This is a genomic window from Streptomyces sp. NPDC107550, assembly GCF_055639095.1.
In genome coordinates, this window is sequence record NZ_JBVKBC010000039.1 from 1 (window position 1) to 57671 (window position 57671).

The following is a 57671-nucleotide window of genomic DNA, read 5'->3' on the forward strand; positions in this document are numbered from 1 at the left end:
TGTACTCACCCTCTCGGGCTTTCCTCCGGGCGCTTCCCTTCGGTCTTGCGTTTCCAACCTTACCAGATCCGTTTTCCGTTCCGTTTCCGGTTCGGATTTCATTTCCGGTGGCCGTTGGAGGGCCTTTGCCTTTCGGCTGGACCGACTTTATCAGAGATTCTGAGTCGGAATTTCCGCCCCGTCAGGAGCGAGGTTCGAGCGCGTGAGCGCTGCGGTTGCCCCCTTGAGCGGAGCCGTAAACGTACTGGAGCGGGGCGCCCCGATGCAAATCGAGGTGCCCCGCTCCAGGAGCGCTGCCGGACGGAGGGTCAGACCTCGACCACGACGGGCAGGATCATCGGCCGGCGGCGGTAGGTGTCGGAGACCCACTTGCCCAGCGTGCGGCGGATGAGCTGCTGCATCTGGTGGGGTTCGACGACGCCGTCCTGGGCCGAGCGCTCCAGGACCTCGACGACCTTCGGGAGCACCGCGTTGAACGCGGAGTCCTCGATGCCGGAGCCGCGCGCCTGCACGTGCGGGCCGCCGGTGATCTTGCCGGTGCTGGAGTCCATGACCACGAAGACCGAGATGATGCCCTCGTCACCGAGGATCTTGCGGTCCTTCAGGGCCGGCTCGCCCACGTCACCGACGGAGAGGCCGTCCACGTAGACATAGCCCGCCTGGACCTTGCCGACGATTCTGGCCTTGCCGCCGACGAGGTCGACGACGACGCCGTCCTCCGCGATGACGATGCGGTCGTGCGGGACGCCGGTCAGGGCGCCCAGCTCGGCGTTGGCGCGCAGGTGGCGCCACTCGCCGTGCACCGGCATCAGGTTCTTGGGCTTGCAGATGTTGTAGAAGTACAGCAGCTCGCCCGCGGACGCGTGGCCCGAGACATGGACCTTGGCGTTGCCCTTGTGGACGACGTGGGCGCCCCAGCGGGTCAGGCCGTTGATCACGCGGTAGACCGCGTTCTCGTTGCCCGGGATGAGCGAGGACGCGAGGATCACCGTGTCGCCGGAGACGATCCGGATCTGGTGGTCGCGGTTGGCCATCCGGGACAGGGCCGCCATCGGCTCGCCCTGCGAACCCGTGCAGACGAGGACGACCTCGTCGTCCGGCAGGTCGTCGAGCGCCTTGACGTCGACGACGAGTCCGGCCGGCACCTTCAGATAGCCGAGGTCACGGGCGATGCCCATGTTGCGGACCATCGAACGGCCGACGAACGCGACCCGGCGGCCGTACTCGTGCGCGGCGTCCAGGATCTGCTGGATGCGGTGCACATGGCTGGCGAACGAGGCGACGATGATGCGCTTGCGGGCGCTCGCGAAGACGCCGCGGATCACGTTCGAGATGTCACGCTCGGGCGGGACGAAGCCCGGGACCTCGGCGTTCGTCGAGTCGCTCAGCAGGAGGTCGATGCCCTCCTCGCCGAGCCGCGCGAACGTCGGCAGGTCGGTCAGGCGGCGGTCCAGCGGGAGCTGGTCCATCTTGAAGTCGCCGGTGTGGACGACCATGCCGGCCGGGGTGCGGATGGCGACGGCCAGCGCGTCCGGGATCGAGTGGTTGACCGCGACGAACTCGCAGTCGAACGGGCCGAGCCGCTCGCGCTCGCCCTCGGAGACCTCCAGCGTGTACGGCCGGATGCGGTGCTCCTGGAGCTTCGCCTCGATCAGCGCGAGGGTCAGCTTCGAGCCGATGAGCGGGATGTCCGGCTTCTCGCGCAGCAGGTAGGGGACGCCACCGATGTGGTCCTCGTGCCCGTGCGTCAGGACGATGCCCTCGATGTCGTCGAGGCGGTCCCTGATGGACGAGAAGTCCGGCAGGATCAGGTCGATTCCGGGCTGCTCCTCCTCGGGGAAAAGCACTCCGCAGTCGACGATCAGCAGGCGGCCGTCGTACTCGAAGACGGTCATGTTGCGCCCGATCTCACCGAGGCCGCCGAGCGGGGTGACGCGCAGGCCGCCCTTCGGAAGCTTCGGCGGGGCGCCCAGTTCAGGATGCGGATGACTCAAAAGACTCTCCTCACCACGCACGCCACGTACCTGTCGGCACGTGGCGCGCATGACGTTCGTGCAGTAGCAGTTGTCTGGGTGTTTCGGATCGTGCTGTTCAGTTGTGGAGCTGTTCAGTTGTGGAGCTTTGCCAAGTCTGTTGTCAGAGCTGTACCCCGCCGGCGGCAAGATCGATCTTGAGCTGGGCCGTCTCGTCGGCGGTCAGGTCGACGAGGGGCAGCCGCAGCGGACCGGCCGGGAGACCCTGGAGCCCGAGGGCGGCCTTCGTCGTGATGACGCCCTGGGTGCGGAACATGCCGGTGAACACCGGAAGCAGCTTCTGGTGGATCTCTGTCGCCTTGTGTACGTCACCGGACGCGTACGCGTCGAGCATGGCGCGCAGTTCCGGGGCGACGACATGGCCGACGACCGACACGAAGCCGCACGCGCCGACCGACAGCAGCGGCAGGTTCAGCATGTCGTCGCCGGAGTACCAGGCCAGACCCGAACGGGCGATGGCCCAGGAGGCGCGGCCGAGATCACCCTTGGCGTCCTTGTTGGCGACGATGCGGGGGTGCTCGGCGAGCCGGACGATCGTGTCCGTGTTGATCGGTACGCCGCTGCGGCCCGGGATGTCGTAGAGCATCACCGGCAGGTCCGTCGCGTCGGCGATCGCGGTGAAGTGCCGCAGCAGACCCTCCTGCGGCGGCTTGTTGTAGTACGGGGTCACCGTGAGCAGGCCGTGGGCGCCGGCCTGCTGGGCCTCACGCGCCAGCTCGATGCTGTGGCGGGTGTCGTTGGTGCCGACGCCGGCGACGACATGGGCGCGGTCGCCGACCGCCTCCACGACCGCTCGTACGAGATCCGCTTTCTCCGCGTCGCTGGTGGTCGGGGACTCGCCCGTGGTGCCGTTGACGACCAGGCCGTCGTTGCCTGCGTCCACCAGATGGGCGGCGAGCCGCTGCGCGCCGTCGAGGTCGAGTGCGCCGTCCGCCGAGAAGGGCGTGACCATGGCGGTGAGGACCCTCCCGAAGGGGGTCTGCGGAGTCGAGGTCGGAGCCATGGGTAACACGCTACTCGCTGCTCAGTACCGGGTCCCCCCTCGGGGGACGCGACAAGTCACAACAAAGGTGGAGCCCGGCACTGCCTGCTCGGGGGTTCAAGCAGTGCCGGGTCCGTTTGATCAGGCTAGATGAACTTTACGAAATGCCGCAATACGGACACTTCGGACGGTTGATCCGCACATCTGTGCCCTTGCCCAGCCACCGAGGCCCCGGTTCGGGCCCCGCACACCGCTCCCCCGGGCACGTCGGTACTACGGCGCCACGCGTCCGTTCGCGTTGAACGCCTCGTAGGTCAGCGGCATCAGCTCGGCCCAGCGGGCCTCCATCCGCTCGCCGACCATCTCGATCTCGCGCTGCGGGAAGGACGGCACCTTGGCCAGCTCGTGCTGGGTGCGCAGGCCGAGGAAGTGCATCAGCGAGCGCGCGTTGCACGTGGCGTACATCGAGGAGAAGAGGCCGACCGGGAGGACCGCGCGGGCCACCTCGCGCGCGACGCCCGCCGCCAGCATCTCCTGGTACGACTCGTACGCCTGGCGGTAGGAGTCCTCCATGACCCGGGCCGTCAGCTCCTGCTGCGCCTGGGTGCCCTCGACGAACTCGTACTTGCCCGGGCGGCCCTGCTGGACCAGCTTGCGGTCGGCGTCAGGCACGTAGAAGACCGGCTGGAGCTCCCGGTAGCGGCCCGATTCCTCGTTGTACGACCAGCCCACGCGGTGGCGCATGAACTCACGGAAGACGAAGATGGGCGCGCTGATGAGGAACGTCATCGAGTTGTGCTCGAAGGGGCTGCCGTGCCGGTCGCGCATCAGGTAGTTGATCAGCCCCTTGGAGCGCGCGGGGTCCTTCGACAGCTCGTCGATGGACTGCTCGCCCGCGGTCGACACACGAGCCGCGAACAGCACGTCCGCGTCGCTCGCGGTGTGCTTGACCAGCTCTACGGTGACATCACCGCGGAAGGTCGGCTTGAGGTCTTCGACAGGGGTATCGGTCACGGCTAGAGGGTCCTTCCCATCACTTCGCTCGGGCGGCGCCCACTCTACGGGCCACCACTGACAACAGGGCATTCGCTCGCTTGTCACGACGATCCGCGCCGATCCCCTGCGATCCGCCCGGATCCACAGCTATCCGCGCCGATCCGCAGCGAACTTCATTGAATTTGGCGAAAGTGGGCACCTTTCAGGGTGATCGAGCGTCTGTGTAGATGAACACACTTCCTTCGAACCTCTTGAGGAGAAGCACCGCCCATGTTTCGTCGGCGCGAGCCCGTACCGTTCGCCTTCATCGCCGAAGCCGACAAGTTCCGCAGTAACGTCACACCGCCCGCGCGCGAGCGTCCCTCCGCGGGCCAGATCCTCAACCGCGCCCTCGTCGGCCTGACCGTCGTCGGCGGCCTCGTGGGGTCCCTGCTGCTGGGCGTCCCGGCACTGTCGCCGGACCAGTCGACGCACCACGTGCAGCAGTCCGAAGCCTCCGACGGCCGCTGACCTGGCCCCGTACGGACCCCTGGAGTGGAAGGGCGCTCCGGGCGTGGGTAGCCTCACCGGGCACCACCCCCATCCCGCATGGACCGAGTGAGGACCACGTGCCCCTGCCCTTCCTGACGGCCGACCGGGCTTTCGACGAGGCCGCGGACACCCCGCTGCCCTTCGACGACCGTGACCAGTGGCGGCGGCCCTACCGCCCCGGCCCCTACCGGGTGGGGGCGGCGGCACTGCTGCTGCTCCTCGCGTCGTACGTGCTGTTCGCCTCCGTGATCATCGCAGTGGCCGGCGATCCGTCCGCCGCGAGCCTGTGCGGCGCGCTCGCCGTGCTGATCATCGCGGCGGCGCTGCGCGTCCTGCGGATGGGCGTCTGGGTGAGCGCCCGCGGCCTGCGTCACGTCGGGTTCCTGCGGACGCGGACCGTGCCGTGGGCCCAGGTCGTCTCGGCGCGCACCGTGCAGCAGCCCGTGCGCTGGCTGGGGCTGCCCCGCACCGTGCAGGGGCAGGCTCTCGTCCTCGTACGGCGGGACCGTGCTGGTGAGCAGACGGCGTTGCTGACCAGCCACAACAGTGACTTCCTCGGCCGGGGCGCGGCGTTCGACCGCGCTGCCGACAGTGTCGAGGTGTGGTCCGAGGAGTACCGCGCGCGGTCGTGAGCGCGCGCGACGACGGCATACGAGAGGGGCCGCGTTCACCCGATGGGTGACGCGGCCCCTCTCGTATGCCGTCTGCCGTCACAGGCCCGCCGAGCGGCCCTCCTGGAGGGCGATGGCGCGCTGCATCGCCTTACGCGCGCGTGGTGTGTCGCGGGCGTCCCGGTAGGCGACCGCGAGCCGGAACCAGCAGCGCCAGTCGCCCGGCGCGTCCTCCGTCTCGGCCTTGCGGCGGGCGAAGACCTCGTCGGCGGAGTCCCGGTCGATACGGCCGTAGGTGTCGCGCCGCAGTTCGTCGACGGGCAGGCCGCCCTCGGCCTCCAGCAGTTCGGCCAGCCGGTTGGCCTTGCGGACGAACTGGGTGTTCGCCCACAGGAACCACACGCCGATCAGCGGCATCACCAGGACCGCGATGCCGAAGGTGATGGTGAGCGCCGTGCCCTGCTGGAGCAGCATGACGCCCCGGTCGCCGGCCAGGACGAAGTAGACGACCAGGACGGCGGCCGTGACCGCGTACGTGATTTTCGCGCGCATCGCCGCTGTTCAGCCGTTCAGGTCGAGGAAGTGTTCCAGGCCGAAGGTCAGGCCAGGGGTGGTGACGACCTTGCGGGCGCCGAGCAGGATGCCCGGCATGAAGCTGCTGTGGTGCAGCGAGTCGTGGCGCAGCGTCAGCGTCTCGCCCTCGCCGCCCAGCAGCACCTCCTGGTGCGCCAGGAGGCCGCGCAGCCGCACGGAGTGGACCGGGACGCCGTCCACGGCGGCGCCGCGCGCCCCGTCGAGGGCCGTGGCGGTCGCGTCGGGCATGGCGGGGCTGCCGGCCTTGGCGCGGGCCGCGGCGATCAACTGGGCGGTGCGGGCGGCCGTGCCCGAGGGGGCGTCGACCTTCTTCGGGTGGTGCAGCTCGATGACCTCGACGGATTCGAAGTACGGGGCGGCCACCTCGGCGAACTTCATGGTGAGCACCGCGCCGATGGAGAAGTTCGGCGCGATGAGCACTCCGGTGGACGGGGAGGCGTCGAGCCAGGTGTGCAGCCGCGCGAGGCGCTCGTCGGTCCAGCCGGTCGTGCCGACGACGGCGTGGATGCCGTGGCCGGTGCAGAACTCCAGGTTCTCCATCACCGAGTCGGGCGTGGTCAGTTCGACCGCGACCTGGGCGCCGCTGGAGACGAGGGTCTCCAGGTCGTCGCCCCGGCCGAGGGCCGCGACCAGTTCCATGTCCTCGGCGGCCTCGACGGCCCGTACGGCCTCGGAGCCGATGCGGCCCTTGGCTCCGAGGACCGCCACGCGCAGCTTGCTCATGTTCTCCCAGTTCCTTCCAGGCGGACGGTCAGGCGACCGCTTCGTGCAGGCGGGCGGCCTGCTTGTCCTTCAGCGGGCCGATGACCGAAAGCGACGGACGCTGCCCCAGGATGTCGCGTGCCACCGCGCGCACCTCGTCCGGGGTCACTTCGCCGATCCGCTCCAGCATGTCGTCGACGGACATCTGCTCGCCCCAGCACAGCTCGCTCTTGCCGATACGGTTCATCAGCGCGCCGGTGTCCTCCAGGCCGAGGACCGTGGAGCCCTTGAGCTGGCCGACCGCGCGGCTGATCTCGTCGTCGGTGAGCCCGTGCTCGGCGACCTGCTCCAGCTCGTCGCGGCAGATCTTCAGGACGTCCCGCACCTGGTTCGGGCGGCAGCCCGCGTAGACGCCGAACAGGCCGCAGTCGGCGAAGGCCGAGGTGTACGAGTACACGCTGTAGGCCAGTCCGCGCTTCTCGCGCACCTCCTGGAACAGGCGCGAGGACATGCCGCCGCCGAGCGCCGTGTTGAGCACGCCCATGGCCCAGCGGCGGTCGTCGGTGCGGGCCAGGCCCGGCATGCCGAGGATGACGTGGGCCTGCTCGGTCTTGCGCCCGACGACCTCCATGCGGCCGGCGGCGCGCAGCGTCTTGCTGCCCTGGCGCGGGCCGATGGGCTCGGCCGGGGCGACGGCGAGCGCGCCCGCCTTGTCGAACGCGGCGCGGACCTGGCGTACGACCTTGTTGTGGTCGATGTTGCCCGCGGCGGCGACGACGAGGTGGCGGGGGTCGTAGTGCCGCTTGTAGAAGCGGGCGATCTGGTCGCGGGTGAGCGCGTTGATCGTGTCGACCGTGCCGAGGACCGGGCGGCCCAGCGGGGTGTCGCCGAGCATGGTGTGCGCGAACAGGTCGTGCACGCAGTCGCCCGGGTCGTCCTCGGTCATCGCGATCTCTTCGAGGATGACGCCGCGCTCCGCGTCGACGTCGGCGGCCTCGATGAGGGAGCCGGTCAGCATGTCGCAGACGACGTCTATGGCGAGCGGCAGATCGGTGTCGAGCACGCGCGCGTAGTAGCACGTGTACTCCTTCGCCGTGAACGCGTTCATCTCGCCGCCCACCGCGTCGACGGCGGCGGAGATGTCGAGGGCGCTGCGCTTGGCGGTGCCCTTGAAGAGGAGGTGTTCGAGGTAGTGGGTGGCGCCGTTCAGCGTAAGCGTCTCGTCGCGCGAGCCGACGTGGGCCCAGATGCCGAAGGTCGCCGAGCGGACGGAGGGCAGGGTCTCGGTGACGATGCGCAGGCCGCTGGGGAGCGTGGTCCTGCGGACGGTTCCGATGCCGTTCATGCCCGTGATCAGGGTTTGGGTACGGGCGACGGCCCGCCCCTCCGAAGAGGTGCGGGCCGTCGCCTTGGTGCTACGGGACGTCACTTGTCGGCGTCGTCCTTCTGGTCCTCGTCGCCGTCCTCGCCCTCGACCACGGGGATCAGGGAGAGCTTGCCGCGGGAGTCGATCTCGGCGATCTCGACCTGGACCTTCTGGCCCACACCGAGGACGTCCTCGACGTTCTCCACGCGCTTGCCGCCGGCGAGCTTGCGGATCTGCGAGATGTGCAGCAGACCGTCCTTGCCCGGGAGCAGCGAGACGAACGCGCCGAACGTCGTCGTCTTCACGACGGTGCCCAGGTAGCGCTCGCCGACCTCCGGCATGGTCGGGTTGGCGATGCCGTTGATCGTGGCGCGGGCGGCCTCGGCGGCCGGGCCGTCGGCGGCACCGATGTAGATGGTGCCGTCGTCCTCGATCGTGATGTCGGCGCCGGTGTCCTCCTGGATCTGGTTGATCATCTTGCCCTTGGGGCCGATGACCTCACCGATCTTGTCGACCGGGATCTTGACCGTGATGATCCGCGGCGCGTTCGGGGACATCTCGTCCGGGACGTCGATCGCTTCCATCATCACGTCGAGGATGTGGAGGCGGGCGTCGCGGGCCTGCTTGAGGGCGGCGGCCAGGACGGAGGCCGGGATGCCGTCCAGCTTCGTGTCGAGCTGGAGGGCCGTCACGAAGTCCTTGGTGCCGGCGACCTTGAAGTCCATGTCGCCGAAGGCGTCCTCGGCACCGAGGATGTCGGTGAGGGCGACGTAGTGCGTCTCCCCGTTGATCTCCTGGGAGATCAGGCCCATGGCGATGCCGGCGACGGGGGCCTTGAGCGGCACACCGGCGTTCAGCAGGGACATGGTGGAGGCGCAGACCGAGCCCATGGACGTCGAGCCGTTGGAGCCCAGCGCCTCGGAGACCTGGCGGATCGCGTACGGGAACTCCTCGCGCGTCGGCAGGACCGGCACGATCGCGCGCTCGGCGAGCGCGCCGTGGCCGATCTCGCGGCGCTTGGGGGAGCCCACGCGGCCCGTCTCACCGACGGAGTACGGCGGGAAGTTGTAGTTGTGCATGTAGCGCTTGCGCGTCACCGGGGAGAGGGTGTCGAGCTGCTGCTCCATGCGGAGCATGTTCAGCGTGGTGACGCCCAGGATCTGGGTCTCGCCGCGCTCGAACAGGGCGGAGCCGTGCACGCGCGGGATGGCCTCGACCTCGGCGGCCAGCGTGCGGATGTCGGTGACACCGCGGCCGTCGATGCGCTTCCTCTCCTTGATGACGCGCTCGCGCACCAGGGACTTGGTCAGCGCGCGGTACGCGGCGGAGATCTCCTTCTCGCGGCCCTCGAACTCCGGCAGGAGCTTCTCGGCGGCGAGACCCTTGACGCGGTCCAGCTCGGCCTCGCGCTCCTGCTTGCCCGCGATGGTGAGGGCGGCGGCGAGCTCGGGCTTGACGGCGGCCGTCAGGGCCTCCAGGACGTCGTCCTGGAAGTCGAGGAAGATCGGGAACTCACCGGTCGGCTTCGCGGCCTTGGCGGCGAGGTCGGCCTGGGCCTTGCACAGCACCTTGATGAAGGGCTTGGCGGCCTCGAGACCGGCGGCGACGACCTCCTCGGTCGGCGCCTCGGCGCCGCCCTTGACGAGCTGGATGGTCTTCTCGGTGGCCTCGGCCTCGACCATCATGATCGCCACGTCGCCGTCCTCGAGGACGCGACCGGCGACGACCATGTCGAAGACGGCGTCCTCGAGCTCGGTGTGCGTCGGGAAGGCGACCCACTGGCCGTTGATCAGAGCGACGCGGACGCCGCCGATCGGGCCGGAGAAGGGCAGGCCGGCGAGCTGCGTCGACGCGGACGCGGCGTTGATCGCCACGACGTCGTACAGGTGGTCGGGGTTGAGCGCCATGACCGTGGCGACGACCTGGATCTCGTTGCGCAGGCCCTTCTTGAAGGACGGGCGCAGCGGGCGGTCGATGAGGCGGCAGGTGAGGACGGCGTCCTCGGAGGGCCGGCCCTCACGGCGGAAGAAGCTGCCGGGGATCTTGCCGGCGGCGTACATCCGCTCCTCGACGTCCACCGTGAGGGGGAAGAAGTCGAGCTGGTCCTTGGGGGTCTTCGAGGCCGAGGTGGCCGAGAGCACCATGGTGTCGTCGTCGAGGTAGGCGACGGCGGAGCCGGCGGCCTGACGGGCCAGGCGGCCCGTCTCGAAGCGGATGGTGCGGGTGCCGAAGGAGCCGTTGTCGATGACGGCCTCGGCGTAGTGGGTCTCGTTCTCCACTAGTGTTTTCTCCGTTGCTTTCGTCTGTATTCGTCTTTTGTCCCGCTCTGCCCGTGTGGCAGGGGGACGGTGGAGAAGCGCGCCGTGTTGCGGGCCGGTCTTCGATCGAAGCACCCGGGGATCCGTTGACGTCTCCGGGGGCCACTACCGAGGACCGGCGGCGGCGCTGGTGCGCTCCTCGTCTCTGTCGTACATCACCAGACTACAAAGCGTCTGTGACAATGCGCACCGTACGGCGGCTGAACGCACGTACGGCAAAGGGAGCGGCCCCCTGGCGGGAACCGCTCCCTTCATGGCGTCTTAGCGGGCGCCGGCCGCACCGCGGCGGATGCCGAGGCGCTCGACCAGGACGCGGAAGCGCGCGATGTCCTTCTTGGCCAGGTACTGCAGAAGGCGGCGACGCTGGCCGACCAGGATGAGCAGACCACGACGCGAGTGGTGGTCGTGCTTGTGCGTCTTGAGGTGCTCGGTCAGGTCCGAGATGCGGCGCGAGAGCAGCGCGACCTGGACCTCGGGGGAACCGGTGTCGCCCTCCTTGGTCGCAAACTCCGACATGATCTGCTTCTTCGTAGCGGCGTCGAGAGACACGCGGTACTCCTCTTGAGGTTCCTCATGGCCGCCGAGTGCCCCTGGTCTACATCTCAGGAGAGCTTCCGAAACTCGGGAGGCCGGGCTCGCTGGGCGCCGTCCCCAGGAGCTTTCGGCATGCCGGGGGCGCGTACACAAACGGCCGTCACCCAGCGTACCAGCCGCCGGGTGCGCCCCCGACCGGGCTCCCGGGGCCCGTGGCCGGCCGCGCGGACGGGGCCGGAGGGGAGGCTCCGCCTAGCTTGTCATGGCCCGCGCCGACGCGTACACGTCGAACACCGCGAGGGCCAGCGGGATCAGGGTGAGCAGGACGAACGTCTCGGCGATCTCCAGGAAGCGGCCCCAGAAGGGCGTGACGCCGCGGCGCGGGGTGATCAGGCCGATCGCGGTGACGAGGGCGGCGGCGGCGCCGATCGCCGCGATGATCCACACGCTGCGGATGTCGAGCGCGGCGGTGTCCTGGCGCATCGCGTCCTTGACGTAGTCCACCGGCGGGTGCAGGGCGAGCCCGAGGCAGAGGAAGACGAGCGCGGCGAGGCCGGCCGCGAGGGTGGCGCCGACCTGCGCGGTGTAGCGGAACAGATGGGCGCGCATCAGCAGGGCGACGCCGGTGGCGAGCGCGAGGAGCTGCGCCCATACGTTGCTGGAGAAGCCGAGGACGATGGAGGCGCCGACGGAGAGCAGCGCGCAGCCGCCGACGAGCCCGACGAGCAGTTCGTGGCCGCGGCGGGCCTGGGCGGCGATGCGCTCGGCGTCGACGGCCTCGTGCGGGTCGGCGGGCTCGGACGTGGTGTCGTACCCCGCGCGCGCGGGGTTGGGCGGTTCGAAGCCGATGGGAAGACGGGCGAAGCGCATCGACAGGCCGGGCAGGAACGCGAGCGCGCACACCGCGAGCGGGGCGCACACGGCGGCCGTCTCGATGGGCGCGAGGTCCGTGAGGGTGGCGACGAACGTGGTGAGCAGCCCGATGAGCGAGGCGAAGACGAACGCCACGAAGGGCCCGTCGCCGCCCGGTGAGACGAGCGTCAGCACCACGGAGGCGACCAGGACGGCCGCGCAGGCGAGCAGGAACTGGAGCCGCCCGATGCCCTGCCCCTCGGACAGCGGCAGCAGCCCGGAGCCGGCCACCGCGACGTTCGGCAGGGCGCCGAGGCCGAGGGCGACGGCGGAGCCTCGGTCGTCGTACACGCGGGCGCGCACGCACGCGAGGGTGACGAGGAGGACGCCCGCGACGGCGGCGAGGACGCCCTGGAGGCTGTGCATGTCGTGGCGGATCGTCGGGGTGGTGACCTGCGAGTTCCACGCGACGAAGGCGATGAGCGCGGGCAGGATGCCGCCCGCGACCAGGCCGGCCGCGCGCGTGAGGTCGCCGCTCCACAGGGTGCGGTCCTTGGTGACGGCGGAGGCGACCGCCTCGGAGACGTCGTCGAAGACGGCCGGCGGCAGCGACTCGGCGAAGGGGCGCAGCGTGAGCAGTTCGCCGTCGAGGATGCGCTGCGCGGTGAACGAGCGGGCGCTGTCGAGGACCGTGCCGTCGCGGCGTACGAGGTGGTAGCCGACGGGGGCGCCCTCGCCCGGGCTCTGCTGGGAGAGCCGCAGGATCTCCGGGTAGAGGTCGGCGACGGGTACGTCGTCGGGCAGGGCCACGTCGATGCGGCTGTCGGGCGCGACGATGGTGACCCGGCAGAAGCCGAGTCCCGAGCCCGCTCCGGCGGGGGCCTGGGTGCCCGATCCGCCGGCCCGGCCGGCCGGCGCGGAAGCCGTCATGCTCACCTGCTGTTCCCCCTTGTTGTCGGTGAAGATCCTGTGCACGTTGCGCCGCGCGTCCCGCCGGGTCCGTCACCTGCGCCGCCCGACCCCGCGTCCCGGGTGGCGTGCGCGTTCCGAACCGTACGGATTGCCCGGTTTTCCCGGGCGGATTCGCAACTGCTCACGCGTACCTCCGGCACCCTACCGCCCGCTGTTGTCAGTGGGTGTCAGTAGGATCGCGTACCGCGATCGACGTCCGCCTGACACGGGGCGGCGGACGGGAAAACCTCGGTCCGGCAAGGGAATTGGTGCCAAGTGAGCCACATCGTCGTCAAGCGCCCACCTCGGGCACTGCCGTCCGAGGTGCCCACGGAAGAGGTGGTGCTGCAGCCTCCGCCGGAGCTTCCGCGCGGGCAGCAGGAGGGCGCCCTGATGCAGATCCTGCCCATGCTCGGCATGGGCGGATCGGTGGTCTTCTTCTTCAACCCGCAGGCCCAGCCCTTCATGAAGATCATGGGCATGGTCATGGTGGCGTCCACGATCGCCATGGGCATCGCCATGCTGGTCCGCTACCGCCGGGGCAACCAGGGGCAGATGGCCGACATGCGCCGCGACTATCTGCGCTATCTCTCGCAGACGCGGCGCGAGGCGCTGAGCACCGCGAAGAAGCAGCGCGACGCGCAGTACTACCTGCACCCTTCGCCCGAGCAACTGTGGGCGCTGGTCGCCGAGGGCAGCCGGGTGTGGGAGCGGCGCACCGGTGACGAGGACTTCGGGCAGGTCCGTGTCGGGCTCGGCCCGCAGGGGCTCGCCACTCCCCTGGTGCCGCCGCAGACGGCCCCGGTCGACGAGCTCGAGCCGCTGACCGCAGGCGCCATGCAGCGCTTCCTTGCGACGCACAGCACGCTGGAGGAGCTGCCCATGGCGGTCTCCCTGCGCGCCTTCTACCACGTGTCCGTCAGCGGCGAACCGGCGACCGTACGCGGCTCCGCACGCGCGCTGGTGGCCTCGCTGGCCTCCCTGCACTCCCCCGAGGACCTGGTCGTCGCCGTCGCCGCCGGCCGCTCCAGCGCCGCCGAGTGGGAGTGGTGCAAGTGGCTGCCTCACACGCAGGCGCAGGGCGCGACGGACGGCGCGGGCAGCCGCCGCCTGATCACGACGAACCCCGTGGAGCTGGAGGACCTGCTCGCCGCCCGCCTGGAGGGCCGCCCGCGCTTCCACCCCGGCGGCGCGCCCGTGCCCGAACAGCCGCACCTGGTCGTCGTCCTGGACGGGGTCTCCCTGCCGCCCACGTCCCTGCTGGCCAGCCCCGAGGGCCTGCAAGGCGTGACGGTCCTGGAGGTCGTCCCCGGCGACCTCGCGGCCGGGCGCGGTGACCTGTCGGTCGTCGTCCAGCCGAAGGTGCTGCGCCTGGAGTCGGCGCACGGCATGGTCTACGAGGGCACGCCCGACGTGTTGTCCTACGAGGCCGCCGACGCCCTCGCCCGCCAGCTCGCCCCGCTGCGCATGGCGAGCGGCGGCGACAGCGACGACGAACCGCTGCTGGCCAACCTGGAGTTCACCGACCTGATGAACCTGGGCGACCCGGCGACCGTCGACACCAAGCGCACCTGGCGCCCGCGTTCGCAGGCGGAGCGGCTGCGCGTGCCCATCGGTGTCGGCGACGACGGCCGGCCCGTGATGCTCGACCTGAAAGAAGCGGCCCAGGAGGGCATGGGCCCGCACGGCCTGTGCGTCGGCGCGACCGGCTCCGGCAAGTCGGAGCTGCTGCGCACGCTCGTGCTCGGCCTCGCGGTGACGCACTCCTCCGAGACGCTGAACTTCGTGCTCGCCGACTTCAAGGGCGGCGCCACGTTCGCGGGCATGGCGCAGATGCCGCACGTCGCGGCCGTCATCACCAACCTCGCGGACGACCTGACCCTCGTGGACCGCATGGGCGACTCCATCCGCGGCGAGCTGAACCGCCGCCAGGAGATGCTGCGCGACGCGGGCAACTACGCGAACATCCACGACTACGAGAAGGCCCGCGCCGCCGGAGCGCCGCTCCAGCCGATCCCCTCGCTCGTCCTCGTGATCGACGAGTTCTCCGAACTGCTCACCGCGAAGCCGGACTTCATCGAGATGTTCGTCCAGATCGGCCGCATCGGCCGATCGCTGGGCGTGCATCTGCTGCTCGCCTCGCAGCGCCTGGAGGAAGGCCGGCTGCGCGGCCTGGAGACGTATCTGTCGTACCGGGTCGGTCTGCGGACGTTCTCGGCGGCCGAGTCGCGTGCCGCGCTGGGTGTCCCGGACGCGTACGAGCTGCCGAACGTGCCGGGTTCGGGCTTCCTGAAGTACGGCACCGACGAGATGGTCCGCTTCAAGGCGGCGTACGTCTCCGGTGTGTACCGCACGGGCCCCGCGCGCGTGGCGACACCGGGCGGGCCGCTGCCCGTGGACCGGCGGCCGGTGCTGTTCACCGCTGCCGAGGTGCCGGTGCAGTACGCGCCCGTGCCGCAGCAGCGCGAGGAGGAGGCGCCGCGGAGCGACGAGAAGGACGACGCGCTCGCGGACACCGTGCTCGACGTGATCGTGCGGCGCCTGGAGGCGCAGGGCCCGGCGGCGCACCAGGTGTGGCTGCCGCCGCTGGACAGCCCGCCGTCGCTCGACTCGCTGCTGCCCGGTCTCGCGCCCGTGCCGGGCCGTGGCCTGACCCAGCCCGGGTACGAGGGCGCGGGGCGCCTGGTGGTGCCCGTGGGCCTCGTCGACAAGCCGTACGAGCAGCGGCGCGACCCGCTGTGGATCGACTTCGGCGGCGCGGCAGGCCACATGCAGATCCTCGGCGGTCCGCAGTCCGGCAAGTCGACGCTGCTGCGCTCGATCATCGCGTCGTTCGCGCTCACGCACACACCGCAGGAAGTGCAGTTCTACGGCCTCGACTTCGGTGGCGGCGGTCTGGCGGCGGTCGACGGGCTGCCGCACGTCGGCGGAGTCGCCTCGCGTCTGGACCCGGAGAAGGTCCGGCGTACGGCGGCCGAGGTGTACGGCGTCCTGACGCGCCGCGAGGAGTACTTCCGTACGGCGGGCATCGCGTCCATCGCCGACTTCCGGGCGCGGCGCGCGCGGGGTGACATCTCGGTGGCGGACCAGCCCTGGGGTGACGTGTTCCTGGTCATCGACGGCTGGGGCAACTTCCGTACGGACTACGAGGCGTTGGAGCCGGTGGTCCTGGACATGGCCGCGCGCGGTCTCGGCTACGGCATCCATGTGATCCTCACGGCGTCGCGGTCCATGGAGGTCCGGGCGAACATGAAGGACCACCTCATGAACCGCCTGGAGCTGCGGCTCGGCGACACGATGGACTCCGAGTTCGACCGGAAGGTCGCGGCGAACGTGCCGACGGGGGTGCCCGGTCGCGGCCAGACCCCGCAGAAGCAGCACTTCATGGCGGCGGTGCCGCGCATCGACGGCCTGTCCTCCGACACGGACCTCGCGGACGCGACGGCGGCCCTCTCCACGGAGGTCTCGCGGCACTGGACGGCGCCGGGCGCGCCGCCGGTGCGGCTGCTGCCGCGCGAGTTCGCGGCGCGGGAGCTGCCGCGCGGGGACCGGTTCCCGGAGCGCGGGATCTCGTTCGCCATGGACGAGGACAACCTGGCGCCGGTCTTCGTCGACTTCGACCAGGACCCGTTCTTCCTGATCTTCGGCGAGAGCGAGTCCGGTAAGTCGAACCTGCTCAAGCTGATCATCCGGCAGCTCACGCAGCGCTACAGCGGCGATGTCTGCAAGCTGTTCGTCGTCGACAACCGGCGTTCGCTGCTCGATGTGACTCCGCCGTCGCACCTGGCCGAGTACATCCCCATGTCGAACCAGATGGGGCACCACATGGACGCCCTGGCCGACCTGATGCAGCGCCGGACGCCGACGGCGGACGTGACGGCGCAGCAGTTGCGGGACCGCAGTTGGTGGCGGGGCCCTACGGTGTACGTGATCATCGACGACTACGACCTCGTGTCCACGTCGAGCGGCAACCCGCTGGCCGGCCTGACCGAACTGCTGCCCTTCGCGCGCGATGTGGGCGTCCGCTTCATCATCGCGCGCTCCACGGCGGGCGCGGGGCGTGCGGGTTACGAGGGCTTCATGCAGCGCATCAAGGAGCTGGGCGCGCAGGGTGTCGTGCTCGCGGGTGATCCGGCGGAGGGCGACCTGCTCGGCGGGGTCCGGCCGCGTCCGATGCCGGCGGGCCGGGGCATCTTCGTCTCCCGCAAGCGCGGAAAGCCGTTGGTCCAGGTGGGGTTGGAGGACTGAGGGGGCGGGTTTTACGGGGGCGTGTGGGGTGCGGTGCCGTGCGGCGTCGCACCCCACACGCCCCCGTACGGGGTGAGGGCCGTGCCGGGTGGGTGGGCGCGGCCCTTCCGCGTGCCCGACCGGGCGGTGTCCCTCTCCGGGGGCATATCTTCCGGCGGGCCTGAGGCGGCGGGGCCTCGGCAAGTAGGGTGACCGGCATCGCAGTTCGTACGTCCGGGAAGGGGCCGTTCGCCATGGCGGAGGCACAGGAGCAGCACACCGCGCGGGAGGCTCGGCAGTCCGAGACCCCCGAGGAGATCGAGGCCCGCAAGGAGCGCGAGAAGGAGGAGCTGTACGCGCTCGACATCTCCGGCGTGGAGTGGCAGAGCGCGCCGGGGACGGAGCAGCACGAGGAGCGCGTCGAGATCGCGCATCTGCCGGGCGGGGCGGTGGCGATGCGGTCGTCGCTCGATCCGGAGACGGTGCTCAGGTACACCGAGGCGGAGTGGACGGCGTTCGTGCTCGGGGCGCGGGACGGGGAGTTCGATCTGGAGCCGGTTCCTGGCGGGGACGAGTAGCGGGCGTCCCCTGCGGGGCGGGGCCGTTGCGGGCCGGTGTGGCCCCCGCGACCCCGCCTCTACTCACCGGTCAGGACGTCGAGCCCACGCCGAAGGCCATGCGTACGGGGACCGGGGCCCCATGCCCCTCGGCCTCCCCCCGGATCGATGAGACGCCGAAGAAGAGACGGCCGTTCTCGACCTGGACCTGCGATATCTCTCCGCCGTAGGTGAAGCCTGTGGCGTCGTCCGGCGTGGTGAAGTAGTAGTACGTCCGCTGCTTGCCGGTCGTGGTGTCCAGGCTCACCAGGGATCGCGGAGCGAAATCGTCCGTGCCCGACCTCAGAGCGAGCAGACGGTCACCGCTCATGCGCAGGGGATTGAGCGTCTGGTCCTCGCCCGCGTCGAACTTCAGGCCCGTGGCACCGGTTTTCAGGTCGAAGGCGACGATCCAGTTCGTCTGGTTGTCGAGCGCCTCGTCCATGTCCTCGCCGCTGGTGATGAACGCCTTGTCCTCATCGACCACCACTTGCGAGCATCGGTCCACGAAGTCGGCGCTGCACTTGACCTCGTAGTGCCCGCCCTCGAGCCGTAGGGTCGCCCGGTACTTGCCGTGCGAGTCGAGGGAGATCAGGTCGGTGACGGATGCCTCGCCCGCGCCGACGGCGAGGACAGGCGGGGCGCTGGACACGATGTTGACGAGATCCACCCCCGGCGCGACCTTGTACGTCCAGGCAGTCCGCCCCGTGCGAGGGCCGAGGCCCGCGACCCGGAAGAGGATCCGGCCGTCCGCGCGCGGTGAATCACAGTCGTACCGGACGGTCAGCGCCTTGCCGCCGGCGAACCCGCCGATCGTGCACTCTTTCGTACGATCGAGCTGCCACAGCTTCTTTCCTGTGCGCATGTCGAAGCCGGCCGCGCCCACCTGCCAGTTGGTGACCACCACGCCGCGTGTCATCACCAGCGTCGTGCTGTCGGTGAAGGGGTTCTTCTTGCGCGGCACATCGGCGTGCCACAGTTGCTCGCCGGAGTCGAGGTCCACCATGGCCAGTTGATCGCAGGCGTTGTCGTGCTGGGGGTTCTTGAACAGGATCGCCGTACGCCCGTCCACGGTCACATCAGGGGTGTCTCCGCACAGAGCGCCCGGAAAGGGCCGGTTCCAGCGCACCTCGCTCTTGCCCGTCGGATCGTTCACCTTGATCCCGAACAGAGTGTTGCCCTTGCCTTTGACCAGGGTCTTCTTAGTCACCCACAGGCCGGGCGTGGCCTCCTTCTTACCCTTCGGGACCGTGTTGGTGCGCATGTCGGCGACCAGGTGACCGGCGCGCACGGTTCCCTTCGGCGGCTGCTCGACTGTCTCCCGGACGGCGTCGGGCGGCTGCTCGGCCGACTTCATCTCGGTGGCGTCCGTACGCCCGCCCGCGGAGTCGGGCCACGCGAACCAGGCCCCTGTGCCCAGGGCGACCACCAGGAGCAGCACCAGCCCGTACACCGTCGTACGGCTGCGGCGTCGCCGGGCCTCCGACGCGGCCTGCTGCGACTGGGTGAAGGGGGACGGCGGCGGTCCGAATGCCATTGAATCTGTGCCTTTCCGCAGGCTCGCGGCCGATACGCCGTCGTGGTGTGAACGTCGTGGGGTGAACAAAGAAGGAGGCTGAACAAGAAAAGGGTGGGCGCCTCCCGCCCGCGCCCACCCTGTCCGCTTCTTTCGCGGGACTTCTTACTGGAAGTAGCTGGCGGCCTTCTTGTCGCCCGCCATGTACTCGCCGCCGGAGGTGCTGACGACGTGACCGATGCCGGCCAGGGCGGCGTGGATGTCGCCGGCTTCCTTGTCCCACTTGGCGAGCTTCTGGCCGAAGCTGCCCTGCGCCTCACCGGCCCAGTACTGCTGGCTCTTGACGACCATCTGCTTCAGCTCGGCCAGGTCGGCCTCCAGGGCCTTGGCCTCGTTGCCGATCGTGGTGGCCGCCTGGTCCAGACCGTCGTACTTGACTGTCAGGCCGTCCGCGTTGTTCCCCGCCATGTCTACCTACCTCGTCTCACTGATGCCGAACTGGGTGTGCGCTGTTCCGAGTCCGTCTTGCTCACATGCCGTGGAACGGCGAGGTCTTCGGCGCCTCGTAGGAGCCGGACGCGTCACCGTCATGCAGGTTGATCTTGTTCATGTTGGCGCGCACCTCGTCTTCCTTGGTGTCCTTGAGGTTGCGCGTCTTGGTCATCGCCTCGATGACATCGGCGAGGATCGTGCCGATGACCTTGAGGGACTCGTTGATCTCGCCCTGCTTCTTGTCGAACGCGCTGCGACCGATGCCCTGCCACTGGCCCTCAAGGCTGTCGATGACACCCTGCAGACGGTGGGCACGCTTGCCGATGGCCTCGTACTTCTCCGACATCTGCCGCTGCAGTGCGACTACTGCTGCATCTTCAAGCCGCTGCTCGCCAGCCATGCTGGACTTCCTTCCCTTGGCCTGCCACTAATTGCCATTGCTTTGGTTCATGGCCTGGTTCGGCCCGAACCATTCCCCCGTGGCCCGTTCGAAAGTCGCGGCGATCCACGGTTGAAAGTCTTCAGTTGCGTCGTGCCCTCAGCACCGCGAACCCACCGCCCCCGATGACGACGACGGCCGCCACGACGCCGAGCACGATCCACAGCGTGCCACCGTCACTTGATGAGTTCACGTCCGATCCTGCCGCCGAAGTCGCGCCGCCAGAAGAGCTCTTCGGGGCTTGTGACGAGCCTGATGCAGAAGCGGAAGGGGTCTTGTTCTGGGGGGTGTTCGCGGTGGGCGTCTTTTCGTGGGTGATCGGGTCGACGTCCGCCGGGCCCGGGCTTCCCTTGCCGTCGAGGAGGTTCTGCGAGGCGCGGACCACGCCGTAGCCCAGGTAGTTGCTGGGGGTGTTCTTGGGCCAGTCGCGGGCTGCCGTGTCGAGCAGGACGCGCAGGACCTGGTTCGCCGTCCAGTCGGGGTGCGCGGACCAGACGAGGGCGGCGGAGGCGGCGGCGTAGGCGGAGGAGAAGGACGTCCCTTCGCCCTTCGTGCAGTACGACGTGAAGGAACTGTCGCACCAGTAGGGCAGGTCGAGGCCGGGGGCCGACAGATCCACGTAGTCGCCGTGTTCGGAGAACTCGCCGACCCGGCCCGACTTGTCGAGTGCGGCGACACCGACGACACCCGGATAGGCGGCCGGGTAGCCGATGAAGTTCTTCTTCTTCGCCTCGTTGCCGACGGAGGCGAAAAGCAGCTTGCCCTTCGACTGGGCGTACTTGATCGCGGCCTTGAGGTCCGGGTCGACGTAGTCCGCGCCGAACGACATGTTGATGATCTGGGCATCGCTGTCGGCGGCAGCGCGTACGGCCTTGTCCGGCGACGCCGTCCGCTTGCGTTCCGTCTCGTCCTTCTGCTGCTTGAGCACGATCCGGTACGGAAGGATCTTCGCTCCCGGGGCGATGCCCTGGATCCCGCCAGCCTTGCCGGTGCCGGCGATCATCTCGGCGATCGTCGTGCCGTGGCCGTCGTAGTCCCGCGTCGCGTGGTAGCCGGCGGCGCCGGAGACCTCGCCCGTGAGGACCTGGCCCTTGAGCGAGGGGGTGCCGGAGTTGACGCCGGAGTCGATCACCGCGACCTTGACGCCCTTGCCGTCGGCGACCTTCCACATCTGCTCGGCGCGCATGTCGGACAGGTACCACTGCTGCGACTTGGCGTCGGCGGCCGAGGCGAGCGGCGCGAACCCGGCGGAGAGGCCGACCAGAGCGCCGAGCGCGGCACCCATGACGGCCACGCGGCCGCGTGCTGTCGCCGCTCCTCGGCGCCCGTTTCCTGACTTCATGCTGGTGTACGTCCTCGCTGGGGGCTCAGTTGATCACGGGCGGCACGTCGCGCCGCGGCTTGTCGGGCAGGTGGGTCTCGGGGTCCTCGACGAGGTAGTCGGGGCGTTCGCCGCCCTCCGTCTCCTCGTCGTCGGGGCGTCCCTGCTGGCCGCGCGGTCCGACGAGGCTCGCGCCGCCCGCGGAGAAGCCGCCGCGCCCGGCGCGTCCCGGCCCGTTCTTGCCGGCCGGCTTGCCGGTGACGGCCTCGGAGGCGCCCTGCACGCGCCGTCCGCCCGTGGCCGACTTCGACGTGGCGGTCTCGGCGGTCGGGGCGCCGATCACGCCGCGCTGTCCGACGCGTCCGGTGCCGCCGCGGGCGCCGCCCGCCGGTTCGCCGCCGACGACCGTGCCGCGCGGGACACGGGAGCCGTTGCGTCCGCCTGCCGTGCCCGCCGTGTTGCTGGGGCGGCCGCCGACCACGCCGTCCCGGCCCGCGCCGGAGGCGAGGGGGCCTCGGCCCGCCGCCGGGGACGCCGGGCGCGGGGTGCCGCCGGAGATGCCCCGGCCCATCGGCGCGGGACGGCCGCCGGTGGTGCCTGCGCGGCCGGTCGCCTGGCCGCCCGTCGAAGTCGCGCGTCCCATGGGGCTGTTGGTGGTGCCGCGGCCTGTGGCGGAGGGGGTGCCGGACGCTGACGTACGTCCCTGGGGCGCGTAGGGCGCTTTGGCTCCGCCCTTGCCGCCGAAGCCGCCCGGGGCGGTCGCGCGGGACGTCATGGGGTTGGTGCCGGTGTAGCCGGGCGGGAACGGCGTCGCCATGGGCGGCGTCCCACCGGTCGTCCCCGTGGCCGGCGGGGGCGTACCGACCGGCGACGGGGTCGCGGTGGGCGGCGGGAGCGTGCCGACACTGTCGATCTCGGTGCCGACCGGGTGATCGGGAACCACGGTCGGGGTGTGCGCGGTGCCCGGAGCGGGGGCCGCGGTGTGCGACGGCGTGGTCGGGCCGGTGACGGACTCGTGGTGAGCGGCGGGACCGGCCACGTGCGGAGCGGTCGTGCCCGGGTCGTGGGTGGCGCCGCCTCCCGGCTCGGTGGACCGGCGTTCGCTGCCGTAGTCCGGCTTGGGAGCGGGCACGCCCACATCCGGCATCATCTCGAACGACGGCTCCTGCCCCCGCAGCTTGCTCAGGCCCTGGGCCGAGACCGAGTAGAAGGACGCCAACCGGTTCATCTGGTTGATCGCCTCTTGGCGGTTCTTCTCGACGCGGACGGCTTCGGCGTAGTCCGGGTCGGACTCGGTGCGCTTGGCGGCGGCGAGCTGGTCGGGGCGCTTGCGGTCGGCCGGCGGGCGGGTGTCGCGGCTCTTGGGCAGGGAGTTCTTGACGGAGGCCAGGCCGCCGGCCGCGGCGGTGACCTGGACGCCCGCGAGTTCCACGAAGGTGGCGAGCTGTTCGGTCGTGCCGGCGAGCTTCGTGCCCCATGTCTCGAAGGACGTGCCCGCCTCGCCCTTCCAGTCGTCGCTGGCGTTCTTGATGTTCTGGCGCAGTTCGTCGGCCGCGTCGTTGATCGCCTTGGTGGCGCGCCACAGCGCGTGCCCGGCCTCTTCGAGGTGGGCGGGCTTGGTGGTCTCGACGAGGTCGAGCATGCGGTTCAGGTCGTGGTTCTCGAAGTCGGACGCCTGCGTGCCGTACTGGTAGGCGCGGGTGGAGCCGAAGCCGAACGCGTGGTGCATGGCGCCGGTGAGGGTCTGCACGACGTCCGTCACGGCGACCTGACCGTCGGCCAGTTCCTGCGGCGCGGCGAGGGTGTCCGACGCGGGCAACTGCTCCTGCTTCGGCGGCTGTTCGCCCTGACCGCCCTGTCCGCCCTGTCCGCCCTGCTGGTTGTCGCCGCTCATCAGAGATTCCCCTCCACGTCGACGCGCTTGTCGTCCGTGCGTCCGGCGTCAGGCTGCCCGGTGTGCGGGGCGCGGCGCTCGGCGGCGGCCTGGCTCTCGCGGTCGATCCTGGTCTGGATCGCCCAGAAGCGGCGGCGCTGCTCCTCCTCCAGGTTGTCGAAGCCGATCTCGGCGCCGTGCGCGGCGATCCCCATGGCCTCGATCTGGAGCGCGAGCATCGTGGAGAGTTCGGTGATCCGCTGGTGGATCGTCTCGTACTCCTTGTGCAGGCCGACGGCCTCGTGGAACTCCGCCGAACTGGTCACCGCGTCCTGCGTGAACGTCTGGTGGCCGACCTTCTTCGCGCTGGCGTCCGAGCCCTCGAAGTCCTTGAGGATCTTGTCCACGCGCTGCTTGAAGGTGGTCAGAACCCCCGCACCGACTTTGAGATCGGCCGCGGCGCCCCTCGCCACGCCCCCGCCGTCCGCCGGAATCACGACGCGTCCTCCCCGTTTTCTCCCCGTACATCCGTCCGGCGGGACCGGGCCCCTCGTACGTCCCCGTCCGCCGCGCGATCGCAAAGCCGGTCGGGCCTTACCTCGCGTTTACCACTGTAGTCACCCTGTACATCTGCTCCAACCGGCCTTTTGCGTTAACTCCGTTACGAGACAGCATCACGCACGGTGTCGAACGCGGTCGGTTCTGGTGCGAAAAGGACAACCTTCTTCCGTGCCGCCGGACATGACCACGGAACGTTCACATCTTCAACATCCGCAACGCGTGAAGCGGGGGCGGGCGCGGGTGCCGGGCACGGACGCCTGTCCAGGGGGTGCGGGGCGCTCAGCTCGCGGCCGGGGAAGGGGTGTTGTCGGCCTTGATGTCGAAGTTGACGTTCTTGCCGTCGACCTTGGAGACCTTGACGTTGATGCCGAGGGTGCTGCCGTCGCCCGCGGTGAGCTTGCAGCGCGTGGTGTTGCCGACCTTGCCGACGAGGTCCTCGGGGCAGGTCACGTCGGGCTTGGGCTGCCCGGTCGTCTTGGCGAGCTGCTCCGCGACCGTGTCCGAGAGCTTCTCCTTGGACACCTTCGGGTCGGAACTCCCCACGCTGACCGAGCCCGAGCAGCCGACGAGGAGGGCCCCGGCGGCGACGGCCGTGAGGGCCCAGGTGACAGCGGGCAGGGGGCGCTTGTTCATGGTGGGTCCGTTCGGCTGGGTTCGACAGGAGAGGCGATGAGCCCGCAGAAGGTACGCGGGATACGCGGGCGGCGGGCGCCTTCGGCGGGCTCAGGATAGGACGCACAGGGCACGCACAAGGGCCGGTGACGGCGGAGAAAGCAGGCGAATTCCGGCACTCCATGGACTCTTCGCGTCGTACGCGAGAAATCTTCACCCGCGTGCGCGGCGGGGCCGGGGCGGCAAAGGCGGCGGTTCACAGCAGCACACGGGTCCGACATAATCCGGGCCATGGAGCAGTTCGTCGGAGTCCTCGTGAAGGTCCTTCTGTTCGCATTCGTGGTGGGGATGTTCACCCTGGTGATCAGGGCGTTCCTGCGGAGCGGCCGGGAGGACAAGAGGATCCGGGAGGAGTGGGCGGCGCTGGAGCCGCTGGCGTCGTCGCGCGGCTGGACGTACGAGCGGCGGGCGCCCGGGCGGGCCACGGAGTTCTGCGGTGTCGGCCCCATGCCGGGCAGCGGCGACAACCTCACCGCGTGGCACTACATCACCGGCGAGTTCCGCGGGCGGGCGTTCGCGTGCTTCGAGTACCGCTACACGAATCCGCTGTCGGGCAGCAGCCAGGTGGGCGAGGCGAAGAAGCTGACGTACGCGTCGGTGTTCATGGTCTCCGCGCCGGGCTCCGGGCCGTTCCTGCAGATCGGGCGGGCCGGGAAGACGGACCGTGTGATGGGGCGCGGGCCGCGGACCCTGCTCGGGGACGCGGAGTTCGACGAGCGGTTCCGCGTCTCGACGCACGACGAGGAGTTCGCCCGCGCCCTGCTGAGCGACGACGTACGGTCCTTCCTTCTGACGGACGAGCGCGCCGGCACCCATCCGCTGCGCGTCCGCGACGACGCGCTCTTCACCTGGTACACCGGCACGCTCGGCCCCCGCCAACTGGAGGACCGCCTCACGTACCTGAGCGACGTCCTCGACCGCGTGCCCGCGCAGGTGTGGGCGCGGGCGTGAGGGTCACGGGGTGTCGGACGCCGGGGTGATCGTGCGGAGGAAGGCCTTGTAGTCGTCCAGCATGTCCGGGAGCTGCTCCCGGGTCGCGCTGAGGACGATCTCCAGCACCGCGCGCTGGGCCGGGTTGTGGACGTCTTCCATGCCGAGGAAGACCTGGCTCTGGCAGAGTTCGACGGGCTCGCCGCGCAGGGTGGTGGTGAGGACGACGTTCTGGACGATGCCCGGGGCGTCGGTGAGGCCGGGCAGGTCGGGCGTGCCGATCTCGGTCTTCTTCAGGACGCGTACGGGACCGCCCTGCTGGAGGCGGGGGACGGCCTCGTCGGCGATCTGCGAGATGGTCGCGCCGTCGTTGCGCATGGTGCCGGAGATCGTGATGTTGGCGGTGAAGCCGCGGTCGGCGGAGCCGGTGCGCAGGGCGACGAACGCGACGTTCGGGGCGCCGACCTCGTCGGGCGGCGCGGCGGTCCAGCCGTCCGGCAGCGAGAAAGTGATCTTGACCGGCAACGTGGCTGCCATGGTGGTGCGTTCCAATCCCTCGGTGATGTGCTCGGCGGGGCCCCGCGATGTCGGCTAGAGCCAGCTTCCGACCGTACTGTCCCAGGCGTCCCCCACGGCGTCGATGCCGTCGTCGAGGGCGTCCCCGAGTTTGCTGGGGTCCACGGTGACGTTGAATCCGACCTTGCCGCCGACGCCGAGGCCCACGCCTAGGTCGCCGCCGATGGTGAACTTGCCGTCCTTCATGCCGAGGTCGGCGTGGGCCTCGGCGCCGACGCCGGCCCATGCCTCGCCGTTGACACCGGCACCGATGCCGGCGACGTCGGCGGAGGCGGATCCGGTCGCCTTGGCCCCGGCGAACGCCTCCGCGCCGCCGTGCAGGCCGTCCTTGCCGGCGCTGACCTTGGCCGAGGCGTCCGCGCCGGCGAACGCCTTGGCCTCGCCCTGGGCACCGACGACGCCGTACTCGACGCTGCCGCTGGCGGACGCCTGGGCGAGATAGGCGGTGCCGGAGACACCGGCCTGGAGCTGCCCGTTGGTGACGCTGGCGCCGACGGAGCCGTCCACGCCGAGGGCGGCGACCCCGGCCGCGTACTTGTACTTGGTGTCGCCCCACTTGCCGTCGCCGTCGACGCCGTCGGACCAGACGCTCGCCTTGCCGGACCACTCGGCGAGCTTGATGCTCCACTCGCCCTTCTTGCCGGGGGCGCCCTCGTCGTCGCCGGCGTCACCGGACTTGTCGCGCAGGTACCAGTTGCCGTCCTCGCCCTTGCCCCACTCCTTCTGGCGGTGGCGGGGGTTGTCCTCGGTGCCGAACCAGGACTGCTTCTCCTTGGCCCACGCCTCGGGCGCGATGGCGCTCTTGCCGACGCCGTGCTCCTCGGCCCACTTCTTCACGTCGACGCCGGTGCGGACGCCGACGAGCCAGGGCGGGCTGTCCTTGGCGTCGCCCGCGAGGTCGTGCAGCTTCTTGGCGAGTTTGTCGGCCTCGTCCTTGAGCTGCTTGCGGGCGCTCTTGAGGGTCTCCTCGGCGCCGTCGTGGTCTCCGGACTTCCACGTGCTGATCGCGGTCCTGGCCTGGCCCTGCGCCCAGGTGAGCGTGGAGGCGTAGGAGTGGACGGCCTTGGCGGCGCCGGACATGGCGTCGCCGGCGAGGTACCAGTTGACCTTCTCCTTGGCGAGGGTGGGCCAGAACGCGTCGCTCGCCTGCCCGACCCAGCCGTTGATGCGCAGGTCGCGCAGCCCGTCGCCGATCTTCTCGAACGTCTGCGACCACTTCGTGAACGCGGTCTCGATCTCGCCGAGCTTGCCGGGCTCTCCCGGGACGAGGTCCTTGGGGTCGTCGGTCGAGCCGAGCGTGCCTGACATGAGTGCGGGGTCCCCGTTCGTGGATGCTGCCTGGGCTGTGCTGCGCGCCGGCTGTCGGGCCGGCGCCGGTCAGGACAGGGCCGTCTTGACCGACTTCACGGCGCCGCGGATGGCCTGGTCGGTGTCGTCGTAGTCACCATCGGCCTTCTCCAGGCTCTCGGCGAGCGTGGCCGCGCAGTCGGCAAGGAACTCCGCGCCGGCCTCCCAGGTCGCGCAGAACGTCATGAGGGCGGCGGAGGCGTCGTCGTTGCCGAGCTTGGTCGCCAGGTCCGCCTCGTCGCCCAGGTCGACTTTCTTGACGGGCTTGAGGATGCCGACGAGGTCCTTGCCGCCCTGCTTCAGGACGCCGGGGCCTACCCCGAGATCAGCGGTCACGACACGATCCCCCGTGGATGTTCTTCTGGCCGGATGGGCGCCGCTCCCGTCACAGGGGCCTCAAGCGCCCCGGAAAAATATCACCGGGACGGGGCCCCGGGACCGGCCCACACCCACCCTTCACCACACCGCCGGAACAACCCCTCACCCCGCCCTGCGTCGCCGCGCGTCGCGGACCGCCACCGCCGTTCCCGTCAGGGCCAGGACCAGGATGAGCGCGCCGAGGGCGGCGTACGTGCCGAGGCGGGTGTTGCGTTCGGCGGCGGTCTCGCCGAAGTGGACGGGGCGGACCGAGGGGGCCTCCGCGTGGGTGCCCGCCTCGTGCGGGGAGGGCGAGGAGACCGGGTGCTCGTCCTGGGTGAGCGCCGCGACGGGGTCGACGACACCCCAGCCGACGTACGGGTCCTTGCCGGGGACGGAGCGCTCCGCGGTCTGTTCGATCTGGGCGACGATCTGCGCGGGGCTCCAGTCGCCGTGCTTCTGCTTGATGAGGGCGGCGACCCCGGCCACGTACGGGGCGGAGAAGCTGGTGCCGTTGTCGGAGCACTGGCCGCCCTGGGGGACGGTGGAGACCATGTCGACGCCGGGTGCCGCGACGCCGACCCAGTCGCCGGCCTGGGAGAACGCGGCGCGTTCGTTGTTGCGGTCGGAGGCGGCGACGGCGAGGACGCCCGAGTAGGACGCGGGGTAGGTGCGGCCCGCCTTGCCGCCCAGGCCGTCGTTGCCGGCGGAGGCGACGACGACGGTCCCGTGGGCGAGCGCCGCGTTCACCGCTTGTTGCAGGCGCGGGGTGGGCTTGGCCGCGTTGGAGGTGTCCTGCGAGATGTTGATGACGCCGGCCTTCTGGGCGACGGCGTGGTCGATGGCGCGGGCGAGGGTGTCGGCGGTGCCGGTGCCCTCGGCGTCGTTCTGCTTGACGGGGATGATCGTGGCGTCCGGCGCGATGCCCTGGAAGCCGGTGCCCGGGCCCTTGCGGGCGGCGATGATGCCGGCGACGCGGGTGCCGTGGCCGACGGTGTCGGTGGTGCCCGAGGCGTTGCCCCAGTCGGCGACCTTCTCGCCCTTCTTCGTCTTCTTGGGCAGCAGGTTGAGGCCGCTCTTGGCGTCGACGGCGTCCTTGAGCTGCGGATTGTCGACGGCGACGCCGGTGTCGATGACGGCGACGCGCACGCCCTTGCCGGTGGCCTCCTGCCACAGCTCGTCGAGGTTGACGCGCTGCAGGGGCCAGGGGCGGCCCTTGTACGTGGTCTTGCCGAACTCGCACTGATCGGCCGCGGCGGCGCGCTGCGCGGGCAGGGCGAGCGTGGTGGTGAGGGTCGCCGTCGCCGTCAGGGCGGTGGCGGTGAGCACGAGCGCCGCGCGGCGGCCGGGGCGCACGTGTCGTACGCGTCGTACGGGTTGCACGGGTCGTACGTGATGCCGTACGAGTCGCAGGTGTCGCATGTGAAGAGGTCCCCCGTGTACGTCTAGGAGCCCTGCGGCTGGCTGGCGGCGCCCGTGGACAGGCGCGGGCCGGTGGGCAGGAACTTGGACCACTCCAGCGGGACGTCCGTGGTCCGGGTGTTCTCGTAGCCGAGGCGGGTCTGCGCGATGCGGGCTTCCTGGAGCAGTTCCTTCTGCCGCTTCTTCGACATGCCGACGCCCTTGTTCTCCGCGTCGCCGTCGCTGTTGGACTGCAGGGCGTAGCGCAGGCCCGTGTCGGTGACGAGGAAGACGCCGCCGGAGTCGTCGGTGCCCTGGACCTGGCGGTAGAGCTGGCCGGAGCCGGGGGTGACGTAGGTGCTGGAGGAGCCGGTGGCGAGGGCGACGGGGAAGTCGTCGCCGGCCCAGGTGCTCAGGGTGGTGGTGTTGCGGGCGCCGACGCCGCGCAGGGTGTTGCAGATGACGTTGCGGCCGTGGGAGCTGAGGGAGGCGTCGTTGACGGTCTTGGCCTGCTGGGTCGGCCAGCTCTTGTCGGCGGCGAACTGGCCGTCGGTGACGACCTGCCCGAGCGCGACCTTCTGGGCCTCGCTGTTGGGGTTCACCCGGGACAAGTCGCGGCTGGCGAGCAGGAGTTGGGCGGTGAACGGGGAGACCGTGGCGATGCCGCGCGGCTGGACGACGTAGTACTGGACCTGACCGGTGGCGCTCTTGGTGACGAGGACCTTGCCGACCTTGTTGTCCGCCGGGTTCAGCGAGGCGTTGTTGTCGGAGCCCGCGCCCGGGGTGCCGCCGACGGTCGGGAAGGAGATCGGCGTGCCGTCGTGCAGGGTGGCGAGCCACTGGCCGGAGACCTTCTGCGGGGTGCGGCCGAACGCGTCGAGGGCGCGCAGGAGTTGCTGCTTCTGGGCGCTGTCGGACGCGGTCAGCTTGTACTTGGTGCCGCGCGCGTCGACGACGAACTCGGTGCGGGCCTTGTCGTCGGAGACGACGTACATCAGCTCGCCGCCGGCGAGGCGGTCGCGGCTGTCGCTGCGCTCGCGGTCGTCCTTGCCGAGGACGAACGCGGCCTGCTGCACCTCGCCGCCGCTGGTGGGCCGTTCGCACACCATCCAGCGCTTCTGCGCGCCGGCCTCGGCGGGGCTGGGCAGCCGGTCGGGGGCGTAGGGGATGCCGACGGTGACGCCGTGCGGGATCTTGCCGCTGTCGAGGACGGACTCCTCGACGGTCATCACGTTGTTCTGCTTGCCGTCGCCGAGCAGGAGTTTGGCGGAGGCCATGTTGAGCACGGGGTGGAGCTGCGCCTGCTTCTTCTTGCCCGTCTGCATGATCACGTAACGGGTGGTGGACTTGCTGGCGACGATGACGTTCGCGTACGGCTCCTTCCACCCCTTGGGGGCGGTCGGCTTGAACATGCCGACGGCTCCGAAGACCGCCAGGATGACCACGCCGACGATGGTGCCGGGCAGCACCGCGCGCAACGGCCTCGGCGCGCCCTCCTCGGAGCCCGACGGCGAGGGCTGCAGGAAGGACGCCAGCGTGCGGCGCTTGGCGAAGGTATAGGCGTTGAGTTCGTCCCGCCGTGATGCCATCTGTGTCCGCTCTCTCCCCGTGCGGAGCCTTGGGGCTGAATTCCCCCGACTTCGGCCGACCGTGACTGTCGGACCCGGCCCCTACTATGCCTGTTACGGCGTTGCGCATGTGGCACGGGTAGGGTGCCTAGGCTTCCCGGAGGCCGGTGGGCCTCACGAGGAGCCTTTGCGTACGGGATTTCGGGAGAGTTCGGGGGGTTTGGAGTGATGGCTTCCGCAACGCGCGCTCGATCGCGTTCGCAATCGAGATCACGATCGGGTGAGCGCCCGGGGCAGGGTTCACCGCGGACGACCACTTCTCCTTCACATATGTCACACACTTCTGCTGCCGATTCCCGTACGTCCCGTGGCCGCCGTTCACGTGATTCGGGTGACCCGGCGCGAAATGCGGAGCCTTATCGCGGGCCGGTGACTCCGCATCTGAAATCCCGTTCGGGCCGGGGCGGTTCTTTCCGTTCGCAGCGCCTGGTGCTGATCGAGGCGGCCGCCGCGCTGGTCCTGGTCGGCTGGGTGATCGGCACGGTCGCGCTGATCGCGGCGGGCTGCGTCGCCGCGATCCTGCTGCTGCTCGCGCTCGTACGGCGCCGGGGGCGCTCCCTGCCGGAGTGGCTCGGGACGGTCCTCGCGCTGCGCGCCCGCCGCAGGGCCGCCGCGGGCACGCCGGTGCCGCCGGGCACGGAGCCGGGGCTCGCGCCCGCCGTCGAGTGCGACCCGAGCCTGCGCACGTACAGCCACAACCGCGGTGACGAGCGCGACCAGCGGCCCATCGGCATGGTCGGCGACGGCGGTTTCCTGACGGCCGTGCTCCAGGTCGAGTCGGACGCGACCGCGCTGCGCGCCGAGCGGAGCCGCCGCCCGCTGCCGGTCGCCCTGGTGCGGGACGCGCTGGAGGTGGACGGCATCCGCCTGGAGTCGGCACAGATCGTGCTGCACACCCAGCCGGCGCCCGCGCTGCACCTGCCGCAGCAGTCGGTGGCGGTGAGCAACTACGCGCCGTTGCAGGCCCAGACGGGTTCCCCCGCCGTACGGATCACGTGGATCGCGCTGAAGCTGGACCCCGAGCTGTGCCCGGAGGCGGTCGCCGCGCGCGGCGGTGGCGTGATCGGCGCGCAGAAGGCGCTGGCGCGGGTCGCCGAGCATCTGTCGAGCCGGCTGGCCGGCGCGGGGCTGCGGGCGAGCGTGCTGACCGAGGAGGAGCTGGTCGCGGCCGTCGCCACCTCGGCGTGCGCGAACCCGATGGTGACCGCGCAGGCCGGCCGCAGCGAGGCCCCGCAGCGCAGGACCGAGGAGTCGAGCCGCAGTTGGCGCTGCGACAACCGCCGCCACACCACGTACTGGGTGCGCCGCTGGCCCCAACTGGGCCCGGACACCATCCAGTTGCCGCAGCTCGTGGCGCGGCTGACGACCGTGCCCGCGCTGGCGACGACGTTCAGCCTCACCCTGTCCCCCGGCGACCAGCAGGACGTGACGCTCGCCGGTCACCTGCGCATCACGGGCCGCAGCGACTCCGAGCTGACGTCGGCGCGCCGCGATCTGGAGCGCACCGCGCGCGAGGCGCGTACCGCCCTTGTCCGCCTCGACCGTGAGCAACTGCCGGGCGTTCTCGCCACGTTGCCGCTCGGAGGTGCCCGCTGATGGCCATCACTCCCCCGCTGCCCGACCTCGGCGAGCGGCTGCGCACCGGCTTCGGCCTGCTCGGCCCGCGCCACTCCCGCCACTCGCTGCCGCCCGAGCAGCTCGACGCGCTGGCGCTGCCCATCGGCGACGACGGCGTGGTCGTCGGCGTCGACGCGGAGAACCAGCCGGCGGTCATGGGCATCAACCGGCCCACCCCGTACGACATCGTGCTCATCGGCGGACTGTGGACGGCGCAGGTACTCGCGCTGCGGGCGGCGGCGACGGGCGCGCGGGTCGCGGTGGAGACGGGCCGCGCGCCGCACTGGGCGCAGCTCGTGCAGGCGGTCGGCGGCGGCCAGTCCGGGATGACCGTGCACGACGTGGGCCGGGTGCCGCCGCAGGGCGCCTCGGCCGGCGGTCCGGTGCTCGTCATCCGCGACTGCGGCATGCGTCCGCCGCGCGGCCGGGTCGCGTCGGCGCCCTGGCAGTCGGTCCTCACGCTGCTGCCGTATCTGAGCCCGGTCGCGCCCCGGTTGATGCGGCAGGCGCGGCTGGTGGGCGTGCAGCGGGTGTCGCCGGACGAGGCGGCGGAGATCGGCCGCGTCCTCGGCCTGCCGCGCGCGGAGTACGAGTCGCTGCCGACGCTCGCCGACGGCGTGACACTGTGGATCACCGACCGCGACCGGCAGTACGTGATGACGCAGGCGACGGACGCCGAGACCGGATTGTTGGGAACGGCACGCCGGATGGACTGACCCGGCCCGGGTGAACTCCGGCCTTTTCAGCCCCGATTCGGACATTTTCCACCCCGGTCCGGGCGGTCCGCGTCACGTTTTGGTGTACGTGTCTTTCGTCTTCGTACGCTCCTGAGCGCCCCGTGACGGGGTGCGCGCGAGGCCGGGGGCGGGCGGGCCTGCCGTGGCCGCGCTTTTCGTGATTAGGCTGGGGCAGGACGTGTCGCATGCGCGCGGGGCAGGACTTTGCGGACGCGTCCCAGGGGGAGAACGAGAAGCGCGGCGGATCGACGACAGGAACGGTCGCCCCCCAGCACGGCACGAGGGTGCTCGACCACACCAGGAGGCATTGTGAACAGCGATCGCGACGGTATCCGCGGGGGCTGGGACTCACCCGTCGATGATCAGTCCGACGCGGAGTCCAGTGTCGAGATGACGGGCGAGTTCACCATCGACTACGCCCCTCCGGCCTGGTACACGCAGAACGCGGCGGCGACGGGCGGCACGCCCGAACCGGCCGCGCCCACCCCGCCGCCGCCCGCTCCCCCGGCCCCGGCCCCGGCGCCGGCCGCGCCGCTCGCCCCCGAGTCGGGCGCGGGCAGCGGGGACCTGGAGAGCGGGGCGACGATGAAGTTCTCGGCGGCCTCGCTGAAGCGGGAGTTCGCGGAGCTGGCGGCGCTCGGCGAGGAGAAGAAGGACGAGGGCACGCCTTCCGCTTCCGGCGACTCCGACGCCCTCGGGGGCCCCGACTCGAAGGGGGCCGCGGCCTCCGACGACCAGACGGACAGCGCCGGCGACGCCCGTGACGCCGGTGCCTCCACGGACTCCGGTGATTCCGGTCCCGCCGGTGACTCCGGGGACGGGCGGGGAGAAGGCGAGCGCGACGCCGACTCCTCCGCCGACGCCCGGGGCGAGGTGTCGGGCGACGGTACGTCCGGCGCGGCCGCGCCCGCCGAGGCGTCCGCGGACTTCGCGCTGCCGGACGCCGTGGCCCCGGACGCCTCGGCCTCCCCCGCCGCGTCCGGCACCGACACGGACTCCGTCGCCGGTACGGGCACTGCCTCCGGTACGGGTACTGCCTCCGACGCGGGCGCGGACCCGGAGGGCAGCGCGTCCCCCGCGCCGGACGAGCCGCACGCCCCGCAGGCCACCCCCGAGACCGCCTCCGCCGAAGCACCCGCCGAGGCCCCCGCCGAGCCGCCGGCCGTCCCCGTCCCGGCTCCCGCGCCCGCCCCGGCGCCCTCCGCCGACGTACCGCAGTCCGCGGCCCCCGCCGGGTGGACGCCTCCGCCGCCCGCGCCGCAGACGGGCCTGCCGCCGCTGCCGCCGCAGTACCAGCCGGCCGCGCCGGAGACCGCGCAGCAGTGGGGAGCCCCCGCGCCGGACCAGCAGCAGCCCGCGCCGCAGGCGCCCCCCGCTCCGCAGCCACCGCAGAGCGCGCCGCAGCCGCAGCCGGGCTGGCCCGCGCAGCCCCCGGCCCAGCCGCAGAGCGGATACGGCTTCCCTCAGCAGCAGGCGCAGCCCCAGCCGCCCCAGCCGCAGGCCCAGGGCGGATACGGCTTCCCCCACCAGCAGCCGCAGCCGCAGGCGCAGCCCCCCGCGCCGGACGCCCCCGCCGCGCAGGCGGGTTACGGCTTCCCGCAGCAGCAGCCGTACCCCCAACCGCAGACCCAGCCGCAGCCGCTGCCCCCGCAGGAGGCCGGCGCCGGTTACGGCTTCCCGCCCCCGCAGGCCCAGAACCCGCAGGCCCAGAACCCGCAGGCTCAGCCCCCGCAGCCGCAGCCGCAGGCCCCGCAGCACCAGGCCCCCGCCGACCCCCGCTCGGGTGCCGCCTGGCCGCAGCCCGTGCAGCACGACCAGCGCCAGCCCACGAACGTCGGCGGCGCCCCGCTCGGCTACACGGCGGCCGTGGAGCTGTCCTCGGACCGCCTGCTCAACAACAAGAAGCAGAAGGCCAAGAGCAAGGGCCCGGGCGCGGGCGGCCGGTTCAAGCTCGGCGGGAAGAAGGAAGAGGCCGAGCGGCAGCGCAAGCTGGAACTGATCCGCACGCCCGTGCTCTCCTGCTACCGCATCGCGGTCATCAGCCTCAAGGGCGGTGTCGGCAAGACGACGACCACGACGGCCCTGGGCGCGACGCTCGCCACCGAGCGGCAGGACAAGATCCTCGCCATCGACGCCAACCCGGACGCGGGCACGCTCGGCCGCCGGGTGCGCCGCGAGACGGGTGCGACGATCCGCGATCTCGTGCAGGCGATCCCGCATCTGCACTCGTACATGGACATCCGCCGGTTCACCTCGCAGGCGCCGTCCGGCCTGGAGATCATCGCCAACGACGTGGACCCGGCGGTCTCCACGACGTTCAACGACGCGGACTACCGCAGCGCGATCGAGGTGCTCGGCAAGCAGTACCCGATCATCCTCACGGACTCCGGTACGGGACTGCTGTACTCGGCGATGCGCGGTGTGCTCGACCTCGCCGACCAGCTCATCATCATCTCGACGCCCTCGGTCGACGGCGCGTCCAGCGCGAGCACCACGCTCGACTGGCTCTCCGCGCACGGGTACGCGGACCTCGTCTCGCGCTCGATCACGGTCATCTCCGGGGTCCGCGAGACCGGCAAGATGATCAAGGTCGAGGACATCGTCAGCCACTTCGAGACGCGCTGCCGCGGGGTCGTCGTGGTGCCGTTCGACGAGCATCTGTCGGCCGGTGCCGAGGTGGACCTCGACATGATGCGGCCCAAGGTGCGGGAGGCGTACTTCAACCTCTCCGCGATGGTCGCCGAGGACTTCGTACGCGCTCAGCAGCAGCAGGGGTTGTGGACGCAGGCGGACGGTCACCAGCCGCCGACGATGGCCCCGCCGATGCCGGGCCAGCCGGGCGCCCCGGGCCAGCCCTACCCCGGCCGGCCGGGCGTGCCGGGCCAGCAGCCGTACCCGGCGCAGCAGCCGCCGGCGCCCTACCCGCCCCAGCAGGGACAGCCGCAGCCGGGCCGGCCGCACCCCGCCCAGCCCTACCCGGCCCAGCCGGGCCAGCCGCCGCACGGGCAGCCCCCGTACGGCGCTCCCCCGCAGGGCATGCCGCCCGCGCAGCCCCAGCCGCAGCAGCCCCCGCACCCGGGCCAGCCGTATCCCGGCCAGCAGGGCGCCCCCGGCCAGCAGCCGCCGCAGCAGCAGCAAGGCCAGCCGGGTCAGCCGCAGCAGCCGGGGCCTCCCCAGGCACAGCCCCCTGCCCAGCCCCAGCCGCAGGGCCAGCCGCAGCCCGGCCATCCCGGCCCCCCGCCCGCCTGGCAGCAGCCGCAGACGCCGCAGCAGCCCCCGCAGCAGTAGCCGCACGAGCCGCCCCGCCGGAGCGATCCGGCGGCGAGTGCCGCGACGAGCCGAAAAGGCCCGCACCGTCCCCCGGTGCGGGCCTTTCGCACGTATGACTCCATTCGGGTGCCAGGCCCTGGCCTGCAAAGCGTCAAAGGTCTCCACCAATGCCCGTGAAATAGGGGCCAACTCGTTATTTCCGCAGGCCACATGGGGTTCACCATCCGTTGACGTGATTCAACGGCCGCTGATAAACACACACTTCATTCAGCCATGCCCATGCTGTGCGAGCGATGCGCGAGGTCACCGACCGATGAACAGACATGCTCAGCAACACCCGCACCACAGAACTCTCCTGGCCGCCGGTCTCGCCGCGTTCACGCTGACGGCCGCGCTTGCCACGCCGCTCAATCCGGCCCCGCAAGAGGCACAGGCCAAAGACGGCGGGAAGAAGACCCTCACCGTGGCGCTCGCGCAGAGCGTCGACTCGCTGAGCCCGTTCCTGGCGCAGCGCCTGGTCAGCACCAGCATCCACCGTCTGATGTACGAGTACCTGACCAATTACGACCCGAAGGACAACCACGTCGTCCCGGGCTTCGCCACGGCCTGGAAGCCGTCGCCGGACAAGCTGACGTGGACGTACACCATCCGGTCGAACTCGACCTGGTCGGACGGGCAGAAGGCGACGGCGAAGGACGCCGCGTTCACCTTCAACAAGATGATGTCGGACCCCGACGCGGCCACCGCGAACGGCTCCTTCGTCGGGAACTTCAGGAAGGTCACCGCGCCCAGCGACACGCGGCTCGTCATCGAGCTGAAGAAGCCGCAGGCCACGATGACCGCCCTCGACGTGCCCATCGTGCCGGAGCACGTGTGGAAGGACGTCAAGGACTACGCGAAGTTCAACAACGACCAGAAGTTCCCCATCGTGGGCAACGGGCCGTTCACCCTCACCGCGTACAAGACCGACCAGTACGTGAAGCTGGAGCGGAACAAGAAGTTCTGGCGGAAGGCCGGGAACCCGCAGTTCGACGAGATCGTCTTCAAGACGTACAAGGACCAGGACGCCGCCGTCGCCGCCCTGCGCAAGGGCGAGGTGTCCTTCGTCGCCGGGTCGCCGGCGCTGACGCCCGCTCAGGCCGCGTCTCTCAAGGGCGAGAAGAACGTCAAGGTCAACGAGGGCCCCGGCCGGCGCTTCTACTCGATCGCCGTGAACCCGGGCGCGCGGACCAAGGCCGGCAAGACGTTCGGTGACGGCAACCCGGCGCTGCACGACCAGAAGGTGCGCCAAGCGCTGTTCCGCGCGGTCGACACCAAGGCCATCGTCGACAAGGTCTTCCAGGGCCACGCGGTCCAGGGCGAGGGGTACATCCCGCCGCGCTTCAAGGACTACTTCTGGTCACCCTCGGACAGCCAGAAGCTCTCGTACGACCCGGGGGCCGCGGGCAAGATGCTCGACGAGGCCGGCTACAAGCTCAAGGACGGCAAGCGCGTCGGCAAGGACGGCAAGCCGCTCGACCTGCGCATCCTGTGCCACGCCACGGACCCCAACGACAAGGCGGTCGGCAAGTACCTGAAGGAGTGGTGGGGCAAGATCGGCGTCGGTCTGAAGGTCAACTGCGTGGACGACGTGTCGGTGCCCTGGTACGCGGGCGAGTACGACCTCGCCTTCGACGGCTGGTCGGTCAACCCCGACCCGGACTTCGTGCTCGGCATCCACACCTGCGCGGCGCTGCCCTCGAAGGCGAAGGAGAGCGCCTCGACGGACAACTTCATCTGCGACAAGAAGTACGACGACCTGTACGCCAAGCAGCTCGCCGAGTACGACCCGGCCAAGCGGGCGGACATCGTCAAGCAGATGGAGTCCTGGCTGTACGACTCCGGGTACATGAACGTCATGGCGTACCCGAACGCGGTGGAGGCGTACCGCACCGACCAGATCAAGTCGATCAAGACCATGCCGACGGCCGCGGGCAACATCTACGGCCAGGACGGCTACTGGAGCTGGTGGTCGGCCGAGCCCGCCACGTCCGGCAGCTCCGACTCGGGTTCGTCCGGCTCCACGGGGGTCGTCGTCGGCATCGTGATCGCGGCGCTCCTCGTGATCGGCGGCGGGGCCTTCGTCGCCATGCGCCGCCGGAACACGGCGGACGACCGCGAGTAGGCCCGGGCAGCCGCCCCGCTCCGACCCCGGGCCCGAAGGCCCGCACGAGTAACGAGAGTTCACATGAACAGCAGAGACCGCGTGGACCATGGCATCTGACAGCACTCCGGCGCGCGTGCAGTCCGCGGACGCGCTCACCGAGGGACCGGCCGCCGCCGGGCCCCCGGTGGGCGCCCGCGGGCCCCGGGCCCGCAACGCCAAGGCGTACCTCCGGTACGCGGCGGCGAAGATCGCGGGGGCGGTCGTCTCCCTCTTCGCCGTCCTCGTCACGAGCTTCTTCCTCTTCCGGCTGATCCCGAGCGACCCGGTCAAGCAGATGACCGGCGGCAAGCCCGTCTCGGCGGAGCAACTGGCGAACCTGCGCCACCAGTTCGGCCTCGACGAGCCGATGTGGAAGCAGTTCACCTCCTACATCGGGGACGCCCTCACCGGCGACTTCGGCACCTCCTTCCAGTTCCACACGCCCGTCATCGACAAGATCAGCGACGCGCTCCCTGCGACGCTGCTGCTCACCGGCACGGCGTACGTCCTGTACTCGGCGCTCGGGCTGTGGCTCGGCACCCGTACGGCCTGGCGCAACGGCTCGCGCAGCGACCGGTTCAACACGGCGTTCGCGCTGACGCTGTACTCCGTCCCGGCGTTCTGGCTGGGGCTGCTGCTGATCATCGTGTTCGCGGTCGGCATCGGCCCGATCCCCGGCATGTTCCCCACGGGCGGCCTGGAGTCGGGCGGCGAGACCGGCTTCGCGTACGTCATCGATGTCGCGCACCACCTCGTGCTGCCGGTGATCACGCTGGTCGCGGTGGGGTACGCGCAGACCCTGCTCGTCATGCGCTCCTCGCTGCTCGACGAGATGGGCAGCGACTATCTGACGACCGCGCGCGCCAAGGGCCTGCGCGACGACGTGGTGCGCCGCAAGCACGCGGTGCCGAACGCGATGCTGCCGACGTTCACGCTGATGTTCGTGAACCTCGGGAACGTGGTCGCCGGGCAGATCCTCGTGGAGACGGTGTTCTCCTGGCCGGGGCTCGGCGGCCTGTTCTACCAGGCGCTTTCGGTGCCCGACCTGCCGCTGGTGCAGGGCCTGTTCTTCGTGTTCGCCACCGCCGTGATCCTCGCCAACACGCTGGCCGACATCCTCTATCCGCTGCTCGACCCGAGGGTGGGCCGATGACGACCGAGACCGCGCCCGCCCCGCAGACGGGCGACCCGAAGGCGCTGGCGCGCGCCCGTATGCGCCGCTCCGTGGCCCGTTTCTGGCGCTCCTACCGTGCTCACCGCAGCGGCCTGTGGGGGCTCGGGCTGCTGATCCTGATCGCGCTCGTCGCCGTCCTCGCGCCGGTGCTCGCGGGCGCCGACTCGCAGTCGGTGACCGACGCGCCGGGCGGCCCGCTGGAAGGACCGAGCGGCGAATTCCCCCTCGGCACCGACCAGTTCGGGCGCAGCGTGCTGGACCTGCTCATCTACGGGGCCCGCGTCTCGCTCACCGTGGGGCTGCTCGCCGCGTTCCTGTGCGTGGCGATCGGCACGCTCATCGGGATCGTCGCGGGGCACTTCCGCGGCTGGTACGCGACGGTCCTGATGCGGATCACCGACTGGTTCCTGGTGATGCCGACGCTGGTCCTCGCCATCGCGCTGGCGACCGTGATGGACCGGTCCATGTGGACGGTCGTCATCGCCATCGGCGTGACGACCTGGCCGACGACGGCCCGTCTCGTGCGGGCGCAGACCCTCGCCGTGGAGTCCCGCCCGTACATCGAGCGGGCCCGCGCGCTGGGCGGCGGCCACGGGCACATCATGACGCGGCACGTGCTGCCGAACGTGATGCCGCTGGTCCTCGCCCAGACCACCATGATCATCTCGTCGGCGATCCTCACCGAGGCGACCCTCGCGTTCCTCGGCCTGTCCGATCCGACGGTCACCTCGTGGGGCGGCATGCTCCAGGACGCGCGCGAGGCGGGCGCGGTCAGCGCCGGCGACTGGTGGTACCTGGCGCCGCCCGGCATCGCCATCGCGGTCGTCGCGCTCGCGTTCACGCTGTGCGGACGCGCCATCGAAGCCGTCCTCAACCCGAAGCTGGGGGTGCGGTCATGACACTGCTTCAGGTACGGGACCTGCACGTGACGTACGCGGGCGGAGCGGCGGCGGTACGGGGTGTGGACCTGACGGTCGGGGCCGGGCAGAAGCTCGGCATCGCCGGGGAGTCCGGCTGCGGCAAGTCGACGCTCGCGCTGGCGCTGCTGCGGCTGCTGCCGGCCGGCGCGAAGGTCTCCGGCGAGATCCTGCTCAACGGCGAGGACGTCCTCGCCATGAAGTGGGGGCGGGTCCGCGCGGTGCGCTGGGCGGGCGCCTCCATCGTGTTCCAGGGCGCGATGCACTCGCTCAACGCCGTGCACCGCGTCGGCGACCAGATCGCCGAGCCGATCCTGCTGCACAAGAAAGCGACACAGGCCGGCGCGAAGAAGAAGGTGGCCGAACTCCTCGACCACGTAGGGCTTCCGGCGGCGCGGGCGGCCGCGTACCCGCATGAGCTGTCCGGCGGGCAGCGGCAGCGCGTGATGATCGCCATGGCGCTCGCCTGCGACCCGGAGCTGATCATCGCGGACGAGCCGACGACGGCCCTCGACGTCATGGTCCAGGCGCAGATCCTGCGGCTCATCGAACGGCTGGTGGCCGAGCAGTCCCTCGGCCTCGTCATGATCAGCCACGACCTCGCGGTCCTCTCCGACACGTGCGACCGGCTCGCGGTGATGTACGCGGGCCGCGTCGTGGAGGAGGGCCCCGCCGCCCAGGTGTACGCCGGTGCCGCGCACCCGTACGGCAAGGCGCTGTCGGCGGCGTTCCCGACGATCGGGGACCCGGCGTCGCGGTTCGCGCCGCGCGGGCTGCCGGGCGATCCGCCGGACCCCTCGGCGCTGCCGTCGGGCTGCACGTTCCATCCGCGCTGCCCGGTGGCGCTGGACGTGTGCGCCACGCTCGACCAGGAGTTGAGGGACGCGGGGCCCGCGCGGCGGGCCGCGTGTGTGCATGTCGGCGGGGCCGCGACGGACGGGCCCGCCGGGGAAGTCGACGCGAGGAGCACGACGGCATGACGACACAAGCGCTGCTGAGCGCGGAGCGGCTGCGGGTGACGTTCCCGGGCCGGCGCGGGGCGCCCGAGGCGCGGGCCGTGGACGGCATCGACCTCGACATCGCGCCCGGGGAGATCGTCGCCCTCGTCGGCGAGTCCGGCTGCGGCAAGACGAGTCTCGCGCGCACGCTGCTCGGTCTGGAGCGGCCCACGTCCGGCGCGGTCACCTTCGACGGGAAGCCGCTCGCGTACGGGTCGCGGGCGCTCAAGGCGTACCGCAAGCGGGTGCAGCTCGTCCTCCAGGACCCGAGCGGGTCGCTCAACCCCCGGCACACGGTGTACGACGCGGTCGCGGAGGGCCTGCGGATCCACGGGTACGCGGGGGACGAACGCGAGGCCGTCGCCGGGGCGCTGTCCCGGGCCGGGCTGCGGCCGCCCGAGCGGTTCTTCCTGCGCTACCCGCACGAGCTGTCCGGCGGGCAGCGCCAGCGGGTCGTGATCGCCGGGGCGCTCGTCCTTGAGCCCGAACTCATCGTCGCCGACGAGCCGGTGGCGTCCCTCGACGCGTCCGTACGGGGTGAGATCCTCGCCCTGCTGCTGCGGCTGCGGGACGAGTTGGGGCTGTCGGCGCTCGTCGTCACGCATGACCTGGGGCTCGCCTGGAACATCGCGGACCGGGTCGCCGTGATGTACCTCGGGCGGATCGTGGAGACGGGGTCGGTGGAGGAAGTCCTCACGGCGCCCCGGCATCCGTACACACAGGCGCTGCTGTCCGTGCTCCCGGAGGCGGGCGGTGAGCCGGTCGTCCTCAGCGGGGAGGCGCCCGATCCGTCCCGGATCCCCGGGGGGTGCCGGTTCCATGCGCGGTGTCAGGTGCTGGCGGGGGGTGAGGCGGAGCGGGTCGGGGTCGCCGGGTTGTGCCGTGAGCAGGACCTGCCGGTCCTCTCGGGCGGGGGCGAGCCCCAGGTAGCCTGCCACTGGGCTACCGCCCGGGGCGGGTCTTGATCAGGGGCTGCCCCTTGGCGCCGCCCTTCACCTGCGGGCCGGTGGGGCTTCTCGCGCAGTTCCCCGCGCCCCTAGGGAGTTCTCCAGCGAGGGTTGCTTGCAGCTGAGGTTGCGCAGTTCCCCGCGCCCCTGAGGGAGCGGGGCTCCGCCCCAGCTCCCCAGGGGAGGAGGCGGCGACGCAGTCGCCCCTCCCGGGGGGGAGGGTGCGACGTAGTCGCCCCTCCAGGGGCGCGGGGAACTGCGCGAGAAGCCCCACGCACCCGCAGAAAACAACGCACGGTCGTGCCCCGAAGGGGCGCGGGGAACTGCGCGACCAGCCACGACGAACCGGCAGGTGAAGAACGCCCCCGGGGGCAGGGCCCCTTCAGGGGCGCGGGGAACTGCGCAAGACGGTCACTGCGGGGGCGCCCAAGCCCAGGTCAGTCCTGGTGGAACGCCGCCGCCTGCCCGGCAACGTAGTCCCCACCGGGCTGCCGCGTGATGACATTCAGCCGATTGAACGCGTTGATCCCGGCGATCAAGCAGACGAGCCCCGCCAACTGCTGCTCGTCGAAGTGCTTCGCCGCGTTCCCCCACACCTCGTCGGAGACCCCCGCCCCGTCGGCGAGCCGAGTCCCCTCCTCCGCCAGTTCGAGCGCCGCCCGCTCCGCCTCGGTGAAGACCGTCGCCTCCCGCCACGCGGCGACGAGCAGCATCCGCTGCGTCGTCTCCCCCGCCGCGGCCGCCTCCTTCGTGTGCATGTCGAGGCACCCCGTGCAGCCGTTGATCTGGCTGGCCCGGATCTTCACCAGTTCCTGCACGGCCTGCGGCAGCCCCGTGTCGGCGAGCGGCAGGTGCGCCCCGACCAGCCGCTTGACGAACCCGAGGGCGGCGGGGCTGGCGAACATGTTCAGACGCGGTTCCATGGGAACTCCCTGATTCATCGTCGTAGATGCGCTGACACCTACCTGACGGACCAGGGCCCGGAAGTGTGACATCACCCCGGCCGCGACCGGTGTGACCCGCGTCTCAGCCGCGCGGCTGCCCCTGATACGCGTCGATGAGGTCACGCGACCGCTTCACGTCGTCGCCGATGGCCGCGACCAGCGCGTCGAGCGAGTCGAAGGTCGCCATGCCGCGCACGAACGCGAGGAAGTCCACGGCGACGTGCAGCCCGTACAGATCGAGCCCGACGCGGTCGATGGCGTACGCCTCGACGGTCCGCTCGGTGCCCTCGAACTGCGGGTTCGTCCCGACGGAGATCGCCGCGGGCATCGCCTCGCCGGCCACGTGCAGCCACCCCGCGTACACCCCGTCGGCGGGGATCGCGGTGTGCGGCAGGGTCTCCACGTTGGCCGTGGGGAAGCCGAGTTCGCGGCCGCGCTGCGCACCCCGTACGACGACGCCTTCGACGCGGTGCGGACGGCCGAGGATCTCGGCGGCGCCCTCGACATCGCCCTCGGCGACCAGGCGCCGGGTCAGCGTGGAGGAGAACGGCGCGCCGCCGCCCGCCGTGCCGGAGACCTTGAGGTCGATGATCTCGACCTCGAAGTCGTAGGTGCCGCCCTGCTCGGCGAGGAACGCGACGTCGCCCGCGGCCTTGTGGCCGAAACGGAAGTTGGGCCCTTCGACGACGAGCCGGGCGTGCAGCTTGTCGACGAGCACCTTGGCGACGAAGTCGGCGGGCGACAGCCGCGAGAATTCGCTGGTGAACGGCAGGATCAGCACGGCGTCCACGCCGAGGTCCGCCATGAGTTCGGCGCGCCGGTGGTGCGGCGCGAGCAGCGGCGGGTGCGAGCCGGGCCGTACGACCTCGCTCGGGTGCGGGTCGAACGTGACGACGACCGCGGGAACGCCCAGCTCCCGCGCCCGCTCGACGGTCCGCCCGATGATGAGCTGGTGCCCACGGTGCACCCCGTCGTAGGAACCGATGGTGACGACGCTGCGCCCCCAGTCCTCGGGGATGTCCTCCAAGCCACGCCAGCGCTGCACGGTGATTGCTCCTCGCCGAACCTGTGTACGACCGTTACGTCTGTCTGCCCAATACGCAGGTCTAAGAGTGCCATGCCGCCCGCCCGCGCCTCGCATCGGGCGGCGAACGGTGTCAGGCGGGCACCCGGGGCGCGGCCAGGTCCGCGAGGGCCTGCCGCGCGGCGGGCCCGACGAGCGCCGGACCCTGCTCGGGCGCGGCCCCGAGCAGCCGCGTCACCAGCTCCGCGAACCCGGGCACGGTGCCCGCCAGCTCCACAAGCCGCCGGTCGAGGCGGGCCGCGCCCTCGGGGGTACGGGCGAGCAGCGCGCCGGTGCGCCGCACGAGGTCCTGGGTGCGGGCCTCACCGCGCCGGGCGGCGCCGCGCGCGACGGCTGCGAGGAGCGCGTCGAGGACGTCGTCGTCGCTCTCGCGGGCGAGCAGCACGTCGAGCAGTTCCGTCCGCAGGGCCCGCGAGCCGGGGCTGCCGGGCGCGGCGAGGACCGGCGCGAGCGCCCCGCGCAGCACGGCGGACCCGTCCCGCAGCAGCTCGCTGACCAGCGGAAACAGTACGGCTCGCTCCGCCGGCCCGCGTTCGAGCCGCCGCTCGGCGTACGCCGCGACCTCCGGCGCCGCGTCCGGCCGGGCCAGGGCGAGGTCCCGTACGAGGACGGCGGCACGGCGCGCGAGGGCGGGGGCGTCCGGGGCGGCGAGCGCGGCGAGGATCTCCCCGGTGTCCGGGCCGCCGGTCAGCAGCCGGGTCCGGAAGGCGGCGAGGACGGGCTCGGGGTGGCTGTCCAGGGCCGGGGCGAAGGCGGCGGCGGGCAGTGCGGCGTCCCCGGCGGCGAACCGGGCGAGCGCCTGTTCCAGATGCGCGGGCCGCGCCTGCGGGTCCCGTACGAGCAGGGCCAGGGCGCCGCCGTGCAGGGCCTGGTCGGCGGGGTCGGCGAGGAGGGCGAGTGCGGCGCGCCGCAGCCGGTCCCGGTCGGCGTCGGTGGCGGCCCGCGCGGCGACGCGCCGCGCGTGGGTGAGGGCGGCGACGCGGCGCTCGGGCCGCTCGTCGTGCGCCCAGCGCTCCACGGCCCGGCACAGGGCGGTGGGCTCCTCGTCGGCGAGGGCGGCGAGGAGTTCGTCGGCGCGCGGGTGGGCGCGGTCGGCGAGGGCGTCGGTGAGGTCGTCGGGGGCCCGGTGCCGGTGGGTGTGCAGGAGGGCCTGGGCCGCGGTGGCGACGCTGGCGTGCGGCAGCGCGGGCAGTTCCCGCTCGTCGTCGAACCAGTGCGTGAGCCGGCGCTGGACGCGCTGCGGGTCGGCGGCGAGCAGCGCGGCGACCGCGTCGAGGTAACGCCCGCCGGACCGCTCCTCGGGCCCGTCGGCGGGCGGGTGGTCGTGCACGACGAGCCGGCGCAGCAGCGCGAACCGCAGGTCGTCGTCGACGGGCAGCGCGGTCCAGAACGCGGGCCCGAGGACGGCGTGGTCGGCGTACTCCTCCAGGACGTCGGTGTAGGCGCCCGGGTCGGGCACGCGCAGCAGGGTCTGCGCGGCCAGGTGCGCGGCCCACCAGCGGGCCTCCTCCCCTGCGCCGGTCCCCCGCACACCGCCGTCGGCGGCGGCGCGTCGGTGGGCGACGAGCCACGCGCCGAGTTCGCGCAGCCGGGCGGCGAGCGCGTCGGGCCCGGCGCCGCGCTCGACGAGGAGCAGGGCCCGTACGACAGGGCCCGCGCGGTGGCGCGGCACGGGGACGGCGCTCTCGCCCCTGCGGCGCAGGACGAGGGCGTCGAGGGCCGCGTCGAGGTCGAGGTGCAGGCCCTGGAGCCAGTCGGCGAACTCCTCGTGGGCGAAGCGGTAGCCGCCGCCCGCGGGGACGAGCAGGCCCTCGGTGAGCACGGCCCGGGCCCAGCCGGTGACGCCGTGCAGGGCGCCCCAGGGGAACAGTTCCTCGAAGGCGCCGCGCGACAGTTCGCCCTGGCCGGGGCCGAGGCTGCGGCGGGCCGCCTCGTGGACCTGTCCGGCGACGCGGGCGGCGAGGCGGGCGACGCCCCGGCCGCGCACGCTTCCGTCGGCGGCGGCGAGGCGGACCGCGACGCGCAGGCACATGAGGTCGAGGTGGGCGCCGAAGACCTCGTCCCGCCCGGGGCGGCCCTCGACGTCGCCGGGGAGCGCGGCCCGCACCTCGCGCAGCAGCCGCAGCGCCAGCGGGTGCCGCTCGTCGGCCTCGGCGAGGGCGCCGGGCGGCAGGCCGAGCCGCCCGCGCGCCCGCTCCGCCTGCTCGGCGGTCAGCTCCCCGATCCGCACGCACGCGGGCAGGCCGGTGCCGCGCCCGTGCAGGGTCGCGCGGTGGAACAGTTCGCCGGCCTGCTCCCAGTACTCGGTGCGGCACGCGACGACGAGCCGGGTGCCGGTCGCCGCGAGCCAGCGCTCGGTGCCCCGGGTCCACGCGGCGAGGCGGTGGGCGAGGACGGGCGGCATCTCCTCGGGCCCGTCGAGCAGCAGCACGAGGGGGCGCCCGGCGGCGCGGGCGGCGGCCGCGACCCGCTCGGGCGTCAGCTCCCCGAGCCCGGCGGGGTCCGTGTCGCGGGCGGCGGCGACGATACGGGCGGCGCGCTCCAGGGCGCGGGCCACGGCGTCGGCCACCCCGGTGTCGGCGCCGTCGAGGTCGGCGCCGCGCAGCCAGAGCGTGGGCGCGGCGCTTTCGGGGGCGGTGGCGCGGCGGGCGGCGAACGCGGCGAGTTCGGTGGTGCGCCCGGTGCCCGGGTCGCCGACGAGGGCGAGCACGCGGGCGGTGCCCTCGGTGAAGTGGGCCAGCTCCCGGGTCACCTCGGGCCGTTCGACCGGGTCCACGGCGGGGGCTGCGGGCCCGTCCCCGGCGACGGAGACGGCGGCGAGCTGGAGGACGGCCGCGAGGTTGAGGTCGGGCCCGTAGGCGGGCACGGTCGCGGAATTCCGCTCCAGGAGCCGGGCGAGCGGCCCTCCGGGTTCGCGGGCGGCCACCGCGTGCAGCGGTACGGCGAGTCCGGCGGCGGCGTGGGCGCTGTGCAGGGCGGTGCCGAGGACGGCGACGACGGCGCCGGTCGCGGCGTCCAGGACGGGCCCGCCCGCCGCGCCGCCGCCCGCGCACAGGGCGTCGGCGCCCGCCGTGCCCACGGCCAGTTCGAGCGCGCCGCCGAGGGCATGGCGGCGGCCCCCTTCGGTGTACGTGACGGCGGTGTGCCCGAGCACCCGGGCCTCACGCCAGCCGGCGGCGGCGATCCGGACGTACGCGCCGCAGGTCAGCGGGGTGTCGGCCGCTACGGGCAGCGGCGGTACGTCGAAGCCGTGGAGCCCTTCGGTGGCGATGAGGGCGAGCGCGAGGTGCGGCAGCGGCAGCACGGCCCGGCGGTCCACGGTGACGGCGGTGCCGTCGGGGGCGTGCAGGACGAGGTGCGGGAGGCCGTCGACCGCCTCGTGGCCGGTGAGGACGGTGCCGCGGTCGTCGGCGACGAACCCCGTGCCGCGCGGCCGCCCGGCCGGATCGGCGATCCGGACCAGCGGCGGATCGTGCATGCCGTGATCCTCCCACCGCGTCCGCGTCACACCCCCTCGGGACGACGGTAGCCGCCGGGTGATCAGCGGGACAGCGCTCTCCCCGAACGCGCCCCCCTGCGCTCCCCCGGTTCACTCCGAGCGCCCGCTCGATGGGGTGAATCACGGGCCCCCGGTGGACAGACCTGGGGTGGGGGGGCGGAGGAGAAGGAGGAGCGGCGGCGGCCCCACCCCGCCACCGCTCCCCCGCACCCGGACTCCCAGGCCCGCCGGCCGGCCTCCCCGTACACCGCCGCGAAGAACGAGAAGGGCCCGGGAGGGCTCCCCGGGGTCTCGGAAGACCCCGGGGAGCCCTTCCGGGCCCCGCTGCGCGACAGAACGCGCCGTCAGGCGAAGACCGCCAGGCTCTTGGCCTTGCCCTTCGACTCCTCGACCAGCGCGAGAAAGACGCCCTCCGGGTCGAACACGGCGACCGGACCGGCCCCCGCGTACTCCCCCGGCATCTCCAGGCGCACCCCGTTGAGCAGCAGCTTGCCGCGCCGGGCGTCGACGTCCCAGCGCGGGAACGCGGCGCTCGCGGCCTCGGCGACCGGCATCACGGTCAGCGACTCCTGGAGCTGGTCCAGGGTGCGCGCGCTGTCCAGCTTGTACGGGCCGACGCGCGTGCGGCGCAGCGCGGTCAGATGTCCGCCGACGCCGAGGTCGGCGCCGAGGTCGCGGGCGAGCGCGCGGATGTAGGTGCCGGAGGAGCAGACCACGGAGACGACGAGGTCGAGCACGGGCGTGCCGTCCTCGGCGACCGCGTCCCGGACGTCGTACACGGCGAACGAGGAGACCGTGACGGGCCGGGCGGGGATCTCGAACTCCTCGCCCTCGCGCGCCCGCTTGTAGGAGCGCACGCCGTTGATCTTGATGGCGCTGACCTTGGACGGCACCTGCATGATGTCGCCGCTCAGCTTGGCGATCCCCGCGTCGATCGCGTCCCGGCGCACACCGGAGGCGTCCGTGCTGGAGGTGATGTCGCCCTCGGCGTCGTCGGTCAGGGTGTTCTGCCCGAGGCGGATCGTGCCCAGGTACTCCTTCTCGGTCAGCGCGAGATGGCCGAGGAGCTTGGTGGCGCGCTCGACGCCGAGCACGAGGACGCCGGTCGCCATCGGGTCGAGCGTGCCGGCGTGGCCGACGCGGCGCGTCTTGGCGATGCCGCGCATCTTGGCCACGACGTCGTGCGAGGTGAAGCCCGACGGCTTGTCGACGATGACAAGTCCGTCGGGCGTCTTGGTGCGGTCGGTCATGCCCGTGCGTCGCCGTCCTCGTCCGGGGCGTCCCCGTCGTCGTCCTCGGGCTTGCGGTACGGGTCGGCGCCGGCGGCGAACGTGGCGCCCGCGGACGCCTCGCGCACCTTGGCGTCGGACTGGCGCGCCTTGTCGAGGAGGTCCTCGATGGTGCGGGCGTTGTCCGGGAGGGCGTCGGCGACGAAGGTGAGGGTCGGGGTGAACTTCACGCCGGCCGCGGCGCCGACCGCGGAGCGCAGGATGCCCTTGGCGCTCTCCAGGCCGGCGGCGGCCTCGGCCCGCTCCTCGTCGTCCCCGTACACCGTGTAGAAGACGGTCGCCTCCCTGAGGTCACCCGTGACGCGGGTGTCCGTGATGGTGACGTGGGAGCCGAGCCGCGGGTCCTTGATCCCGCGCTGCAGCTTCTGGGCCACCACCTCTCGGATGAGGTCCGCAAGCCTCTTGGCGCGCGCGTTGTCGGCCACTGGTCCGTCTCCTTCTGAGTACTTCTTCTTGCTTGTGAGTTCAGTCTTCGTCGCTGTGGAGCCTGCGTCGAACCGAGAGCAGTTCCACCTCGGGCCGCGCCGCGACCAGGCGCTCGCAGCGGTCCAGCACATCGCTGAGATGGCCCGTGTCCCCCGAGACCAGCGCGAGCCCGATGCCGGCCCTGCGATGCAGGTCCTGGTGGTCGGTCTCCGCCGCGCTCACCCCGTACTTGCGCTGGAGCTCGGCCACGATGGGCCGCACGAGGGAGCGTTTCTCCTTCAGCGAGTGGACGTCGCCGAGGAGCAGGTCGAAGGAGAGGGTCCCCACGTACATGTGTGTCCGGATGTCCCGCCGGTTCGGGTTCGTACGGCTGCGGCCGGGCCGGCCCGTGCCGATACCGGAACCGTACACGCAACGGCCGGGGCCGATCGACGGGAATTCCCCGAAGGGAAGCTCCCCGCCGACCGGCCCCGGACGGTCGCCGTGCGGATCAGGCGCGCGGCTTCTCGCGCATCTCGTACGTCGCGATGACGTCGTCGACCTTGATGTCGTTGAAGTTGCCGAGGTTGATACCGCCCTCGAACCCTTCGCGGATCTCGGTGACGTCGTCCTTGAAGCGACGCAGCCCGGAGATGTTGAGGTTCTCCGCGATGACCTTGCCATCGCGCAGCAGGCGCGCCTTGGTGTTGCGCTTGACCTCGCCGGACCGGACGAGCACACCGGCGATGTTGCCCAGCTTGGACGACTTGAAGACCTCGCGGATCTCCGCCGTGCCGAGCTCGACCTCCTCGTACTCCGGCTTGAGCATGCCCTTGAGGGCCGCCTCGATCTCCTCGATGGCCTGGTAGATCACCGAGTAGTACCGGACGTCGACGCCCTCGCGCTCCGCCATCTGCTGCGCACGGCCGGCTGCCCGGACGTTGAAGCCGATGACGATGGCGTCGGAGCCGGTCGCCAGGTTGATGTCGGACTCGGTGACCGCACCCACACCGCGGTGCAGGACACGGATGTCGACCTCTTCGCCGACGTCGAGCTGGAGCAGCGAGGACTCGAGGGCCTCCACCGAACCGGACGCGTCGCCCTTGATGATGAGGTTGAGCTCCTGCACCAGACCGGCCTTGAGGGCCTCGTCCAGGTTCTCCAGGGAGAACCGGACGCCGCGCCGCGCGAAGTTGGCGTTGCGCTCACGGGCGGCACGCTTCTCGGCGATCTGACGGGCCGTACGGTCCTCGTCGACCACCAGGAAGTTGTCGCCGGCACCCGGGACGTTGGTGAGACCGAGCACGAGGACGGGGGTCGAGGGACCCGCTTCCTCGACGTTGTTGCCGTTGTCGTCGAGCATCGCGCGGACTCGGCCGTACGCGTCGCCGACCACCATCGTGTCGCCGATGCGCAGCGTGCCGCGCTGGACGAGGACGGTGGAGACGGCACCGCGGCCGCGGTCGAGGTGGGACTCGATCGCGATGCCCTGCGCGTCCTGCTCCGGGTTGGCCCGCAGGTCGAGCGAGGCGTCCGCGGTCAGGACCACGGCCTCCAGCAGGGAGTCGATGTTCAGACCCTGCTTGGCGGAGATGTCGACGAACATGGTGTCGCCGCCGTACTCCTCGGCCACCAGACCGTACTCGGTGAGCTGACCGCGCACCTTGGTCGGGTCGGCGCCCTCGACGTCGATCTTGTTGACCGCGACGACGATCGGGACCTCGGCGGCCTTGGCGTGGTTGAGCGCCTCGACCGTCTGCGGCATGACGCCGTCGTTGGCCGCGACCACGAGGATCGCGATGTCGGTCGACTTCGCACCACGGGCACGCATGGCGGTGAAGGCCTCGTGACCGGGGGTGTCGATGAAGGTGATCTTGCGCTCCTCCTCGTTCACCTCCGTCGTGACCTGGTACGCGCCGATGTGCTGCGTGATGCCGCCGGCCTCGCCCGCGATGACGTTCGTCTTGCGGATGGTGTCGAGCAGGCGGGTCTTACCGTGGTCGACGTGACCCATGACGGTCACGACCGGCGGACGGGAGACGAGCATGTCCTCGCCGCCCTCGTCCTCGCCGAACTCGATGTCGAAGGACTCGAGCAGCTCGCGGTCCTCCTCCTCGGGGCTGACGATCTCGAGGACGAAGTTCATCTCGTCCGCGAGGAGCTTCAGCGTCTCGTCGGAGACGGACTGCGTGGCAGTGACCATCTCGCCGAGGTTCATCATCACGCCGACGAGCGACGCCGGGTTCGCGTTGATCTTCTCCGCGAAGTCGGTGAGGGACGCACCGCGCGACAGGCGCACGGTGGCGCCGTTGCCGCGAGGCAGCATGACGCCGCCGACCGACGGGGCCTGCATGGCCTCGTACTCCTGGCGCCTCTGACGCTTCGACTTGCGGCCACGACGGGCGGGCCCGCCGGGACGGCCGAACGCACCCTGCGTGCCACCACGGCCACCCGGACCACCGGGACGACCGCCGAAGCCGGGACGGCCACCGCCGCCACCGGGACGGCCGGCGAAGCCGCCGCCACCGCCACCGGGACCACCGGGACGGCCGGCGAAACCGCCACCGCCGCCGCCACCGGGACGACCGGCGAAGCCGCCGCCACCGGGACGACCGCCGCCGCCACCCGGGCGACCGCCGCCGCCGGGACCACGGCCGCCGCCACCCGGACCCGGGCGCGGGCCCGCGGCGGGACGCTGCGGCATCATGCCGGGGTTCGGACGGTTGCCGCCGCCGGGACGGGGGCCGGCCGCGCCGGCGCCGCCCTGCGGACGGGGCATGCCGCCGGGCGTCGGACGGGGACCGCCCTGACCCTGCGGACGGGGACCACCCTGGCCGGCGCCCTGCGGACGCGGACCGCCCGGGGCACCCTGGCCGCCGGGACGCGGGGCGCCGCCCGGACGGGGCGCCTGCGGGCGCGCCATGCCGGTGGAACCGCCGGAGGTGAAGGGGTTGTTGCCCGGACGCGGACCCGAGGGACGGGCACCGCCCGGACGCTGGCCCTGACCGCCGCCCTGGCCGCCGGGGCGCGGGGCACCCTGACGGTCACCGCGCTGCTGGCCCTGGCCGCCGCCCTGAGCGGGCGCCGGACGCGTGCCGCCGGGCTTGGGGGCACCGGGGCGGGCGCCGGCCGGCTTCGGGGCCGCGGGGGCCTCCGAGGCGGCCGGAGCGGTGAACTCGGGCGTGGTCGGAGCCGGGGACGCGGGCTTGGGGGCCGACGCCGGCTTGGGACCAGGGGTGGGACGCGGACCCGGCGCCGCCGGGGACGCGGGCTTCTCCGCGGCGGGCTTCGGCGCAGCCGGACCCGGGCGCGGGGCGGCGGGCTTGGAGGCCTGCGCGGGAGAGGGGGTGGGACGCGGCGCCGCGGGCTTCGCGGGCGCGGCCTTCTTCGACGCCGGCTTGCCGCCGCCGTTGCCCTGCTGGAGGGCGTCAGTCAACTTGCGTACTACAGGCGCCTCGATGGTCGAGGACGCCGACCGTACGAATTCACCGAGTTCTTGGAGCTTGGCCATGACGACCTTGCTCTCTACTCCGAACTCCTTGGCGAGTTCGTATACCCGGACCTTAGCCACTTCGCTCCTTTTAGGTCCGGGTTCAGTCGCCGGACCGTCGCTACTTCATGGGCGTACTCATCGCGTACTCATCGAGTGCTCATCGCAATCTCGACCTACTTCCACATCGCGAGGTACCAGGACCGCACGGGGGTTCCGTACGGCACGTTTTACGGTGTTGCCCGATCGACACGGTGGCGCAGGGCCGTCGTGTCGAACGGTCCAGGGGCTCTGAAGGCCCGCTGGAAAGCCCGGCGGCGAACCGCCAGGTCGAGACAGACCGCGGTGGGGTGCACGTACGCACCCCGGCCGGGCAGCGTACCGCGATCATCGGGGACGCATTCACCCTCGATCACCACGATCCGCAACAGATCGCTCTTGGCCGCTCGCTCCCGGCAACCCACACAGGTTCGCTCAGGGCAGGCGCGGGCTTGCGTCCGGCCAGACACGCTTAAGTCTACCTCCCCGTACCGACCTCACCCCTTTGGGGCAAAAATCGAACGGCCGTTTCGTTACATACTGTCGTGCTGCGAGCGCGTCGCGCCAGGATTTATTCCCGGCGCGACGCCCTCCGGGGGCCGGCTCAGGCGTCCCGGGCGGTGTCGTCCTGCTCGGTGTCGGGCCGGATGTCGATGCGCCAGCCGGTCAGCCGCGCGGCGAGGCGGGCGTTCTGGCCCTCCTTGCCGATGGCCAGCGAGAGCTGGTAGTCCGGCACGGTCACGCGGGCCGAGCGGGCGCCGAAGTCGACGACCTCGACCTTGGAGACCCGGGCCGGGGAGAGCGCGTTGGCGACCATCTCGGCCGGGTCGTCGGACCAGTCGACGATGTCGATCTTCTCGCCGTTCAGCTCGCCCATGACGTTGCGCACGCGGCCGCCCATCGGGCCGATGCAGGCGCCCTTGGCGTTCAGACCGCTGCGGGTGGAGCGGACCGCGATCTTCGTGCGGTGGCCCGCCTCGCGCGCGATGGCGGCGATCTCGACGGACCCGTCGGCGATCTCCGGCACCTCCAGCGCGAACAGCTTCTTCACGAGGTTCGGGTGGGTGCGCGAGAGCGTCACGGACGGGCCGCGCACGCCCTTGGCGACACGCACCACATAGCTGCGCAGCCGCAGGCCGTGCGGGTACTCCTCGCCGGGGACCTGCTCCTGCACCGGCAGGATGGCCTCCAGCTTGCCGATGTCCACCAGTACGTTCTTCGGGTCGCGCCCCTGCTGGACCTGGCCCATGACGATGTCGCCCTCGCGGCCCGCGTACTCGCCGAGCGTCGCGTCGTCCTCGGCGTCGCGCAGCCGCTGCAGGATGACCTGCTTGGCGGTCGTGGCGGCGATCCGGCCGAAGTCGGAGGGCGTGTCGTCGAACTCGCGCGGCTCCTGGCCCTCGTCGAGGTCGGCCGCGTCCTCCTTCGCCCAGACCGTCACGTGCCCGCTGTCGCGGTCGAGCTTCACGCGCGCGTGGCGGCGGCTTCCCTCGGTGCGGTGGTAGGCGATGAGGAGGGCCGACTCGATCGCCTCTACCAGCAGATCGAAGGAGATCTCCTTCTCCCGGACCAGACCCCGCAGGGCACTCATGTCGATGTCCACGGCTACGCCTCCTCTTCTCTTGTGAGCTTCTTTTTTAAGCGTCGTCGTTCTTGCGGTTGAACTCGACCTGGACGCGCGCCTTGGCGATCGCGTCGAAGCCGATCCTGCGGGCGGTGGGCTTGCGGCCCTTGACGCCCGGTACTTCCAGGTCGAGACCCTCGTCGTCGACCGTGAGGATGCGTGCGACCAGCTCGCCGTCGCCGGCTTCGGGGGTGAGCTGGAACTTCACGAGGCGGCCCGTGGCCCGGACGTAGTGCCGGTGCTCGGTCAGGGGGCGCTCCGCGCCGGGGGTGCCGACCTCCAGCTCGTACTCGCCCTCGCCCATCGCGTCGCTCTCGTCGAGCTTCGCCGAGAGCGCGCGGCTCACATCGGCGATCGCGTCGAGGTCGGCGCCGTCGTCGGAGTCGACGACCACACGCAGCACCCGCTTGCGTCCTACCGAGGCCACCTCGACCTCTTCGAGATCGAGCCCGTGCGAGCTGACGAGCGGTTCCAGCAGCTCCCGCAGCCTCTCGTTCTGGGTGGTGCTCATCCGGGTGACTCCTCGGCCGCGTGTGCTGTTGTGATGGCTTGCTTTCCCTGCGCGTCAGGTCAAAGGGTATCCGGTCCGAGGGGGTGTTGCCGTCCACCTGTCGGTGGGCGGCGGTACGGTGATCACCCGCTCACCAGTACCACCTTCGTGAACCTCATCGAATCCTTCCCTCCGAGGACGCCCTCCGTGCCGCTCACCTCCCAGGCCCGCCCCGGGCCCCGTCGTAGATCCCTGCTGGGGTCCCTGCTGGCCTCGGCGACCGGCGCCGCGCTGCTGACCGGCTGCTCGGACGGCGGGGGCGCGAGCGGCGGCCAGGGCGCGCCCTCCGCCCGGCTCGACCGGCGGCTGCGGGCGCGGGCCGCGCGCGAGAGCGCGGACCTGCTCGGGCGCTACGACGAGGCCGTCGCCGCCGTGCCCGCGCTCGCGGCGCGCCTCGTGCCGCTGCGCGACGAGGTGGAGCGGCACGTACGGGCCTTCGGCGGCGCCCGGCGCCCCTCGGCCGCGCCCTCGCCGTCGACGCCGCCGGTCGCGGGCGAGGACGTGCTGAGGGCGCTGGCGGCGGCCGAGCGGGAGCTGTCCGACCGGCGGCTGGCCGCGCTCGTGGACGCCCCGCCGGAACTGGCCAGGCTGCTCGCCTCCGTGGCGGCGGCGGGCGCGGGCCACGCGTACCTGCTGACGAAGGACTGAGCGGATGACGGAGAACGATCTGCTGGCGGCCGTACAGGCCGCCCTGCGGGCCGAACACGCGGCGGTGTACGGGTACGGGGTCGTCGGCGGCCGGATCGGCGAGGGGCGCCGTGCGCAGGCCCGCGAGGCGTACGACGCGCATCGCGCGCGACGGGACGCGCTGCGGCGCGCGGTCCGTGACCTCGGCGGGACGCCGGAGGAGTCGGCGGGGGCGTACGCGCTGCCGTTCCCGGTGCCCGACGCGGCGGCCGCCGCCCGGCTCGCCGCGGAGCTTGAGGAGCGGGTCGCGGGCGTGTACTCGGACCTCGTGCGGGCGGCGGCCGGCGAGCGGCGCCGGGGCGCGGCCGACGCGCTGCGGGAGGCCGCGGTGCGTGCGGTGCGCTGGCGCGACGGGAGCGTAGCCTTCCCTGGGCTCACCGAACGGGCCGCGGTGCCGACCGCCTCATCGTCCGGTTCGCCCTCGGCTTCCTCGGGGAAGCCGAGCACGTAGGCACACGTGGGAAGGGAATCCTCGCGCATGGCTTTCGAACCGCCGCGGCGACTGGTGAACGCGCTCGGCGAGGTGCGCGACGAGGGTGCCTCGGCGTGGCTCGACGAGGCCGGCGCCCTGCTCGACCGGGCGGCCCAGCGGCGCGGGGTGAGCGTCGAGCGCGTGCACGTGCCCGGCGGCCGCAGCAGCCTGGTCGCGCACGTCCGTACGGCGGACGGGTCGCCGGCGGTCCTGAAGCTGGCGCCGGAGCGGTTCCGGCCGGAGGCTGAGCGGGCGGCGCTCGCGCACTGGGGCGGGCTCGGCGCGGTGCGGCTCCTGGACGGGGAGCTGGTCGCGGGGCCCGGCGGGCAGGACGGCGCGCTGCTGCTGGAGCGGCTGCATCCCGAGGTGTCGGTGCGTACGTTGCCGGAGGCGAAGGCGCTGCTTGAGGCGGCGGGCACGCTGCGGCGGCTGTGGGTGGACCCGCCGGCGTGGCGCGAGTGCGAGACCGTCGTGGAGCGTACGGGGAGGCAGGCGGCGGCGATGCGGGCGAGCGTGGCGGCTTTCGCCGAGGTCGGGCCGCTGGTGGACGCGGCGCTCGGGGCGCGCGAGGAGTTGGTCGCGGGGCCGCCGGAACTGCGGTTGCTGCACGGGACGTTCCGGCAGTCGAAGGTGCTTCAGGGTGAGCGGACGCCGTGGCTGGCCGTGGGGCCGGATCCCGTGGTGGGTGAGTGCGCGTTCGATCTGGCGCGGCTGGTCCGTGACCGGGTCGAGGATCTGATCGGGTCGCCCTCCGGGCCGGCGATCACTCGGCGGCGGGTGAAGCGGCTTGCGGAGTCGTTGGAGGTGGATGCGGGGCGGCTTCGGGGCTGGACGTTGTTCCGCGCCGTCGAGTCCGGTGTCCGCGCCCTTCGCGTGGGGCGGCCCCGCGACGCGGAAAACCTCCTGGAATTCGCCAACTGGCTCTGAGGCGGGACTGGCCTGAGCGCCAACTCCCAGCCCCTCCGGCGATTGAGGAGCGGGGCGCGGGGTATCGGCGTTTACTTCGTCAGGCGGGTCAGGGCTTCTGACAGGGGGAGTTCTTCTCGGGTGCCGGTGCGGCGGTCCTTGAGTTCGAGGACACCCTCGGCCGCCCGCCGCCCCGCGACAAGAATCTGCGGCACACCGATCAACTCGGAGTCCGTGAACTTGACCCCGGGCGACACCCCCGGCCGGTCATCGACCAGAACCCGTACACCCGCCTCGGCCAGCTTCTCGGAAACCTCGAGCGCCAGCTCGGTCTGCAACGCCTTGCCCGCCGCGACCACATGCACATCCGCCGGCGCGATCTCCTCCGGCCAGACGAGCCCCTTGTCGTCGGCGTGCTGCTCGGCCAGCGC

At 71.8% G+C, this 57671-nt stretch carries 48 protein-coding genes (1 of these 48 running past the window's edge); 16 read left to right on the forward strand and 32 right to left on the reverse strand.

Translation table 11 applies throughout. The features are described from left to right. Window positions 1-308: 308 nt before the first annotated feature. The 3 genes from ACZ7LY_RS31020 to thyX form a co-directional block, all read right to left on the reverse strand. Window positions 309-1994, reverse strand: a complete 1686-nt coding sequence (locus ACZ7LY_RS31020) for a ribonuclease J (RefSeq protein WP_471628071.1) — start codon at window positions 1992-1994, stop codon at window positions 309-311. 142 nt (window positions 1995-2136) lie between these two features. Continuing rightward, entirely contained in the window at window positions 2137-3036 is a 900-nt protein-coding gene (gene dapA, locus ACZ7LY_RS31025; RefSeq protein WP_471628072.1) for a 4-hydroxy-tetrahydrodipicolinate synthase, read from the reverse strand. A gap of 252 nt (window positions 3037-3288) precedes the next feature. Then, a complete protein-coding gene (gene thyX, locus ACZ7LY_RS31030; RefSeq protein ID WP_471628073.1) occupies window positions 3289-4029 on the reverse strand; it encodes an FAD-dependent thymidylate synthase in 741 nt (246 codons plus the stop codon). A 252-nt stretch (window positions 4030-4281) separates the two neighbouring features. On the opposite strand from thyX, the gene ACZ7LY_RS31035 reads away from it, so the two are divergent. Then, the gene (locus tag ACZ7LY_RS31035) at window positions 4282-4521 is read left to right on the forward strand and encodes a hypothetical protein (protein ID WP_471628074.1); all 240 of its coding nucleotides are present in this window, start codon (window positions 4282-4284) and stop codon (window positions 4519-4521) included. Window positions 4522-4619: 98 nt separating this feature from the next. After that, entirely contained in the window at window positions 4620-5174 is a 555-nt protein-coding gene (locus ACZ7LY_RS31040; protein ID WP_471628075.1) for a PH domain-containing protein, read from the forward strand. Window positions 5175-5252: 78 nt separating this feature from the next. On the opposite strand, the gene ACZ7LY_RS31045 is transcribed toward ACZ7LY_RS31040, so the two are convergent. The 6 genes from ACZ7LY_RS31045 to eccD all read right to left on the reverse strand — a co-directional run bounded on the left by ACZ7LY_RS31045 (window position 5253) and on the right by eccD (window position 12449). Beyond that, a complete protein-coding gene (locus tag ACZ7LY_RS31045; protein ID WP_471628076.1) occupies window positions 5253-5705 on the reverse strand; it encodes a hypothetical protein in 453 nt (150 codons plus the stop codon). Between the two features lie 9 nt (window positions 5706-5714). Further along, a complete protein-coding gene (gene dapB / locus ACZ7LY_RS31050; RefSeq protein ID WP_471628077.1) occupies window positions 5715-6470 on the reverse strand; it encodes a 4-hydroxy-tetrahydrodipicolinate reductase in 756 nt (251 codons plus the stop codon). A 28-nt stretch (window positions 6471-6498) separates the two neighbouring features. Beyond that, entirely contained in the window at window positions 6499-7878 is a 1380-nt protein-coding gene (locus ACZ7LY_RS31055) for a M16 family metallopeptidase (protein ID WP_471628078.1), read from the reverse strand. Continuing rightward, entirely contained in the window at window positions 7875-10094 is a 2220-nt protein-coding gene (locus tag ACZ7LY_RS31060) for a polyribonucleotide nucleotidyltransferase (protein WP_471628079.1), read from the reverse strand. The genes ACZ7LY_RS31055 and ACZ7LY_RS31060 overlap by 4 nt, the downstream gene beginning before the upstream one ends. Window positions 10095-10394: 300 nt before the next feature. Next, the gene (gene rpsO / locus ACZ7LY_RS31065) at window positions 10395-10682 is read right to left on the reverse strand and encodes a 30S ribosomal protein S15 (RefSeq protein ID WP_471628080.1); all 288 of its coding nucleotides are present in this window, start codon (window positions 10680-10682) and stop codon (window positions 10395-10397) included. A 237-nt stretch (window positions 10683-10919) separates the two neighbouring features. Continuing rightward, window positions 10920-12449, reverse strand: a complete 1530-nt coding sequence (gene eccD / locus ACZ7LY_RS31070; RefSeq protein WP_471628081.1) for a type VII secretion integral membrane protein EccD — start codon at window positions 12447-12449, stop codon at window positions 10920-10922. A gap of 297 nt (window positions 12450-12746) precedes the next feature. On the opposite strand from eccD, the gene eccCa reads away from it, so the two are divergent. Together eccCa and ACZ7LY_RS31080 are read left to right on the forward strand one after the other, a co-directional pair. Beyond that, complete coding sequence (eccCa, locus tag ACZ7LY_RS31075; RefSeq protein WP_471628082.1) at window positions 12747-16718, forward strand: type VII secretion protein EccCa; 3972 nt, start codon at window positions 12747-12749, stop codon at window positions 16716-16718. A 233-nt stretch (window positions 16719-16951) separates the two neighbouring features. Next, a complete protein-coding gene (locus tag ACZ7LY_RS31080; RefSeq protein WP_471628083.1) occupies window positions 16952-17275 on the forward strand; it encodes a DUF397 domain-containing protein in 324 nt (107 codons plus the stop codon). A gap of 70 nt (window positions 17276-17345) precedes the next feature. Here the strand turns inward: ACZ7LY_RS31080 and ACZ7LY_RS31085 are convergent, their stop codons facing one another. The 7 genes from ACZ7LY_RS31085 to ACZ7LY_RS31115 all read right to left on the reverse strand — a co-directional run bounded on the left by ACZ7LY_RS31085 (window position 17346) and on the right by ACZ7LY_RS31115 (window position 24128). Next, window positions 17346-18830: an outer membrane protein assembly factor BamB family protein gene (locus ACZ7LY_RS31085; protein WP_471628084.1), complete on the reverse strand. Its 1485-nt coding sequence runs from the start codon at window positions 18828-18830 to the stop codon at window positions 17346-17348. Between the two features lie 144 nt (window positions 18831-18974). Continuing rightward, on the reverse strand, window positions 18975-19277 hold the full coding sequence (locus ACZ7LY_RS31090; protein ID WP_471628085.1) for a WXG100 family type VII secretion target: 303 nt from the start codon (window positions 19275-19277) through the stop codon (window positions 18975-18977). A 61-nt stretch (window positions 19278-19338) separates the two neighbouring features. Further along, complete coding sequence (locus ACZ7LY_RS31095) at window positions 19339-19701, reverse strand: WXG100 family type VII secretion target (RefSeq protein ID WP_471628086.1); 363 nt, start codon at window positions 19699-19701, stop codon at window positions 19339-19341. 121 nt (window positions 19702-19822) lie between these two features. Next, window positions 19823-21082 (reverse strand): S8 family serine peptidase, encoded by a 1260-nt coding sequence (locus ACZ7LY_RS31100; protein ID WP_471628087.1) that lies wholly within the window; start codon window positions 21080-21082, stop codon window positions 19823-19825. A 25-nt stretch (window positions 21083-21107) separates the two neighbouring features. After that, window positions 21108-22955, reverse strand: a complete 1848-nt coding sequence (locus ACZ7LY_RS31105; RefSeq protein WP_471628088.1) for a hypothetical protein — start codon at window positions 22953-22955, stop codon at window positions 21108-21110. Beyond that, window positions 22955-23431: a hypothetical protein gene (locus tag ACZ7LY_RS31110; RefSeq protein ID WP_471628089.1), complete on the reverse strand. Its 477-nt coding sequence runs from the start codon at window positions 23429-23431 to the stop codon at window positions 22955-22957. The genes ACZ7LY_RS31105 and ACZ7LY_RS31110 overlap by 1 nt, the downstream gene beginning before the upstream one ends. Before the next feature lie 343 nt (window positions 23432-23774). Then, window positions 23775-24128: a DUF4333 domain-containing protein gene (locus tag ACZ7LY_RS31115; RefSeq protein WP_471628090.1), complete on the reverse strand. Its 354-nt coding sequence runs from the start codon at window positions 24126-24128 to the stop codon at window positions 23775-23777. A gap of 270 nt (window positions 24129-24398) precedes the next feature. Here ACZ7LY_RS31115 and ACZ7LY_RS31120 point away from each other — a divergent pair, with 270 nt between their 5' ends. Beyond that, window positions 24399-25118, forward strand: coding sequence for a hypothetical protein (locus tag ACZ7LY_RS31120; protein ID WP_471628091.1), 720 nt, complete (start codon window positions 24399-24401; stop codon window positions 25116-25118). Window positions 25119-25121: 3 nt separating this feature from the next. Here the strand turns inward: ACZ7LY_RS31120 and ACZ7LY_RS31125 are convergent, their stop codons facing one another. The 5 genes from ACZ7LY_RS31125 to eccB form a co-directional block, all read right to left on the reverse strand. After that, window positions 25122-25634 carry a hypothetical protein gene (locus tag ACZ7LY_RS31125; RefSeq protein ID WP_471628092.1) on the reverse strand — a complete coding sequence of 171 codons (513 nt, stop codon included), beginning with the start codon at window positions 25632-25634 and terminating at the stop codon, window positions 25122-25124. A 54-nt stretch (window positions 25635-25688) separates the two neighbouring features. Beyond that, window positions 25689-26981, reverse strand: a complete 1293-nt coding sequence (locus tag ACZ7LY_RS31130) for a putative T7SS-secreted protein (RefSeq protein WP_471628093.1) — start codon at window positions 26979-26981, stop codon at window positions 25689-25691. 69 nt (window positions 26982-27050) lie between these two features. After that, window positions 27051-27356, reverse strand: a complete 306-nt coding sequence (locus tag ACZ7LY_RS31135) for a hypothetical protein (RefSeq protein ID WP_471628094.1) — start codon at window positions 27354-27356, stop codon at window positions 27051-27053. A gap of 144 nt (window positions 27357-27500) precedes the next feature. After that, complete coding sequence (gene mycP, locus ACZ7LY_RS31140) at window positions 27501-28799, reverse strand: type VII secretion-associated serine protease mycosin (protein ID WP_471628095.1); 1299 nt, start codon at window positions 28797-28799, stop codon at window positions 27501-27503. Window positions 28800-28822: 23 nt separating this feature from the next. After that, window positions 28823-30367 carry a type VII secretion protein EccB gene (gene eccB, locus ACZ7LY_RS31145; protein WP_471628096.1) on the reverse strand — a complete coding sequence of 515 codons (1545 nt, stop codon included), beginning with the start codon at window positions 30365-30367 and terminating at the stop codon, window positions 28823-28825. Window positions 30368-30574: 207 nt separating this feature from the next. Here eccB and eccE point away from each other — a divergent pair, with 207 nt between their 5' ends. From eccE to ACZ7LY_RS31185, 8 genes are all read left to right on the forward strand, one after another. After that, window positions 30575-32002, forward strand: coding sequence for a type VII secretion protein EccE (gene eccE, locus ACZ7LY_RS31150; RefSeq protein WP_471628097.1), 1428 nt, complete (start codon window positions 30575-30577; stop codon window positions 32000-32002). Next, window positions 32002-32739, forward strand: coding sequence for a hypothetical protein (locus tag ACZ7LY_RS31155; protein WP_471628098.1), 738 nt, complete (start codon window positions 32002-32004; stop codon window positions 32737-32739). The genes eccE and ACZ7LY_RS31155 overlap by 1 nt, the downstream gene beginning before the upstream one ends. Window positions 32740-33069: 330 nt before the next feature. Continuing rightward, on the forward strand, window positions 33070-36048 hold the full coding sequence (locus ACZ7LY_RS31160; RefSeq protein ID WP_471628099.1) for an SCO5717 family growth-regulating ATPase: 2979 nt from the start codon (window positions 33070-33072) through the stop codon (window positions 36046-36048). 295 nt (window positions 36049-36343) lie between these two features. Further along, window positions 36344-38194: an ABC transporter substrate-binding protein gene (locus ACZ7LY_RS31165; RefSeq protein WP_471628100.1), complete on the forward strand. Its 1851-nt coding sequence runs from the start codon at window positions 36344-36346 to the stop codon at window positions 38192-38194. A gap of 88 nt (window positions 38195-38282) precedes the next feature. Continuing rightward, window positions 38283-39368, forward strand: coding sequence for an ABC transporter permease (locus ACZ7LY_RS31170; protein ID WP_471628101.1), 1086 nt, complete (start codon window positions 38283-38285; stop codon window positions 39366-39368). Next, window positions 39365-40288: an ABC transporter permease gene (locus tag ACZ7LY_RS31175; RefSeq protein ID WP_471628102.1), complete on the forward strand. Its 924-nt coding sequence runs from the start codon at window positions 39365-39367 to the stop codon at window positions 40286-40288. Before ACZ7LY_RS31170 ends, ACZ7LY_RS31175 begins: the two co-directional genes overlap by 4 nt. Continuing rightward, window positions 40285-41286 (forward strand): ABC transporter ATP-binding protein, encoded by a 1002-nt coding sequence (locus ACZ7LY_RS31180; RefSeq protein ID WP_471628103.1) that lies wholly within the window; start codon window positions 40285-40287, stop codon window positions 41284-41286. Before ACZ7LY_RS31175 ends, ACZ7LY_RS31180 begins: the two co-directional genes overlap by 4 nt. Then, on the forward strand, window positions 41283-42269 hold the full coding sequence (locus ACZ7LY_RS31185; protein ID WP_471628104.1) for an oligopeptide/dipeptide ABC transporter ATP-binding protein: 987 nt from the start codon (window positions 41283-41285) through the stop codon (window positions 42267-42269). The genes ACZ7LY_RS31180 and ACZ7LY_RS31185 overlap by 4 nt, the downstream gene beginning before the upstream one ends. 419 nt (window positions 42270-42688) lie before the next feature. On the opposite strand, the gene ACZ7LY_RS31190 is transcribed toward ACZ7LY_RS31185, so the two are convergent. From ACZ7LY_RS31190 to rimP, 10 genes are all read right to left on the reverse strand, one after another. Then, window positions 42689-43174, reverse strand: coding sequence for a carboxymuconolactone decarboxylase family protein (locus tag ACZ7LY_RS31190; protein ID WP_471628105.1), 486 nt, complete (start codon window positions 43172-43174; stop codon window positions 42689-42691). Between the two features lie 103 nt (window positions 43175-43277). Then, a complete protein-coding gene (locus ACZ7LY_RS31195; RefSeq protein ID WP_471628106.1) occupies window positions 43278-44240 on the reverse strand; it encodes a bifunctional riboflavin kinase/FAD synthetase in 963 nt (320 codons plus the stop codon). 112 nt (window positions 44241-44352) lie between these two features. Beyond that, the gene (locus tag ACZ7LY_RS31200) at window positions 44353-47757 is read right to left on the reverse strand and encodes a serine protease (RefSeq protein WP_471628107.1); all 3405 of its coding nucleotides are present in this window, start codon (window positions 47755-47757) and stop codon (window positions 44353-44355) included. A 365-nt stretch (window positions 47758-48122) separates the two neighbouring features. After that, window positions 48123-49028, reverse strand: coding sequence for a tRNA pseudouridine(55) synthase TruB (gene truB, locus ACZ7LY_RS31205; RefSeq protein ID WP_471628108.1), 906 nt, complete (start codon window positions 49026-49028; stop codon window positions 48123-48125). Further along, window positions 49025-49492, reverse strand: a complete 468-nt coding sequence (gene rbfA, locus ACZ7LY_RS31210; RefSeq protein WP_471628109.1) for a 30S ribosome-binding factor RbfA — start codon at window positions 49490-49492, stop codon at window positions 49025-49027. Before rbfA ends, truB begins: the two co-directional genes overlap by 4 nt. A gap of 40 nt (window positions 49493-49532) precedes the next feature. Beyond that, window positions 49533-49826: a DUF503 domain-containing protein gene (locus tag ACZ7LY_RS31215; protein ID WP_471628110.1), complete on the reverse strand. Its 294-nt coding sequence runs from the start codon at window positions 49824-49826 to the stop codon at window positions 49533-49535. Between the two features lie 157 nt (window positions 49827-49983). Further along, window positions 49984-53043: a translation initiation factor IF-2 gene (infB, locus tag ACZ7LY_RS31220; RefSeq protein ID WP_471628111.1), complete on the reverse strand. Its 3060-nt coding sequence runs from the start codon at window positions 53041-53043 to the stop codon at window positions 49984-49986. Between the two features lie 149 nt (window positions 53044-53192). Next, window positions 53193-53471, reverse strand: a complete 279-nt coding sequence (locus tag ACZ7LY_RS31225; protein ID WP_471628112.1) for a YlxR family protein — start codon at window positions 53469-53471, stop codon at window positions 53193-53195. Window positions 53472-53605: 134 nt separating this feature from the next. After that, the gene (nusA, locus tag ACZ7LY_RS31230; protein WP_471628113.1) at window positions 53606-54604 is read right to left on the reverse strand and encodes a transcription termination factor NusA; all 999 of its coding nucleotides are present in this window, start codon (window positions 54602-54604) and stop codon (window positions 53606-53608) included. Window positions 54605-54638: 34 nt separating this feature from the next. After that, window positions 54639-55136, reverse strand: a complete 498-nt coding sequence (gene rimP, locus ACZ7LY_RS31235; protein WP_471628114.1) for a ribosome maturation factor RimP — start codon at window positions 55134-55136, stop codon at window positions 54639-54641. A gap of 186 nt (window positions 55137-55322) precedes the next feature. Between rimP and ACZ7LY_RS31240 the strand changes: the two genes are divergently transcribed. From ACZ7LY_RS31240 to ACZ7LY_RS31250, 3 genes are read left to right on the forward strand one after another with little or no spacing between them, the layout of a single operon-like run. After that, a complete protein-coding gene (locus ACZ7LY_RS31240) occupies window positions 55323-55823 on the forward strand; it encodes a hypothetical protein (RefSeq protein WP_471628115.1) in 501 nt (166 codons plus the stop codon). Between the two features lie 4 nt (window positions 55824-55827). Continuing rightward, on the forward strand, window positions 55828-56313 hold the full coding sequence (locus tag ACZ7LY_RS31245; protein ID WP_471628116.1) for a ferritin-like domain-containing protein: 486 nt from the start codon (window positions 55828-55830) through the stop codon (window positions 56311-56313). 27 nt (window positions 56314-56340) lie between these two features. Further along, on the forward strand, window positions 56341-57261 hold the full coding sequence (locus ACZ7LY_RS31250) for an aminoglycoside phosphotransferase family protein (protein WP_471628117.1): 921 nt from the start codon (window positions 56341-56343) through the stop codon (window positions 57259-57261). A 71-nt stretch (window positions 57262-57332) separates the two neighbouring features. On the opposite strand, the gene ACZ7LY_RS31255 is transcribed toward ACZ7LY_RS31250, so the two are convergent. After that, window positions 57333-57671 carry the 3' end of a proline--tRNA ligase gene (locus ACZ7LY_RS31255; RefSeq protein WP_471628118.1) on the reverse strand. Its footprint extends 1362 nt past the window's final position, so only the last 339 of its 1701 coding nucleotides appear in the window; its start codon lies beyond the right edge, outside the window; it ends in the stop codon at window positions 57333-57335.

Coding starts and splice junctions, on each gene's coding strand:
- dapA (WP_471628072.1), bottom strand. CDS start 3,036: ATGGCTCCGACCTCGACTCCGCAGACCCCCTTCGGGAGGGTCCTCACC.
- ACZ7LY_RS31035 (WP_471628074.1), top strand. CDS start 4,282: ATGTTTCGTCGGCGCGAGCCCGTACCGTTCGCCTTCATCGCCGAAGCC.
- ACZ7LY_RS31045 (WP_471628076.1), bottom strand. CDS start 5,705: ATGCGCGCGAAAATCACGTACGCGGTCACGGCCGCCGTCCTGGTCGTC.
- dapB (WP_471628077.1), bottom strand. CDS start 6,470: ATGAGCAAGCTGCGCGTGGCGGTCCTCGGAGCCAAGGGCCGCATCGGC.
- eccD (WP_471628081.1), bottom strand. CDS start 12,449: ATGACGGCTTCCGCGCCGGCCGGCCGGGCCGGCGGATCGGGCACCCAG.
- ACZ7LY_RS31080 (WP_471628083.1), top strand. CDS start 16,952: ATGGCGGAGGCACAGGAGCAGCACACCGCGCGGGAGGCTCGGCAGTCC.
- ACZ7LY_RS31085 (WP_471628084.1), bottom strand. CDS start 18,830: ATGGCATTCGGACCGCCGCCGTCCCCCTTCACCCAGTCGCAGCAGGCC.
- ACZ7LY_RS31090 (WP_471628085.1), bottom strand. CDS start 19,277: ATGGCGGGGAACAACGCGGACGGCCTGACAGTCAAGTACGACGGTCTG.
- ACZ7LY_RS31095 (WP_471628086.1), bottom strand. CDS start 19,701: ATGGCTGGCGAGCAGCGGCTTGAAGATGCAGCAGTAGTCGCACTGCAG.
- ACZ7LY_RS31100 (WP_471628087.1), bottom strand. CDS start 21,082: ATGAAGTCAGGAAACGGGCGCCGAGGAGCGGCGACAGCACGCGGCCGC.
- ACZ7LY_RS31105 (WP_471628088.1), bottom strand. CDS start 22,955: ATGAGCGGCGACAACCAGCAGGGCGGACAGGGCGGACAGGGCGGTCAG.
- ACZ7LY_RS31115 (WP_471628090.1), bottom strand. CDS start 24,128: ATGAACAAGCGCCCCCTGCCCGCTGTCACCTGGGCCCTCACGGCCGTC.
- ACZ7LY_RS31120 (WP_471628091.1), top strand. CDS start 24,399: ATGGAGCAGTTCGTCGGAGTCCTCGTGAAGGTCCTTCTGTTCGCATTC.
- ACZ7LY_RS31125 (WP_471628092.1), bottom strand. CDS start 25,634: ATGGCAGCCACGTTGCCGGTCAAGATCACTTTCTCGCTGCCGGACGGC.
- ACZ7LY_RS31130 (WP_471628093.1), bottom strand. CDS start 26,981: ATGTCAGGCACGCTCGGCTCGACCGACGACCCCAAGGACCTCGTCCCG.
- mycP (WP_471628095.1), bottom strand. CDS start 28,799: ATGCGACACCTGCGACTCGTACGGCATCACGTACGACCCGTGCAACCC.
- eccB (WP_471628096.1), bottom strand. CDS start 30,367: ATGGCATCACGGCGGGACGAACTCAACGCCTATACCTTCGCCAAGCGC.
- eccE (WP_471628097.1), top strand. CDS start 30,575: ATGGCTTCCGCAACGCGCGCTCGATCGCGTTCGCAATCGAGATCACGA.
- ACZ7LY_RS31155 (WP_471628098.1), top strand. CDS start 32,002: ATGGCCATCACTCCCCCGCTGCCCGACCTCGGCGAGCGGCTGCGCACC.
- ACZ7LY_RS31165 (WP_471628100.1), top strand. CDS start 36,344: ATGAACAGACATGCTCAGCAACACCCGCACCACAGAACTCTCCTGGCC.
- ACZ7LY_RS31170 (WP_471628101.1), top strand. CDS start 38,283: ATGGCATCTGACAGCACTCCGGCGCGCGTGCAGTCCGCGGACGCGCTC.
- ACZ7LY_RS31175 (WP_471628102.1), top strand. CDS start 39,365: ATGACGACCGAGACCGCGCCCGCCCCGCAGACGGGCGACCCGAAGGCG.
- ACZ7LY_RS31180 (WP_471628103.1), top strand. CDS start 40,285: ATGACACTGCTTCAGGTACGGGACCTGCACGTGACGTACGCGGGCGGA.
- ACZ7LY_RS31185 (WP_471628104.1), top strand. CDS start 41,283: ATGACGACACAAGCGCTGCTGAGCGCGGAGCGGCTGCGGGTGACGTTC.
- ACZ7LY_RS31190 (WP_471628105.1), bottom strand. CDS start 43,174: ATGGAACCGCGTCTGAACATGTTCGCCAGCCCCGCCGCCCTCGGGTTC.
- ACZ7LY_RS31200 (WP_471628107.1), bottom strand. CDS start 47,757: ATGCACGATCCGCCGCTGGTCCGGATCGCCGATCCGGCCGGGCGGCCG.
- truB (WP_471628108.1), bottom strand. CDS start 49,028: ATGACCGACCGCACCAAGACGCCCGACGGACTTGTCATCGTCGACAAG.
- ACZ7LY_RS31215 (WP_471628110.1), bottom strand. CDS start 49,826: ATGTACGTGGGGACCCTCTCCTTCGACCTGCTCCTCGGCGACGTCCAC.
- rimP (WP_471628114.1), bottom strand. CDS start 55,136: ATGAGCACCACCCAGAACGAGAGGCTGCGGGAGCTGCTGGAACCGCTC.
- ACZ7LY_RS31245 (WP_471628116.1), top strand. CDS start 55,828: ATGACGGAGAACGATCTGCTGGCGGCCGTACAGGCCGCCCTGCGGGCC.
- ACZ7LY_RS31250 (WP_471628117.1), top strand. CDS start 56,341: ATGGCTTTCGAACCGCCGCGGCGACTGGTGAACGCGCTCGGCGAGGTG.